At 41.0% G+C, this 57671-nt stretch carries 44 protein-coding genes and 2 pseudogenes (2 of these 46 only partly in view); 20 read left to right on the top strand and 26 right to left on the bottom strand.

Annotated elements, in window-relative coordinates:
- On the top strand, nucleotides 1–475 hold the 3' end of the coding sequence (gene mprF, locus FCN25_RS11470) for a bifunctional lysylphosphatidylglycerol flippase/synthetase MprF (protein ID WP_137224877.1). The gene continues 2081 nt to the left of window position 1, outside the view; the window shows 475 of its 2556 coding nt (coding positions 2082–2556); its start codon lies off the left edge, out of view; it ends in the stop codon at nucleotides 473–475.
- Nucleotides 472–1872 carry an AcvB/VirJ family lysyl-phosphatidylglycerol hydrolase gene (locus tag FCN25_RS11465; RefSeq protein ID WP_137224875.1) on the top strand — a complete coding sequence of 467 codons (1401 nt, stop codon included), beginning with the start codon at nucleotides 472–474 and terminating at the stop codon, nucleotides 1870–1872. Before mprF ends, FCN25_RS11465 begins: the two co-directional genes overlap by 4 nt.
- Nucleotides 1873–2041: 169 nt before the next feature.
- On the opposite strand, the gene FCN25_RS11460 is transcribed toward FCN25_RS11465, so the two are convergent.
- Nucleotides 2042–2776 (bottom strand): DUF1499 domain-containing protein, encoded by a 735-nt coding sequence (locus FCN25_RS11460; RefSeq protein WP_254693632.1) that lies wholly within the window; start codon nucleotides 2774–2776, stop codon nucleotides 2042–2044.
- 175 nt (nucleotides 2777–2951) lie between these two features.
- On the bottom strand, nucleotides 2952–4532 hold the full coding sequence (gene norR / locus FCN25_RS11455) for a nitric oxide reductase transcriptional regulator NorR (RefSeq protein WP_137224871.1): 1581 nt from the start codon (nucleotides 4530–4532) through the stop codon (nucleotides 2952–2954).
- Between the two features lie 187 nt (nucleotides 4533–4719).
- On the opposite strand from norR, the gene hmpA reads away from it, so the two are divergent.
- Nucleotides 4720–5901: an NO-inducible flavohemoprotein gene (gene hmpA, locus FCN25_RS11450; RefSeq protein ID WP_137224869.1), complete on the top strand. Its 1182-nt coding sequence runs from the start codon at nucleotides 4720–4722 to the stop codon at nucleotides 5899–5901.
- Nucleotides 5902–6044: 143 nt separating this feature from the next.
- On the opposite strand, the gene FCN25_RS11445 is transcribed toward hmpA, so the two are convergent.
- From FCN25_RS11445 to tnpA, 9 genes and pseudogenes are all read right to left on the bottom strand, one after another.
- Complete coding sequence (locus FCN25_RS11445; protein ID WP_137224867.1) at nucleotides 6045–7202, bottom strand: PP2C family protein-serine/threonine phosphatase; 1158 nt, start codon at nucleotides 7200–7202, stop codon at nucleotides 6045–6047.
- Between the two features lie 8 nt (nucleotides 7203–7210).
- The gene (locus FCN25_RS11440) at nucleotides 7211–7786 is read right to left on the bottom strand and encodes a phospholipid-binding protein MlaC (protein ID WP_137224865.1); all 576 of its coding nucleotides are present in this window, start codon (nucleotides 7784–7786) and stop codon (nucleotides 7211–7213) included.
- Nucleotides 7786–8235: an outer membrane lipid asymmetry maintenance protein MlaD gene (mlaD, locus tag FCN25_RS11435; protein ID WP_137224863.1), complete on the bottom strand. Its 450-nt coding sequence runs from the start codon at nucleotides 8233–8235 to the stop codon at nucleotides 7786–7788. Before mlaD ends, FCN25_RS11440 begins: the two co-directional genes overlap by 1 nt.
- A 12-nt stretch (nucleotides 8236–8247) precedes the next feature.
- On the bottom strand, nucleotides 8248–9042 hold the full coding sequence (locus FCN25_RS11430) for an ABC transporter permease (protein WP_137224861.1): 795 nt from the start codon (nucleotides 9040–9042) through the stop codon (nucleotides 8248–8250).
- Nucleotides 9042–9839, bottom strand: a complete 798-nt coding sequence (locus FCN25_RS11425; protein WP_137224859.1) for an ABC transporter ATP-binding protein — start codon at nucleotides 9837–9839, stop codon at nucleotides 9042–9044. Before FCN25_RS11425 ends, FCN25_RS11430 begins: the two co-directional genes overlap by 1 nt.
- A complete protein-coding gene (locus tag FCN25_RS11420; RefSeq protein ID WP_137224857.1) occupies nucleotides 9832–10161 on the bottom strand; it encodes an STAS domain-containing protein in 330 nt (109 codons plus the stop codon). The genes FCN25_RS11425 and FCN25_RS11420 overlap by 8 nt, the downstream gene beginning before the upstream one ends.
- A 6-nt stretch (nucleotides 10162–10167) precedes the next feature.
- Nucleotides 10168–10569 (bottom strand): ATP-binding protein, encoded by a 402-nt coding sequence (locus FCN25_RS11415; RefSeq protein ID WP_137224855.1) that lies wholly within the window; start codon nucleotides 10567–10569, stop codon nucleotides 10168–10170.
- 35 nt (nucleotides 10570–10604) lie between these two features.
- Nucleotides 10605–11432 (bottom strand): VacJ family lipoprotein, encoded by an 828-nt coding sequence (locus tag FCN25_RS11410; RefSeq protein ID WP_175405857.1) that lies wholly within the window; start codon nucleotides 11430–11432, stop codon nucleotides 10605–10607.
- 423 nt (nucleotides 11433–11855) lie between these two features.
- Nucleotides 11856–12227: pseudogene (tnpA, locus tag FCN25_RS21350) on the bottom strand (IS200/IS605 family transposase); the annotation flags it as partial.
- A 61-nt stretch (nucleotides 12228–12288) separates the two neighbouring features.
- Between tnpA and FCN25_RS11400 the strand changes: the two are divergent.
- Nucleotides 12289–13440, top strand: a complete 1152-nt coding sequence (locus FCN25_RS11400; protein ID WP_254693631.1) for a transposase — start codon at nucleotides 12289–12291, stop codon at nucleotides 13438–13440.
- Nucleotides 13441–13473: 33 nt separating this feature from the next.
- Here the strand turns inward: FCN25_RS11400 and FCN25_RS21160 are convergent, their stop codons facing one another.
- The 3 genes from FCN25_RS21160 to FCN25_RS11385 form a co-directional block, all read right to left on the bottom strand.
- Nucleotides 13474–13677: a DUF6500 family protein gene (locus tag FCN25_RS21160; protein WP_137224851.1), complete on the bottom strand. Its 204-nt coding sequence runs from the start codon at nucleotides 13675–13677 to the stop codon at nucleotides 13474–13476.
- 138 nt (nucleotides 13678–13815) lie between these two features.
- Nucleotides 13816–14511 (bottom strand): single-stranded DNA-binding protein, encoded by a 696-nt coding sequence (locus FCN25_RS11390; RefSeq protein ID WP_137224849.1) that lies wholly within the window; start codon nucleotides 14509–14511, stop codon nucleotides 13816–13818.
- A gap of 62 nt (nucleotides 14512–14573) precedes the next feature.
- The gene (locus FCN25_RS11385; RefSeq protein ID WP_137224847.1) at nucleotides 14574–15941 is read right to left on the bottom strand and encodes an MFS transporter; all 1368 of its coding nucleotides are present in this window, start codon (nucleotides 15939–15941) and stop codon (nucleotides 14574–14576) included.
- Between the two features lie 287 nt (nucleotides 15942–16228).
- On the opposite strand from FCN25_RS11385, the gene uvrA reads away from it, so the two are divergent.
- The 4 genes from uvrA to FCN25_RS20910 all read left to right on the top strand — a co-directional run bounded on the left by uvrA (nucleotide 16229) and on the right by FCN25_RS20910 (nucleotide 22558).
- Nucleotides 16229–19090: an excinuclease ABC subunit UvrA gene (uvrA, locus tag FCN25_RS11380; protein WP_137224845.1), complete on the top strand. Its 2862-nt coding sequence runs from the start codon at nucleotides 16229–16231 to the stop codon at nucleotides 19088–19090.
- 88 nt (nucleotides 19091–19178) lie between these two features.
- Nucleotides 19179–20117 carry a M20/M25/M40 family metallo-hydrolase gene (locus FCN25_RS11375; RefSeq protein WP_240778401.1) on the top strand — a complete coding sequence of 313 codons (939 nt, stop codon included), beginning with the start codon at nucleotides 19179–19181 and terminating at the stop codon, nucleotides 20115–20117.
- 250 nt (nucleotides 20118–20367) lie between these two features.
- A complete protein-coding gene (locus FCN25_RS11370; protein WP_137224841.1) occupies nucleotides 20368–22209 on the top strand; it encodes a DEAD/DEAH box helicase in 1842 nt (613 codons plus the stop codon).
- A gap of 184 nt (nucleotides 22210–22393) precedes the next feature.
- On the top strand, nucleotides 22394–22558 hold the full coding sequence (locus tag FCN25_RS20910) for a hypothetical protein (protein WP_175405856.1): 165 nt from the start codon (nucleotides 22394–22396) through the stop codon (nucleotides 22556–22558).
- 55 nt (nucleotides 22559–22613) lie between these two features.
- On the opposite strand, the gene FCN25_RS11365 is transcribed toward FCN25_RS20910, so the two are convergent.
- On the bottom strand, nucleotides 22614–23549 hold the full coding sequence (locus FCN25_RS11365; protein WP_175405942.1) for a DMT family transporter: 936 nt from the start codon (nucleotides 23547–23549) through the stop codon (nucleotides 22614–22616).
- 241 nt (nucleotides 23550–23790) lie between these two features.
- Here FCN25_RS11365 and FCN25_RS11360 point away from each other — a divergent pair, with 241 nt between their 5' ends.
- The 3 genes from FCN25_RS11360 to FCN25_RS11350 all read left to right on the top strand — a co-directional run bounded on the left by FCN25_RS11360 (nucleotide 23791) and on the right by FCN25_RS11350 (nucleotide 28594).
- Nucleotides 23791–24894, top strand: coding sequence for a phosphoribosylaminoimidazolesuccinocarboxamide synthase (locus FCN25_RS11360; protein WP_137224837.1), 1104 nt, complete (start codon nucleotides 23791–23793; stop codon nucleotides 24892–24894).
- 347 nt (nucleotides 24895–25241) lie between these two features.
- Nucleotides 25242–27386, top strand: a complete 2145-nt coding sequence (locus FCN25_RS11355; protein WP_254693630.1) for a TonB-dependent siderophore receptor — start codon at nucleotides 25242–25244, stop codon at nucleotides 27384–27386.
- A 95-nt stretch (nucleotides 27387–27481) separates the two neighbouring features.
- Nucleotides 27482–28594 (top strand): PepSY domain-containing protein, encoded by a 1113-nt coding sequence (locus tag FCN25_RS11350; RefSeq protein ID WP_137224833.1) that lies wholly within the window; start codon nucleotides 27482–27484, stop codon nucleotides 28592–28594.
- 95 nt (nucleotides 28595–28689) lie between these two features.
- On the opposite strand, the pseudogene exeM reads toward FCN25_RS11350, so the two are convergent.
- A pseudogene (gene exeM / locus FCN25_RS11345) lies at nucleotides 28690–30750 on the bottom strand (extracellular exonuclease ExeM); the annotation flags it as partial.
- Nucleotides 30751–31383: 633 nt separating this feature from the next.
- Between exeM and FCN25_RS11340 the strand changes: the two are divergent.
- Nucleotides 31384–32823, top strand: a complete 1440-nt coding sequence (locus FCN25_RS11340; RefSeq protein ID WP_137224829.1) for a methyl-accepting chemotaxis protein — start codon at nucleotides 31384–31386, stop codon at nucleotides 32821–32823.
- 211 nt (nucleotides 32824–33034) lie between these two features.
- Here the strand turns inward: FCN25_RS11340 and FCN25_RS11335 are convergent, their stop codons facing one another.
- Together FCN25_RS11335 and pmbA are read right to left on the bottom strand one after the other, a co-directional pair.
- Nucleotides 33035–34405, bottom strand: coding sequence for a hypothetical protein (locus tag FCN25_RS11335; RefSeq protein WP_137224827.1), 1371 nt, complete (start codon nucleotides 34403–34405; stop codon nucleotides 33035–33037).
- A 206-nt stretch (nucleotides 34406–34611) separates the two neighbouring features.
- Nucleotides 34612–35991, bottom strand: coding sequence for a metalloprotease PmbA (pmbA, locus tag FCN25_RS11330; protein ID WP_137224825.1), 1380 nt, complete (start codon nucleotides 35989–35991; stop codon nucleotides 34612–34614).
- A 159-nt stretch (nucleotides 35992–36150) separates the two neighbouring features.
- Between pmbA and yjgA the strand changes: the two genes are divergently transcribed.
- From yjgA to FCN25_RS11310, 4 genes are all read left to right on the top strand, one after another.
- The gene (yjgA, locus tag FCN25_RS11325; RefSeq protein WP_137224823.1) at nucleotides 36151–36684 is read left to right on the top strand and encodes a ribosome biogenesis factor YjgA; all 534 of its coding nucleotides are present in this window, start codon (nucleotides 36151–36153) and stop codon (nucleotides 36682–36684) included.
- Between the two features lie 31 nt (nucleotides 36685–36715).
- Complete coding sequence (locus FCN25_RS11320) at nucleotides 36716–39190, top strand: Ig-like domain-containing protein (RefSeq protein WP_137224821.1); 2475 nt, start codon at nucleotides 36716–36718, stop codon at nucleotides 39188–39190.
- A gap of 285 nt (nucleotides 39191–39475) precedes the next feature.
- Entirely contained in the window at nucleotides 39476–39877 is a 402-nt protein-coding gene (locus FCN25_RS11315) for a hypothetical protein (RefSeq protein ID WP_137224819.1), read from the top strand.
- A gap of 299 nt (nucleotides 39878–40176) precedes the next feature.
- Nucleotides 40177–41067 carry a LysR substrate-binding domain-containing protein gene (locus FCN25_RS11310; protein ID WP_206194435.1) on the top strand — a complete coding sequence of 297 codons (891 nt, stop codon included), beginning with the start codon at nucleotides 40177–40179 and terminating at the stop codon, nucleotides 41065–41067.
- Between the two features lie 10 nt (nucleotides 41068–41077).
- Here FCN25_RS11310 and FCN25_RS11305 read toward each other — a convergent pair whose 3' ends face one another.
- Complete coding sequence (locus FCN25_RS11305; RefSeq protein ID WP_137224817.1) at nucleotides 41078–42061, bottom strand: SLAC1 anion channel family protein; 984 nt, start codon at nucleotides 42059–42061, stop codon at nucleotides 41078–41080.
- Between the two features lie 151 nt (nucleotides 42062–42212).
- On the opposite strand from FCN25_RS11305, the gene FCN25_RS11300 reads away from it, so the two are divergent.
- The 4 genes from FCN25_RS11300 to FCN25_RS11285 all read left to right on the top strand — a co-directional run bounded on the left by FCN25_RS11300 (nucleotide 42213) and on the right by FCN25_RS11285 (nucleotide 47934).
- Complete coding sequence (locus FCN25_RS11300) at nucleotides 42213–42554, top strand: helix-turn-helix transcriptional regulator (RefSeq protein WP_137224815.1); 342 nt, start codon at nucleotides 42213–42215, stop codon at nucleotides 42552–42554.
- Between the two features lie 569 nt (nucleotides 42555–43123).
- On the top strand, nucleotides 43124–44218 hold the full coding sequence (locus tag FCN25_RS11295) for an efflux RND transporter periplasmic adaptor subunit (RefSeq protein ID WP_137224813.1): 1095 nt from the start codon (nucleotides 43124–43126) through the stop codon (nucleotides 44216–44218).
- An 11-nt stretch (nucleotides 44219–44229) separates the two neighbouring features.
- The gene (locus FCN25_RS11290) at nucleotides 44230–47292 is read left to right on the top strand and encodes an efflux RND transporter permease subunit (RefSeq protein ID WP_137224811.1); all 3063 of its coding nucleotides are present in this window, start codon (nucleotides 44230–44232) and stop codon (nucleotides 47290–47292) included.
- Between the two features lie 129 nt (nucleotides 47293–47421).
- Nucleotides 47422–47934, top strand: a complete 513-nt coding sequence (locus FCN25_RS11285) for a hypothetical protein (RefSeq protein WP_137224809.1) — start codon at nucleotides 47422–47424, stop codon at nucleotides 47932–47934.
- A gap of 187 nt (nucleotides 47935–48121) precedes the next feature.
- On the opposite strand, the gene FCN25_RS11280 is transcribed toward FCN25_RS11285, so the two are convergent.
- The 7 genes from FCN25_RS11280 to FCN25_RS11250 all read right to left on the bottom strand — a co-directional run.
- Nucleotides 48122–49267, bottom strand: coding sequence for an ABC transporter permease (locus FCN25_RS11280; RefSeq protein WP_137224807.1), 1146 nt, complete (start codon nucleotides 49265–49267; stop codon nucleotides 48122–48124).
- Nucleotides 49264–50436, bottom strand: coding sequence for an ABC transporter permease (locus FCN25_RS11275; protein WP_137224805.1), 1173 nt, complete (start codon nucleotides 50434–50436; stop codon nucleotides 49264–49266). Before FCN25_RS11275 ends, FCN25_RS11280 begins: the two co-directional genes overlap by 4 nt.
- Before the next feature lie 12 nt (nucleotides 50437–50448).
- A complete protein-coding gene (locus FCN25_RS11270; RefSeq protein ID WP_137224803.1) occupies nucleotides 50449–51438 on the bottom strand; it encodes an HlyD family secretion protein in 990 nt (329 codons plus the stop codon).
- Complete coding sequence (locus tag FCN25_RS11265; RefSeq protein ID WP_137224801.1) at nucleotides 51428–52849, bottom strand: TolC family protein; 1422 nt, start codon at nucleotides 52847–52849, stop codon at nucleotides 51428–51430. The genes FCN25_RS11270 and FCN25_RS11265 overlap by 11 nt, the downstream gene beginning before the upstream one ends.
- A 489-nt stretch (nucleotides 52850–53338) precedes the next feature.
- On the bottom strand, nucleotides 53339–54787 hold the full coding sequence (tldD, locus tag FCN25_RS11260; RefSeq protein WP_137224799.1) for a metalloprotease TldD: 1449 nt from the start codon (nucleotides 54785–54787) through the stop codon (nucleotides 53339–53341).
- Between the two features lie 66 nt (nucleotides 54788–54853).
- Complete coding sequence (locus FCN25_RS11255) at nucleotides 54854–55684, bottom strand: carbon-nitrogen hydrolase family protein (protein ID WP_137224797.1); 831 nt, start codon at nucleotides 55682–55684, stop codon at nucleotides 54854–54856.
- Nucleotides 55608–57671, bottom strand: partial view of a YhdP family protein gene (locus FCN25_RS11250; RefSeq protein ID WP_137224795.1) — the 3' portion only. The gene runs 2226 nt beyond the window's last position; 2064 of the gene's 4290 nt are visible here — the last part of the coding sequence; the start codon falls outside the window, past its right edge — the gene reads right to left on this strand; it ends in the stop codon at nucleotides 55608–55610. The genes FCN25_RS11255 and FCN25_RS11250 overlap by 77 nt, the downstream gene beginning before the upstream one ends.

Here is a 57671-nt window from a genome sequence, read left to right as displayed (position 1 = left end):
GGGATTTTTCAATGAAAGTTACATTGTAAAAACTCCTTGCGCCGTTGTAAAAAAAGATGACCTCATTGTGGCCTTTGCTAACTTATGGCAAACAGACAATAAAAATGAGTTATCCATCGATTTAATGCGTTTCACAGATGAGGCACCTACAGGCGTGATGGAGTGGTTAACCATAAAATTGATGCTATGGGGCAAGGAGCAAGGCTATCAACACTTTAATATGGGCATGGCACCTTTATCTGGATTAGACACCCATGAATTAGCACCGCTATGGCACAAAGTTGGCCATATTATCTTCGAAAGCGGCTGTGAATTATATAACTTTGAAGGATTACGTCGTTATAAAGAAAAATTTGACCCTACTTGGGAATCTCGCTATTTAGCATTACCAAACAGCTTAAGTTTACTGCCGGTAATGCTCAGCATAACAAGCTTAATCTCTGGTGGAACATTCATGGGAGCGTTGAAGAAATGAGTAAACTGATTTTCATACTGATATTAATAATCTCTAGTGCGGTGCAAGCAGAACAACAGGAAATCGTTAATTACGGTGGGTTTGGCGACATCCATATTTACAATCATAATCAAAAACCAACCCAGTTAGTGTTATTTGTGTCCGGCGATGGTGGCTGGGATATCGGTTTTATCGATATGGTAAAACAGTTAGCCACAACTGGGGCAATGGTTGCAGCGATTGATATTACCCATTACTTAAAAGTCATTGGTAATGAAAAAGGAAAATGCTCTTATCCCGCTGCAGACTTTGAATCACTTAGCCAATATTTACAGCAAAAATATCAGTTTAGACAATACTCCCTCCCCGTTTTAGTTGGGTACTCTTCTGGTGCAACATTAGTTTATACCGTACTGGCTCAGTCACCTCCAAACACATTTCAAGGCGGAATTAGTTTAGGATTCTGCCCTGACTTGCTGCTGGATAAACCGCTATGTCAAGGCAATGGAAGTCTTTCATGGCGCAAGGACCCTAAACTTAAAAATAACTACTTATTCGATATCAATAAGCAGTTACCGAGTGCTTGGTTTGCGTTACAAGGAGAGAATGATCAAGTTTGTAATGCTCAAATCACCAAAGATTACGTTGAAAAAGTCGGTAATGGAAACATAGTGATGTTACCCAAAGTTGGCCATGGATTTGCGGTTACAGAAAATTGGTTTTCCCAATTTCAGCAAGCATTTAATCAATTAGCGGCTAAAGAATTGAAAACTGATGCCACTATTAAGCCAGACAGCTTAAATGATTTACCCCTCATTGAATTACCGACCACCAGCAATAAAAACCAGCCACTTGCGATTATATTAACCGGTGATGGCGGTTGGGCTGGTATAGATAAGTCAATTGGTGAAAGCCTCAATAAACAAGGGATCCCGGTTGTTGGTTTCAATTCATTACAGTATTTTTGGAATCGCAAATCACCCGAACAAGCAGCCTTAGATCTTGGCAATGTTATTAAATACTACACAAACCTATGGAGTCGAAAACAAGTGATACTTATTGGCTACTCTAGGGGAGCGGATGTATTACCTTTTATGAGAAATGGATTAACCATAAGCGAGAAAAACCTGGTAAAAGAAATGGTGGTACTTGGCCAGTCGAAAACTGTCGATTTTCAATTTCATGTTAGCGACTGGCTAATGGCAAATAATCATGATACTGAGTTAGCCGTGATACCAGAAATGCAGAAACTCACCGACCAAAATATTCTTTGTGTGTACGGTATCGATGAGAAACCACTCACCACATGTAGCCAATTAAACCCTGAAAACTTTCATATTGTCGAAATGTCAGGCGGACACCATTTTTCGGGTGATTACGAAAAGTTAGTCCACATTATTTTGGAACATATTCAATAAATAATGATTTAGCCTTGTCATTTAGTCTCGATAAATCATAATTTTGTATACATCATTCAGCCTGCAAAATAGATTTAATAAACCTCAACAGATTAAAGCAAAAGGGAGCGTTCACGCTCCCTTTATAGATAACAATCTGTATATTCTAGCGCGAAACACAAACGCTAAATCATTGGCTGAAAAGTTGACTAAATTCTTGAATTCGCTTTGCGTTAACACCCGCATCGCCTTTGCCAATCCGCGACACGCTGCGTAAATTAATGCGACTGCCCCGTTCTAATGTAGACACAACAACCACAACATCGTCAGCAAAATTGAAAAAAGGCGTTGTTGCCGTACTTTCAAAGCGCAGTGCTTTTGGGTCTTGATGGACAATCGTCCAACCCATGGTTTTCGCGACAGCTAATGCCTTTTGATAAGCCGCTTCAACCGATAAATCTGACGTAATAGGTTGAATATTAGGGAAAACTTGTCGTTGCTGCGCGGCGATATCTTCTCCACCATAAACCAAAGTATTTCTCGCTCCAATCCGGCTGTCAGTTAAAAACTCAAATTGCGGTGGCGATTGAATATTGGTAGTAATATCGTGAATAGGTGGGTATTTAACAGGGTTGCCCACCATTGCGATAATGCTTGGCGACAATATGCCCATGCCAAGTAATAATGCCACAATCGACTTAACCTTTCCCTTAGTACCACTGTTAGTAACAAGAGTGATAACCAATGCTACCAGTGCGACAACCACTACCACATACCCCAACAGGTTATTGTAATTACGACTGGCTATAAAGCCGACTATCGGCTCCCACAATCCCAGTGAAGAGCCAAACACCATTAAAGCAGCAACCAATACAGCGACTATGGCAACAATCAGCGCGATATTACCTATATTACTTTTTTGCATCACATCAATCCTTTATGTAACTCTAATTAACCCAGTGTATATTGACCTGGATTTACTGGAACTAATTTCTGAATAAAAAATATTCTAATTAATCTCAAATCGTCATGACTTCTGAACGAGATGACTTCAGATGAGGTGATTAACCGCTCACGCCACTGTTTTGGATACTTCACTCTTAATATGCCGTATTGGGGTCAAGTCCTAAGCGGCGCATGGTGCGGATTAAATTACTTCTGTCTAGCTTTAAACTCCTGGCAACGGCGGCTAAATTACCTCGTTCGTTCGCTAACACTGTTTGTATGATTTGTCGTTGGTACTCATCGGTTGAATCTCGTAGTCCAAGAGTTAATACCTGCGATAATGCGGCAGCGGCATTAGTGTCGCTGGTATTATCAATCTCGGCTATCGCTGGTGCTACAGAATGGCTCACAACGAACTCTGACCCGAGATGAACACGACTGATACTAATAATACTGGCATGACGCCCTTGCTCACTAGTGGCACGAAGTGCAGCACGGCTTAACACATGCTCTAACTCGCGCACATTACCAGGCCAATGATATTGCGTTAACTGATCAATTGCTGTTTGTTGTAATCTTAGTTTAGCGACCCCAAGCTGATGTTGGCTTTTTTCTAAAAAATAGCCCGCCAGCAAAATAACGTCTTTACCACGTTCACGTAATGGCGGCACTGGAAGAGGGTATACACTCAAGCGATGATATAAGTCTGCCCTAAAGCGACCTTCTTTGACTTCAAGCTGTAAATTACGGTTGGTTGCGGCCACAATTCTGACATCCACCACAATAATATTGTCGCTACCGACACGTTGAATTTCACCATTTTGCAATGCACGTAATAACTTAGCCTGTACCGCAAGTGGTAACTCACCCACCTCATCTAAAAATAACGTACCACCATCAGCCAATTCAAAGCGGCCACGACGATCGCTTACCGCACCAGAATATGCGCCTTTTACATGGCCAAATAGTTCACTTTCAACAATGCTTTCTGGCAATGCTGCACAGTTAATTTGCACTAGCAGTTGCTCACTGCGACGTGATTGCTGATGAATACTTTTGGCAACCAGCTCTTTACCCACACCAGTTTCACCAGTAATTAATACCGATAGATCGCTGGCGGCAACGGTATTTATCTCTGACAATAAATTCGTAATGACGGCACTATTACCAATAATAGTCGACGGTCCCGTTGTGGCTAACATGTGTTGAGCCACTTGATGGTTGCGCTCAACTTGAACCTCTAACGCTTCAATATGTTCACTGGTTTTAATAGCAGCAGCCACAGCAGCAATATAAGCGCGGGTTTCTGTTGGGTTAAGCGAATCAAAGCTACCCGCTTTCATCGCGTCTAGGGTTAAAACGCCCCAAGCTTTACCATCAATAAAAATGGTACTGCCCATGCAATCATGCACGTGTAATTGTTCACTACCATCATCGACTAAACCGTCGTAGGGATCGGGCAGTGTCGATTCAGCATCAAAGCGGGTAATGTGTGGGTTAGCCAAAATCTGCTGTAAACGTGGATGGTGGTTAATCGAAAACTGTCTGGCGAGAGCTTGTTGCTTTAACCCTACAACGGCTACTGGCACTAAGTGGTCATGTTTAAGTTTCAACAAGGCCACCACATCACATGGGATAGCGCGCTGAATCGCTAAAATCAGCCGTAAGTATCGTTCCGATTTTATCAGGTCACGATTTAAGTCTTCTACAATGTCTATAAAGGGAACAATATTCATAACAAGTCAAATCAACCTAATTTAGGTTAATTTGACATACTTATTGATCTAGGTCAAATTAACCTTTAGAGATTTTATCCTTTATAAATCAGGTTGATAAACATTGGCACGTTATGTGTAATGTCTAGAGATACAAGGTAATTGATTGAAGCTTATCGCTATTTTATATTCAAAAAGGAAATCATGAATGTTAGACACTGCAACTGTTCAAATTATTAAGGCTACCGTGCCAGCACTGCAAATTTACGCTAATGATATCACCAGTCATTTTTACCCATTACTGTTTGTACAGCATCCAGAAGTATTGCCTTATTTCAATCAAACTAACCAAGGCAAAGGCACTCAACCTAAAGCACTTGCTAACGCTGTTATCGCTTACGGTGCCAATATTGATGAATTAGGTAATTTGAGTGAAGCTGTCAGTAAAATTGTTCAAAAACATGTGGCATTGGGTATTTTGCCTGAACAATATGACGCTGTTGGCAGCTGTTTATTGCAGGCAATTAAAACCGTACTCGGTGATGCAGCAACAGACGAAGTCCTTGACGCTTGGGCCAAAGCTTACGGCCAATTAGCCAACATTTTGATTGCTGCCGAAGAATCAATTTACACGGATAACGAACAGAAAGCCGGTGGCTGGCGCGGCGAGCGTGACTTCACATTAGTTAAACGTGTAGATGAAAGTTCGGTTATTACCTCTTTTTACTTCCAACCCGCTGATGATAACGGCTTACCCAGCTTTGAAGCCGGACAGTTTTTAACCCTAGTATTTGACGATATTGACGGTGTATCGATGCGTCGTAACTACAGCTTGTCTGATGCTGCCGGTAAAGATTACTTAAGAATTAGCGTTAAACGTGAGCCAAATGGTGTGGTATCTAATCACTTACATGACAATATTAAGTTAGGCGATAAAGTAAAATTACGTGCCCCAAGTGGCGATTTCACCTTACGTAAAAACACCAAACCGTTAATTTTACTCACTGGCGGTGTAGGGATTACTCCTGCGATAAGCATGCTGAATACTGAAGCAGGTTCAGGCCGCGATATTCGCTTTATTCATGCGGCCATTAATAGCGATGTCCATGCGTTTAAACAGCATGTCGATCAACTTTCTACTGCCCACAACCACATTAAGCCGCTGTACATATACAGCCAGCCAGAACAAGGTTGCCAACCCCATGCAACAGGGTTTATTAATGCATCACTCATTGCAGAACAGTTACCTGCAGACCGCGATGTAGAATTCTACCTGCTCGGCCCGACTGGTTTTATGAAAGCCGCATTGGCCATCGCCACCAGCTTAGGTGTACCAGAAAACCAAATTCATTATGAATTCTTTGGCCCATCTGAAGCATTAACCGCTTAATAGCCCAATAAGCAAAAGCCCTGACCATTAGGTCAGGGCTTTTTATTAACCGGTAGAATTAATCTTATTCAATCATTTAAAACGGCATATCATCATCCCACTCGTTATCCCAATAATTATAAACATTGTCGAGTGAGTTAAGCTTAAATAAACTGGATAGCGCACATGGTCAAATCATCCTGAAATTCAGAAAAACCACAAAACTGTTTCATTTGCTGCTCTAGAAACTCCAGCATCGCCTCGGGTTCATCAGGTGCTGCGCTGATTGCTTTTTCTAAGCGATCGAAACCAAATAATTCTTTGTGGGCATTTTGTGTTTCGATGACCACGTCTGTATACACAAACAAGATATCACCCACATCAACACTAACCCGGTAAGTATCCCAATTTTGCTCACGCAGTACCCCAATCGGAATTCCACCTTGATCTAGGGCTACCAGCCTATTAGCTTTTTTCAAATACGCATGAGGATGGCCGGCATTAGCATAAATAAGTTCTTTTTCTTTGAAATTATAACGCAACACTGTGGCAGTTAAAAAACTGCCACGGGGCTTTTTAGTAAAAAAGTGTTGGTTAATATAATTAAGCACCTCTGAAGATGTGCTGTTTAAATCTTTAGGCTCAAAAGTACGTAAAATAGCATCTATCATCGCCGTTTCTACAGCAGCAGCAGGGCCATGCCCTGATACATCAGCAATAATCATTCCTACATCGCCTTGGGAATCTGGACGACTTTTACCAATATCAACTATATCTAAATAGTCACCACCCGCACCTTTCATTGCTTTATAGGTATAAGCCATTCTGACAGAACTAAGCTCAATACCTTTGTCTGGTAACATCAATTGTTGTAAGCGCGAAATTTCCTCTATCTCGTCACGGATCCATACTTGAGCCGCATTGAGTTGGGAAGACACTTCAGAAAACTGGAAGCTTTTTAACTGATACATTAACTTGAAATACAGAGCGCTAATATGGTGTGACTCATGCCCTGAGGGTGAATCAAGTAGGATAATACACTCATATAAGGTCGATTCTGTGCCAAAAGGCAGCCCCCAGCACATCTTGCCATCATCATTTAATGGCAATATTTCAGCAATATTGTGCTGTAATCGCAAGGTTTGAAACTGCTTATAGAGCTTACTGTAATGCTCATCGCATAAGGATGAAAAGTTACAGCTAATTTGGCCATTTTTTTTAATTAAGTAATAATTATATTCACTTAGCGTGAGGGCTAAATTCGTTTTAAACCATAACGTTTCATCTATGATGCTGTTAGCTAACGCTCTATCAATCTTCAAGGGCAACCTTATCCTTGAGCTAATTTAGCAGTAAGGGCTTCGTTTAAGCCACTGACACCACTTTTCTTTAAGGTGCTTTGGTAATCATTGCTAAAGGTGCGGATCATCGATAAACCTTCAGCAACAAAATCGTAAATTTTCCATTCATTATTTCGTTGATAAAGCTGATAAGAAACCGGAATGGTATTTTCTTTGGTATGAATTTCAGTATCTACCGATGCATAAACCTTTTTCTTAATGGTTTCGCTGGTGTAATCAACCGTTTGATTATCATATTGTTCTAACAATACAATATAAGTATCGACTAACACCCCTTTTAATAACACCATAAATTGACGTTTTTCAGTATCGCTAGCCTGTCTCCAGTACTTACCTAATACGCGTTGTGCCGAAGCTTGTATATCTACATGCTTTTCAATCACATCACTGAGTGATTGTTTTTTCTGTTCAACTGACAATGCGCTATCTGATGCAATACCAATGATATCTGCCACGCCCAATTTAACGCGTTCGGTCGGTTCTTGTGCCGCTAAAGCTAAAGACGGCATCACTAACATCATAAGTAAAAAAATTATCGATTTCATTATTTATCCTGACTAAACATATATTTGCTAATTAACTCTTCAATGCTGATAGATGATTCAGTATCAATAAACTCATCACCATCTTCCATATTAATATCTGAACCACCGCTAGATATTTTAAGAAATCTGTCACCGATAATGCCAGATGTCCGAATAGAGGCGACCGAGTCATCAGGTACCGTAATCGTATTATCTAATGACACTTTAACCACAGACTCATACGCTTTAGGGTCGTAATTAATTGATTGAATTAATCCAACGCGTACCCCAGACATTTCAACAAAAGCACCTTCTTTTAAACCTGAAGAATTTTCAAATTTAGCCACTAAGGTATATTTACCACTATTGGTAACCGATGCCCCGCCAATGGTAACAGACATAAATACCAAGGCCCCAATCCCGAATAACACAAACAGGCCGACGAGAAAATTGACGTAATTATTTTTCATTGTTACCTCTAGTTATAGCGCTAATGAGCTAACGATGTAGTCACTAAACAACATTATAATTGCACTCATTACCACTGCCTGAGTGGTGCCATTACTGACGCCTTCTGCGCCCATATTTTTTTGGTTTAGGTGTAAATAATAGCCGTAATATAAAGGTATCCACATAATAAACAACCCAAATACCATCGACTTTATTTGACCGACCAGCACATCTTTAAAGCTAATCGTATCTAATACCCCTTGAATATATGCACCAGGGCTTTCGCCTTGGATGTGGATACCAACAATATAACCACCGCCAATACCCACCAAGTCAAACAAAGCCGTTAAAATAGGCACACAAATCAATGCCGCTAGTAGTCGTGGCAACATGACATAGCGGTAACTATTAATAGCCATGCAATCCAGCGCATCAAATTGTTGTTCGTTGCGCATAATGCCAATTTCGGAACAGGTGGCAGAGCCTACTCGTGCAATCACCATTAATGCGGTCATCACCGGACCTAATTCTTTAATCAGGCTCAAGGCAACCGCCGAACCTAATAAATCTACCGAGCCGAATCGCACTAAGGTATCGTAAAACTGCAAAGCCACTACCATACCGGTAAATAATGCAGCCACAACAATGACAATTAAAGACCGATTACCAATAAAGTATATTTGCTTAATCACTTGCTTAAATGACACTAGTCCAGTGAATAGGCTACTAACAATTCGTAATAAAAATAATGTCGCTAAGCCTAAACCATCAATATTTTTTCGAGTCGCTGCACCTAATTTACTAATCGAATTAAATAAGGTTTCCATTAATTTTTGTCCTTATTTAATAAACGATTAAAGTAAACCTCACCATCATCTCTGTGGGTGTTAGGTTGACGATTAATCATGTTTTGAATTCGTTCATCTGGTGAATTTTTAATATCATCAACAGTGCCGTTGGCTACCACTTCACCGCCAAATAAAACCACAACTCTATCGGCAATTTTAAACACACTTTCAAGCTCGTGAGTCACCACGACTATAGTCATGTTCATGGCATCTCTAAGGGTTAAAATAAGCTCATCCAATTCTACTGCGGTAGTAGGATCGAGCCCTGCCGAAGGCTCATCAAAAAACAGTAGCTTAGGGTCCATAATCACAGCTCGAGCTAAACCAGCTCGCTTTAGCATACCGCCTGATAGTTCAGAGGGCATGAGATGACCCGTGTCAGCCATATTCATTAATTCAAGCTTCATCCGCACCATAATATCAATGGTTTGGGTGTCCAACGACGTATTGTGCTCTAAAGGTAGCCTGACATTGTCTGCCACATTCAACGAACTTAACAGCGCGCCACCTTGGAAAGCCACACCCATTTTTTTACGCAAGTTGCGTAATTGCTTATTTTTAGCCTTAAAAATATTCACATCATCAATCATGATGGTGCCTGATGTTGGCGTTTTAAGCCCCAGCATATGGTTGAGTAAGGTACTTTTCCCTGAGCCAGATCCGCCCATCACCACCAGGATCTCTCCGGTGTTGACCTCTAAATTGACATCTTTGAGTACTTGGGTATCGCCATATTGGGCAAATAAATGCTCTACAGTAATGATAGGTTTAACCATTGTTACCCACAACTTCTACTGAATCAGCTAGGTTAAACACTGTGTTTAAACGGGTTAATTGCAGTACCTGAAGCGGTGAACCATTGGCTCCCACAATATGAAATTCAGTATCGTTTTCTTTGGCTTCGTTAAACGCTTCTACCAATGACGCCATGCCAGAGCTGTCGATATATTGCAGATGAGTAAAATCGACGATAATGTTATTTTTACTTTTGATTAATTTTATAATGTCGAGTTTAATGCTACGCGAGTTGCTCAAATCAACTTCGCCATAAAGTTTAATCACTTGGTAATTATTATACTTTTCAATTTCAATATTCATTTCATGTCACCCAAATTTTATCATCAGTTCTAGCCAATTACCTTTGCCATTATGGGGTATTAACCTTACCGTTTCAGCCACATGATAAATGAGGCAAAGGCCTAGTCCACCGGGCTCACATAAATCGTTTTCAGGAGGTGTTAATTGCTTGCCTGTAATCTGCGAACACACATCTTTTATCACAAATAGCGCATGATCATCACCACTGCTTATCTCTACTTCTAAACAGCCTTTGTTCGACATGTGATAACCATGACGAATAACATTGGCACAAGCTTCATCGACCGCTAATACGATTTCATTGACTTTATCTTCGCTAAAAGGAAAGTCGCGGCATGCATCTACCACAAATCCGCGAATATTTTTTAATTCACTTGTACAAGATGAAAACGTTTTGATGTTTGACATTGGCTAGTCCGTTCTCTTGATATCAGTTTTATTGTCTATTTTTTGGTATCACTTTTTTTATCACTTAATGGTTTAGCCTCTAATGATTGATCGTCTAAAGTGTGATCATCTAGCGGCTCAGCGTCTAAGAGTTCATCATCGAGTAGTTCATTATCGAACTCTTCATCAAAGGTATCAGCTTCAGTTTTCTTTACTTTACCGTCACTAACCAAGTACGCATCTCTTTGCAGATAAACATCTTTTACATAACCATATGGATCTAACGAACCATTTAACATGGGCTCATATTGCTGAAATTCAATCCGGCTATCTAAACCTTCAAGCGTAAATTTACCTAATCTTTGTTCAAACGTAAGCAGTGACAAAGGATAGACAAAAACATCGACAAAATCCCCCACCGTATTACGCGCAGTACTGGCACCATAAACAGGCCACATAACAAAAGGCCCATTACCGACCCCCCAAGCACCAAAGGTTTGTGCAAAGGTCTCTTGTTTCTGTAGTAATCCCATATCGGTAGCAGGATCAAAAATACCCACTAGACCAATTGTTGAGTTGACCACAAAACGTAAAATACTGCTGCCACTGTCGGTGACTTTCCACTGTAGGAGGTTATTTACCGCGTAAAGAGGCTCGCTTAAATTCGATAACAGATTAGACACACCTTTTCGAACAGGCTGAGGGATTTTTTCATAACCTTTTGCTGCGGGTTTTAATACATGCTTATCCATGATCTTGTAATTAAAATCCCAGCTTTTTCGATTAGCAGATTCGAATGGGTCACCTGGCGTGGAAGTACTCGCACATCCACTAAAACATAGCAGAGTGGCCACAATAATTAATAGTCGACCAGTTATGTTCACCCTTTCCTCCAGCTTCTATTTGAAAAATTTATACTCGCCATATCGGTATTTAACCCAGCATTTAATATTTTAACAGTGCTCAAGGGTCAAAATATATCATTAAAGCAATGAAAGCCTTAATACTATCTTGATTGAACGTTCAAAAATAACGTATACCATAATAAAATCAACTAAATGTTTACATAAAATGATCTCAATACGACGTCACAGATTTTCAGGTGATATGACTAATAACGTGTAGATACGAAGTGGCGACAAAAATAGATTAAATCTATTTTAAAATACTCACTTGGTCGCAGCTCATTCGCCGCCTAAGGAACATTAGCGTTAATTACACACCATCAATCATCATTTGTTTTATCGAAAATGTCGAGAAAACCCACTGATCGACACGAAGTGGCGTCGGTGGGATGAATCGTTAAACTAACCTTGATCTTGAATGTATTTCCGAACTGTTTCTGCCGAAGTATTTCCAACAGAGCAAACAAAATATCCATCTGACCAAAATGCCCTTTCACGCCAGAACTGATTTGTAAGCCACTCGTACCTAGCCCAAAGACTCTGTGTTGTAGACTGTTTAATTCGTCGCACATAGTTCGAAACACAGATGGTTGGTGAGATTGTGAGAAGAATGTGTATATGATCTTTGTCAACTTCGATCTCTTCTACTTTGAAATCCGACCGAGATGCTATGTCCATTATTTTCAATTTCATAAACTCGGCAACCTCACCCAAAAGTAGTTGTTTTCGATATTTAACAACAAGAATTAAGTGTAGGGCAATTAGATGTTTACAATGTGACTTGGTTTGCTACTCCACTTGACAACCTCGGCGCATACAGTAGTCTATACAGTGTATGAAAAAGACTCTCAGATACAACTATCGGCTCAAGCCGACACTAGAGCAGGAAGCCAAGCTAGTGGAATTTGGTTCATACGCCCGTGGCGTGTGGAACTTGTTGTTATCTGAAAACATGCGCCGCTATCAGTACGATAAAACCTTTTTGTTTTACAACGAAATGGCTGCACTTATTAAGGACTTAAAACAGTTTGAAGAATTTGCCTGGTTAAAAGCTTTTGATTCAGCGGCCTCACAACAAGTAGCGCGAGATCTTGATGCAGCACTAAAGAATTCGTTTAACAAAAAACGTTTACAGAAGTTTCCTACATTCAAGGTTAGTTTTAAGCAGAAGAAACGCCACGATGACAGCTTTCGTTGCGTGAATAACGCTAATTGTATTCGGATAGAAAAAGGCGCGATGAGTCTCCCTAAAATCGGCAAAGTGCCGTTGGTTTTACATCGTAAGTTGGCAAGTGCAATCAAAACCGCTACCATCCAAATGCGCCACGGAAAATGGTATGTCTCTCTGACCCAAGAGGTTAAATGCAAAAGTGCTAAGAAAATATTATCAACGCTTATTGGTTATGATATTAACAGCCAACTGACGGTTGTAGGTTCAAACGGATGGTACGTAAAAAACCCAAAAGCCTTTAAAAAGGCCTCTGGCAAATTAAAGCAAATTCAAGTCCAGTTAAGTCGTCGAAAGAAGGGCTCAAATCGCTGGCACAAAACAAAATCACGCTTAAACACACTTCACGGAAAAATCTCTCGCCAGCGCCTAGCGTTTGCACATGAAATCAGCTGTACGATAGCCAAGTCCAGCGATATCATTGTGTTTGAGGATTTGAACGTAAAAGGAATGCAGCAATTTAACGGCGCTATGGTGAATGATAACGTCATGGGTATGCTCACGGAATTGGTCAAGTACAAGGCTGAAGTAAACGGTGCTGTTTACCATGAAATCGGTCGATATGTGAAATCATCAGGGCTCTGTAGTTGCTGCACCCACGAACATAAATTGGGTCTAGGTATTAGAGAGTTCGAGTGTGAAAAATGCGGGTTGGTGCAATGCAGAGATTTAGCGGCCGCTAAATCCGTAGCCAATACTGGTGAAAAAGAGTTAATAGCTAATGGGATATTAGTTAGGGCGTTGCCCAAATCTCAGTAGAAATCACCTTCTAAAATGAAAATCTTTGAGTAATCAAAGTTTGGTGTGGGAACTGAGAAAAAAAAGCAACCTAGTCTTTAAAAACGAGATTGCAGAAGCCCATTGATCGACACGAAGTGCGTCGGTGGGTAGTTCACTGGCAAAGAAGGCATAAAAAGATAAGCCAACGTTATCGCCTTTCAGCGCGATTTTTCTATCACATACTTCAATAATTTTCGATCTTAGTTCAGCTCTCATTATCTATCCAAACATATGACGCTGCTAGCAATAATTCGTTAGCGTTTTGAAAACAAAAAGCCCTAATAAATTAGGGCTTTAGTGATTGTTATTATTGATTTAAATCATCAAAATTAACATTTGTACTTTTACTGTAAATTAGAAAGGAATATCGTCATCCCAGCCTTCATCTAAATCTGGAGTGAAGTTTTGTTGTGGCTGTGGTGCTGGACGCTGTGCTGGGGCATTTTGTGGTTGAAAATTACCCTGTGGTGCAGCGGCAGGCTTTGGTGCATATGCTGGTGCAGCTTGTTGCGCAGGCGCAGCTTGTTGCTGATAACCACCTTGTTGGCCAGCATTTGGCTGTGCTTGGTAAGCAGCATTACCTGCGGCTGGCGCAGTTTGATTATATTGCGCTTGCTGCGGACGAGCTTGAGCTGCTGGTGCAGGACGAGACTGTTGTTGCCCTGCATTTTGTCCTTGATATTGACCACCACCGGCATTATCACCTGAATTGCGGCTATCTAACATTTGCATTTCCATAGCATTGATTTCAGTCTTATAACGGTCTTGACCGGTAGTCTGATCTTGCCACTTACTGGTTTGCAATTTGCCTTCTAAATAAACTTTAGAGCCTTTCTTTAAGTACTCGCCAGCAATTTCTGCAAGGCGACGATACATCACAATATTGTGCCACTCGGTACGCTCTTGTGTTTGACCTTGCTGGTCTTTCCACGATTCACTTGTCGCTACGGTAAAGTTAGCGACAGCATTGCCATTTGGCATATAACGAACTTCAGGATCTTTACCTAAATTACCTACCAAAATTACTTTGTTCACACCACGACTGGCCATCGAAATCTCCTGAAATTTTTGTCTATTTACTTTATCTGAATACTAAGCGTGATCAAAACGATCTAATTCACAGAGCCTAACACAGCTCGCGCTTCGCTTAAATTGAATTTATCATCGACCTTTAAATAAGCCACTTTCTCTTCGAGCACCACAATGGCTTCAACGACACCAATTAACTGTGAAAGTTTGCTGGCCATATTTTGTGCTTCGGATTTATCTTTTATAGTTGCTTCAAGGGTATAGCTTTTTAATAACACAGGTTTTTGCATGCCGATGGTCAAAAGTAACCACACACACATTAATCCAAGAGCAACAAAAAACACGCCAGATGCGCCGACGAGTTGATAAGCTCCGCCGCCTAACATGCCGCCACAGAATGCGCCTAAAAACTGACTAGTTGAATACACACCCATAGCCGAACCTTTATCACCGACAGGACAAAACTTAGCAATCAAACTCGGCAATGATGCTTCAAGATAGTTAAACCCAGTGAAAAATAACACTACGGCAGCACTGAGTACCCAAATGTTATTAGCATAAAACCCCATCATCCCAAGCGATAGCATCATTATCATCAATGATATTTGGAACATGGTTTTAGTGTTGTTACGTTTAACCCCAATGATAATTAGCGGCACCATTAAGAAAAACGCGCCTACAAAAGCTGGGAAATACAACATCCAATGTTCTTCTTTTGCTAAACCGGCATCAACCAAATCTAGCGGCAATGCAACAAACACCGCAGTTAACACCAAATGTAGAATAAAAATGCCAGCATCTAAGCGAAATAATTGTGGGTCTAACAACATACGTTTTAGTTTTGTTGGTGTGGCTACCGTATCGCCTTTAGGCGCTTGGCTAATTGGGTTGGGGACAAAAAACTGCACAATCAACATGCCTAATACCGCCAATACTGCGGTTAGCAAAAAGAGTCCTGTTAACCCCAGATACTGTGCCACTATCGGCCCGACCAATAATGACAATGCAAATGAAAAACCAATACACATGCCGATAATCGCCATAACTTTAGTGCGTTGCTCGTCTCGGGTTAAATCGGCAGCAAGCGCTAATACAGCCGCGGCAATGGCCCCCATACCCTGAACTGCACGACCAAATACTACGCCGTAAATATGATCAGATGATGCGGCAATTAAACTACCAATCGCAAATAAGACTAAGCCACCGAGAATAATCGGTTTACGTCCGTATTTGTCAGACAAAATGCCCATAGGGATTTGTAAAAAAGCTTGGGTTAATCCATAAGCACCAATGGCAATACCTACCCACAACGGTGAAAAGCCTTCTAAATGCTGACCATACAGCGCGAAGACAGGCATTATCATAAACAGTCCCATCATTCGTAAACCAAACACACCGGCTAACGAAAATGCGACCTTTTTTTCCATACCTGACAGTCCATTACTGGCCATGCTGTTGCCCTTTGATAAGTTATTCAACAATATTATAAGTTGCGCATATTACCACACCGTCATTAATTAGCTCAAAAGGAAATCACAGTTTTGGTATAAGATGTTTTATCTGCACATGTTAAACTTTTATCCTGTTCTGGGCGTATCATAAACCTAAGCTAGCTGAATATGCTTAGTTCAAGTAGTTTGGGGATAAAGCCAAGATAGTCAAAATTGATATGAAGTCGCCCAACAAACTATGCGATACTAATTGTTGTTTTGTTTTACATAAGTCATAGAGTGAAGAGATGGATAAAATTGAAATACGCGGTGCCCGAACCCACAATCTGAAGAACATCAATCTCACCATCCCCCGAAACAAACTTATTGTCATTACCGGGTTATCTGGTTCAGGAAAATCATCATTAGCCTTCGATACCTTGTATGCAGAAGGGCAACGTCGCTATGTCGAATCCTTGTCGGCATATGCGCGTCAATTCTTGAGCTTAATGGAAAAACCCGATGTTGATCATATTGAAGGCTTAAGCCCCGCCATTTCTATTGAACAAAAATCGACCTCCCACAACCCTCGTTCTACGGTTGGGACCATTACCGAAATTTATGACTATTTACGCTTATTGTTTGCCCGTGTGGGTGAGCCTCGCTGCCCGACACATCATCAGCCGTTGTCGGCGCAAACTGTCAGCCAAATGGTTGATAAAGTATTAGCATTACCGGCAGACAGTCGTCAAATGCTGCTTGCGCCAGTGGTTAATGACCGTAAAGGTGAACACGTTAAACTGCTTGAAGGGTTATCGGCACAAGGTTACATCCGCGCTCGAATTGACGGCGAAGTATGTGACTTAACCGATCCACCAACATTAGATTTACACATCAAACATACTATTGAAGTGGTTGTCGATCGCTTCAAAGTTCGCGAAGACATGAAACAGCGCTTAGCTGAGTCGTTTGAAACCGCATTAGAACTATCTGGTGGTATCGCAAAAATTGCCAGCATGGAAGATAACAGTATTGAAGAGCTGATATTCTCGGCAAATTTCGCTTGTCCGCATTGTGGCTATTCAATGGCCGAACTTGAACCGCGTATTTTTTCGTTTAACAATCCGGCCGGGGCTTGCCAAACCTGTGACGGTTTAGGCGTACAGCAGTTTTTTGACCAAGACAGAGTGGTGACTAATGATGAATTGTCATTAGCCGGTGGTGCCATTAGAGGTTGGGATAGACGTAACTTTTATTATTTCCAAATGCTCTGTTCACTTGCTGAACATTATAAGTTTGACGTTGAAAAGCCGTTTGCCGAGCTTAGCGATAAAATCAAAAAGATTGTGATGTATGGTTCGGGTAAGCAAAGCATTGCCTTTAAATACATTAATGACCGAGGCGATGTGGTGGTGCGTAACCATCCGTTTGAAGGCATTTTAAATAATATGGATCGCCGCTACCGCGAAACAGAAAGTAATTCGGTACGCGACGAACTGTCTAAATTTATCAATATGCAGCCTTGTAATAGTTGTGGTGGTTCACGTCTACGTGAAGAAGCCCGTAACGTGTTTATTGGCGATCTCAATTTACCGCAGCTAACAATGTGGTCGATTGGCGAAGCCAAAGAATACTTCGACACGGTCGTTTTTGAAGGCCAGCGAGCCCAGATTGCTGACAAAATATTAAAGGAAATCAGCCAACGTCTTGGTTTCTTGGTCAATGTGGGGCTCAACTATTTAAGTTTATCGCGTTCAGCCGAAACCTTATCCGGTGGCGAGGCGCAACGTATTCGCTTAGCCAGCCAAATTGGTGCTGGTTTAGTGGGCGTGATGTATGTGCTGGATGAGCCATCAATTGGCTTGCATCAACGCGATAATGAACGCTTATTACAAACTCTAATCCACCTGCGTGATTTAGGTAATACCGTTATTGTGGTTGAACACGATGAAGACGCTATCCGCCTTGCTGACCACATTATTGATATTGGCCCTGGTGCTGGTGTACATGGTGGTGAAGTGATTTGCGACGGTACGCTAGAAGATATTCTTAACTGTGAAGAATCAGTCACTGGCCAATATATTTCGGGTAAAAAGCAAATCCACATTAATGATGAACGCACCCCGATTAATCCAAAGAAAGTCATTGAATTATTTGGCGCATCAGGCAATAACTTAAGGGATGTTGATTTAACCATTCCAGTGGGACTGTTTACCTGTGTGACTGGTGTGTCTGGTTCGGGCAAGTCGACGCTAATTAATGATACCTTCTTTAAAATAGCCCATCGGATGCTCAATGGCGCCACAATTGATGAACCCGCGGCTTACAAAAGCATTGAAGGTATGGATCATTGTGACAAAGTGGTCGATATTGATCAAAGTCCTATTGGCCGTACGCCACGCTCTAACCCTGCCACTTATACGGGTATATTCACCCCTATTCGTGAGCTTTTTGCTGGCACCCAAGAATCACGTACCCGTGGTTACCAAGTGGGGCGTTTCTCATTTAACGTGAAAGGCGGTCGTTGTGAAGCCTGCCAAGGCGATGGCTTAATTAAAGTTGAAATGCACTTTTTGCCAGATGTTTACGTGCCTTGTGACTCGTGTAAAGGTAAGCGCTATAACCGCGAAACCTTAGAAGTGAAATACAAAGGTAAAAACATTCACGAAGTGCTGCAAATGACAGTTGAAGATGCCCGAGGCTACTTTGATGCTATTCCATCAATTTCCCGTAAACTGCAAACCTTAATGGATGTGGGCTTGTCGTACATTCGTTTAGGTCAAAGTGCGACGACGTTATCAGGCGGTGAAGCACAGCGGGTGAAATTAGCTAAAGAGTTGTCTAAACGTGACACAGGTAAAACCTTGTATATATTAGATGAACCAACAACTGGGCTTCACTTTGCTGACATTCAATTATTGTTAGAAGTATTACATCGCTTAAAATCTCACGGCAACACTGTGGTAGTGATTGAGCATAATTTAGATGTCATTAAAACGGCAGACTGGATTATCGATTTAGGCCCAGAAGGCGGCGCAGGTGGCGGGATGATTTTAGCTGCCGGCACTCCAGAAGAAGTAGCAGAGCACCCAGAGTCTCATACCGCTAGATTCTTAAAGCCGATGTTGGCGTTACACAACAAACGGGTAAAGGCGAAAAAAGTCAAATAACAAGCAGAGATCACATACCAAACCTTAGGTGAATGAGAGGAGATAACACACTATGTTTACGACTCAAACTCACCTTAAGGTGTTAGTTATGTTTTTTGTATGCGGCTTACTCAGTGCTTGCAGCCAAATACCTCGCCAATGCTCGTCAGATATTATAACCAATTGGTCTCGCGCACATCAGCAAATCACTCAAGATATCACCACACTGAGTTCCGCTGAATTTCAAGGCCGCAAGACAGGCACCGAAGGCGCCCGCCTTAGTCGAGAGTATTTAATCAAACGATTTACAGAGATGGGATTACAACCCTGGCAGCCAACGTTTGCAGTTCCGTTCAGTTTTCAACATCAATTTTCGACCGTTTCTGGGGTCAATATCATTGCGACCATTGCGGCAAAAAACAACTCAAATCGCTGGAGAGTGATTACCGCGCACTATGATCACTTAGGCCAGACAGCTAGCAAAATATATCCAGGTGCAGATGATAATGCTTCAGGCATTGCTGGCATGCTAGCCATTGCTGAACGCTGGAAACAGTCTCCGCCACTAGATGATGTTAATTTAATGATTGTTGCCACTGATGCCGAAGAACCTGGTTTATATGGTAGCTATGCATTGGTGACAGCATTACAGCAACAGCCGCAAATGGACATAGAACTCAGCGTTAACTTAGACATGATAGGTCATCCTGATCGCCGCAGGGCTATCTACCTAGAGGGGCAAGACAATCTTGAAAATTTTGAGTCGATTGAGCCTCTATTAATGCAACAGACTCAATTATGCATTAAGACTCATCATACAAACTTATTAAGTGGACGAATGAGAAAAAGCGACTGGCTTAGAGCATCAGACCATTATCCATTCCATAAAGCGGGTTACGCTTGGGTGTATTTTGGCGTGCCACCACATGCGCAATACCACACGCCAGACGACACAATAAACACCCTAGATATTGACTTTATAGTCGCAGTAGCAGAAACCGTGTATCAAATGCTCAGTATCGATAAATTGACCAAGCTTCCTAAATAGCCTTTCCCACACCAACAAATGTTCACTTTTCAATCAATTGAGATATGTTAAAAATCAAGAATCAGGCCAATATTAACCTAGAATAGACCAATTAAGGTTTATTTTCAGTTTTTACGTGGTCAACTCACAGAGTTGCTGCTATAATACGCCCCCTTATCGGCGCGGGAAATCGACACGGGGTTGATTTTCTGTCTGTGAAACTTTAGCACGAGCTTCCGAACTTCGTGCGCATCCACAAGGCTACAAATCAATGTCATCTGAAAGAACTTTCCGCGAACTCGGCCTGTCTGAGTCTTTGTTGCGTTCGCTTGACGAGTTAGGTTATGAAAAACCAACTCCAATTCAAGCTGCTAGTATCGACCCGCTTATGGCTGGTAAAGATATTATCGGTCAAGCACAAACCGGTACCGGTAAAACAGGCGCGTTTGCCCTGCCTTTACTAAACAAAATCGACATGAAAATCAATGCTCCACAGATTTTAGTGTTAGCACCAACCCGCGAATTAGCGGTTCAAGTTGCCGAAGCATTTGGCAGTTATGCCAAATTCATAAAAGGCTTCCACGTACTACCGATTTACGGTGGTCAAAGCATGCAACAACAATTAAACGCCCTTAAGCGTGGACCACAAGTGATTGTTGGTACTCCAGGTCGTGTAATGGATCACATGCGTCGTGGCACGTTAAAGCTAGATAATCTAAAAGCCTTAGTATTAGATGAAGCCGATGAAATGTTAAAAATGGGCTTTATCGATGATATCGAATGGGTATTAGAGCACAAGCCTTCTGATAGCCAACTTGCATTATTCTCTGCCACTATGCCTGAGCAAATTAAGCGCGTTGCAGCTAAGCACTTAACTAACCCAGTGAATATCAGCATAGCGTCTAGCCAGACAACTGTTGAGTCTATCGACCAACGTTATGTGCAAGTATCACAACACAATAAACTAGAAGCGTTAGTACGTGTTTTAGAAGTTGAAAATACTGAAGGTATTATCATCTTCGTTCGTACTCGTAACAGCTGTGTTGAATTAGCAGAAAAATTAGAAGCCCGTGGTTATGCTTCATCACCATTACATGGTGACATGAATCAACAAGCACGTGAGCGTGCAGTTGAGCAGCTTAAACGCGGTAAGTTAGACATTTTAATCGCAACTGATGTTGCGGCACGTGGTCTAGACGTTGAACGTATTGGACACGTAATAAACTATGATATTCCTTATGATTCAGAAGCCTATGTACACCGTATAGGTCGTACAGGTCGTGCTGGTCGTACTGGTATGGCAATCTTGTTTGTGACCAATCGTGAAATGCGTATGTTGCGCACTATCGAACGTGCTACTAACAGCCGTATTTCGCCAATGAAAGTACCTAGCCCTGAAACAGTTGCAGAGCGTCGTTTATCTCGTTTAGGTGAGCAAATCCAAGAAACCATTAACGGTGATCTAGATTTCATGAAGAATGCCGTTGCTGAATTATGTCAACAACTTGAAGTTGATACTGACTTACTGGCTGCTGCATTATTACAACAAGTACAACAAGAGCGTCCGCTTCAGTTACCAACAATTACCGAGCGTCAACGTGATTCTCGTGACGATCGTAGTAACGACCGTGGTGACCGAGGTGATCGTAATAGCGACCGTCCACGTCGTGAACGTAGTGAGCGTAGTAACCGTCCAGCACCAACTAGTTTTGGTGACGCGGAAGGCTTAAAAGATAACCCAGACGTGAAAATGAATCGTTATGTTATCGATGTAGGTCGTGAAAATGGTGTTGGTGTAGGTAACATCGTTGGCGCAATTGCTAACGAAGCAAACATTGATAGCCGTTTCATTGGTCAAATTCAATTATTCGATCAAGTGACAACGGTTGATTTACCAGACGGAATGCCTAAAGACATCCTTTCGCACCTAAGAAAAGTGCGTGTATGTGGTCGTCCTTTAAACATTCGTGAAGCTGGTGATGAAGTATTTGCTGATACGACTCGTGGCGCAGGTGCTCCACGTCGCCCACGTAGCGATCGTGCTCGCAGTGACCGTCCTCGTGGTGATCGCCCTGCAGGTGATCGTCCACGTAAGCCACGTGACAACGGCTAATCATTCAATTGAATGACACAAAAAATGGAGCCTAATGGCTCCATTTTTGTTTTCTGCTTTTGATTAAACCCATTATTTATAAGCTAAGAATGATAAAATCAAATAACACTAATTAATTTGATTACTACGGAAATATTGGCGACACTGACCATTAATGGATTAACTCACCCAATAGGCAACCTAAATGGATTTTTTAGTGTTCATTTTACAGATAGTTGGTGGCTCGTCACCTTTGGATCTAGCTCAATCCGCTAAACAAGATAAAACATTACTGTGGATGATGATAATTGGCTGCACATTTTTTGGCACATTTGGATTAACGCTTTATTACCTCGCACAGCACAGTTAATCGCATCAATAACACTCATACGGTCACTGCACTAACTTACATTCAATTCAAATAACTACAACACAGTTCGGAATGCTTTTTTCTGTTTGCGCTTTTGGTACATGGGCACAATTTGCACTACAAACACCGCACACACAATCAGCACTATTCCCATAAATGACAGCGCATCAATATTAACGCTGGTAAATACCCCGCTCCACCAGCCTAAACAGACCACTAGCTCAGTCACACTAAAACTCAATACTGGAGTTAACGATAACATCGCGCTCACCTGCGCTGTTGGCCAATAATGCAAAGCTTGAGCAAAGCAGCCATAAGCAATCAAAGTATTAGCACCACAAAAAAGCACAATCCACCATTGATCTAATGTCATCGTTTCAAACTGACTAAAGTGGCTAAATGGCGCCATGACCACAATCCCTAATCCATAAATAAATAACAACACATTACTGGGCGATAAACGCTGACTTACCGATTTTTGCAATAAAGCATAACTGGTCCACGACATCACCGAAAACTGCACAATCATAATACCAAGCAATACTTGATGATCACTTGCTTGGTTTAAATCGAGCTGCGGATGGAAAAACATCAGCATCCCTAATGCAAGGGTGGCAAAACAACTTAATTGAAACCCATTAAAGCGCTCTTTAAAAAACAATACTCCGCCAAATGCCAAGAAAAATGGTGCGGTTTGAAAATTGAGTTGCGCAGTGCCTGGCGCTAAATACCCCAGCGAATAAACAAACGATACGTAATTGCATATCAGCAACACGCCCGCTAACAGTAATTTCAACCATATTAATGCCGGAAGTCCAACAAATTGACGTAATGCACCTAGTTGCCATTGGATCAATAATGTCACCCCTAACGCCATTACAAACCGGAACCAAGTTAATGTAACTGGAGTAATAAAACCGCCAGATAATTTTAGCGCAATAGGCAAAATACCCCAGAAAAACACTGCTATTGATACAAAGATAAGACCCATGCGGGTATTGGCACTCTGTTGTTCACTATTCACTTTTTTCGGTCCATAATTATTTAAGGCTGAATTTTGCCTGATTAACCGAGCAAAGTCTTGACCAAGATTTTACTCAACTAACCAATGATTGTTCGCAGAACAAAAAAGCCTATTTCAGCACCTCCTTTTTACGTGGCAAATCCCGTTAATGCAGGTAAAATAGCGGCCATAAAAAACCTATATGCCATATAACCTAAGGAACACTCGCATGAGTCTTGCCGATTCCGTTCTTGCCGTGAACAATGATTTACCTATTCGTACCGACAAACCTGTCCACAGTGGCAAAGTGCGCAGTGTGTATTGGTTAACAGATGCAGATAGCCGTCGACTCATCCGTGATAAAGGTTACGATGTGCCTGAAAATACGCCGCTGGCAATTATGGTGATCAGCGACAGAATTTCCGCTTTTGATTGTATTTTCCATGGCGAAGGTAATTTGCAAGGTATTCCTGGTAAAGGCGCTGCACTGAATGCTATTTCAAATCATTGGTTTGGTTTATTTGCCGAAAATGGTTTAGCTGACAGCCATATTTTAGATATTCCACACCCATTTGTATGGATAGTTCAAAAAGCCCGCCCCATAAAAGTAGAAGCCATTTGCCGTCAGTATATTACTGGTTCCATGTGGCGCGCTTATTCAAAAGGCGAGCGAATTTTTTGCGGTATCACACTACCAGAAGGCTTACAAAAAGATCAAAAACTGCCTGAGTTGCTAATTACCCCGTCAACTAAAGGTATTTTAACCGGTATCCCTGGCGTACCAGCGCAAGATGACGTTAACATTAGTCGCAGTGACATTGAAGCCAACTACCAAGCTTTCGGCTTTGAAAAGCCGCAGGATATCGACCTATATGAAACGCTGCTCAAACAAGGTTTCAAGGTGATTTCAGATGCACTAGCAAAGCTTAATCAAGTCTTTGTCGATACCAAGTTTGAGTTTGGTTATGTAAACGATAAAAACGGCCAGTCAAAACTGATTTACATGGATGAAGTGGGTACTCCCGATTCATCGCGTATTTGGGATGGCGCAGCTTATCGCGAAGGTAAAATTGTTGAAAATTCAAAAGAAGGTTTCCGTCAATTCTTACTCAACCATTTCGACGATGCGGACATTTTATTAAACAAAGACAGAATGCCAGAGCGCGAAGTCCTTGCCCGTGATAACGACTTACCGTTAGAAGCCATGATGAACGTATCGCGGACTTATACAGGTGTTGCAGAAAAAGTGACTGGCGCAAGTATTCCATTACCTACTAACCCAAAAGCAGACATTATTAACGTATTACGTGAACAGTATGATTTAATAGTATAAGACTGATTAGATTTAATAATAAGGCGCTTAGGCGCCTTTTTTTATGTTCATTAATCAAGATCAATGACATGCTATGCGCATGAACGCAGAGAAAATCCCCTTCCCCATAAAATAGCCTCAGCACAACTTAACAATCTTTTTTGTCGCATTAATCATCGACGACTGTATCACCTAGCAAAAAATTCCCAGCAATTGAGATAATTTACAAAACCTACAAATGTAAATGATAATGATTTTCATTTGAAACAATTGTATTATCCTGACTGTTAAATAATTGATACTCAAAAACCAACACTCATAACACACAGAACATGGATTCGTTCATAGCAGTTAAAGATGATAACACCATGAAATTAAATAAAATTAGTTTAGCAATATTATGCGCTATTAGCTTCAGTCAACAGGCTGTTGCAGCCGACACAGTCACTGATGAAAGCAACAAAAAAGAAAACATCGAAACAATCGAAGTCACTGGCAGTTATATCGCGGGTTATAATGCTCATTCAGCCAGTGGCGCATCACGATTAGACTTGGATATTATTGATATTCCTCAATCGGTTTCAGTTATTACCGATGCCCAACTACAAGACTTCCAACTGCACGACATTAACTCAGCACTCGACAGCGCAACAGGCGTTAACGTTGAGCGCATTGAGACTGACCGCACCTATTACACCGCGCGTGGTTTTGACATCACCAACTTCCAAATCGATGGTATTGGTTTACCGCTAACATCGGGTAATAATCATGCCGACGAAGATACCGCTATCTATGACCGTATTGAAGTGATCCGTGGTGCAAACGGCTTAATGACTGGTGTAGGTAATCCTTCTGCCACAATCAACTTTATTCGTAAACGCCCAACCGCAGACAACCAACTGTCAGTTAATGCTACCTATGGTAGTTTTAATAATACCCGCTTAGAAGCAGATGGTTCAGTTCAACTTAATGACACCTTTGCAGCACGCGCGGTTGCGGTCACTCAAAGTAAAGATTCGTATTTAGACCGCTACGAAACTGAAAAAAATATTTTCTATGTGTTTTTAGAAGCAAACCTTTCTGACGATACCAGCCTGTCATTAAGCCACAGCTACATGAATAATGATGCAACGGGTAATAACTGGGGCGCGTTACCGTTATTTTACTCAGACGGCAGTGCGACCAATTATGATCGTTCAACCAATACTTCGGCAGATTGGTCAAATTGGCAAGTCGTCAAAAATAATACCGTTTTAGAGCTTAGTCATAACTTTAATGATGACTGGCGTTTACGTGCCACTTATTCTCATAAAAGCACCGATGAAGACACCGAGTTGTTTTATGTATATGGCACACCAGATAAAGACACTGAGCTTGGCTTAACAGGTTATGGAAGTGAATACGACTTTGATGACAAAAGCGACTTAGTTGATATTTATATTGATGGTAACTTCAGTTTATTTGGTCGTGAACATCAGCTTGTTGCTGGAGTAAATTACTCAAAAATGAGCTATACCGACAGCTCACTTTACGACTACACCACAGGTAATGGCTTCCCTGCGATGCCCGATCTCAATACCTGGGATGGTAATACTCCTAAGCCAACTTTTACCGACGGTTTACGTGGTAGTGATGTAGAACGCAAACAACAAGCTGCTTATTTTACTGGCCGCTTTAGCATTGTTGACGATTTACACGTCATTGTTGGCGGTCGCTACAACGACTGGCAAGCCGAAGGGATTTCTTATGAAGTTGATCAAGATGCCGACTACCAAAAATTTATTCCATATTTAGGTGCGGTATATCGTTTTACGCCTGAATTAGTTGCCTACACCAGTTATACCGAAACCTTTGTTCAACAAACAGATCCAGACACTAGCGGTGTGTTTCTTGACCCTATTACGGGTGAAAGCCGCGAAATAGGTATTAAAGGTGAGCTATTTAATGGTCGCCTAATTGCCAGCCTCGCGTATTTTGACGTGATTCAAAACAATATTGCTCTGCCTGATCCTGCCACAGCGGATCTGCCGATAGAATTGAAGCGTTATTATGGTTCAGAAGGTATTAGCAGCAAAGGTTATGAAATCGATATTGCGGGTGAGATTTATTCAGGACTCAATGTCAGCATTGGTTATACCGATTTTGATATCGAAGGTGATGATACGGTTACGGCTTATACTCCGAGTAAATTATTCAAATTTGCAGCTACCTATAACTTTGAAACCATTGAAGGATTCTCTGTTGGTATGAACATGCGTTGGCAAGACGATATCTCACGCGATCAAGGCGTGGTAGCTGTCGGTTTTGATAATGCAGGTGCTGAAATCGTTACTGAACAAGATGCATATGCAGTTATCGATTTAATGGCGAAGTATCAAATCAGCGAAAATTTAGGCCTAGCAGTTAATGCCAATAACGTCGGCGATGAGAAATACATCAACAGTTTATATTGGGCCCAAGGTTATTACGGTGCGCCAGCCAATTACAGCGCGACGTTAACATGGAAAATGTAATTATCCTCAGTTGAGCCAATTCCTGCCAAAGTGAGATAGTCGTAGTCGCGTGTAGCTATCTCACTTTTTCATCCAACAATGAAAATGAAATCCTTATGAGAAAAACCTTATTTAAATGGCACTCCTATGGTGCCCTCATTGCCATGCTACCGTTATTGATCATTTCAATAACCGGTAGCATTTTGGTTTTTAAAGTCGAAATAGACAGCCTACTTCGACCCGCACATATGCTAGTTGAGGCAGCACCAACAACGCCAAGAGTCAGCTTAGACACATTGATGAAAACATTACTGGTTGCGAATCCTGATTTTGAGCTAGGTGGTTGGGAAATATTTGATGATAAATCTCGCTCAGATGCGGGATACATTATTAAACGCGGCACCGAAGACTGGTCAAAAGTGTATGTAAACCAATATAACGGCCAGTTATTATCTGAACCGCAATCTTTAGAGCATTATATTACCGACTGGATACTAGGACTGCATTACAGCTTTTTATTCCACATTGCAGGTGCCAGTGTCGCGCTGATCGCCGGTTCTATTATGCTATTTTTGGGGATCAGCGGGATCATATTATATCGCCGCTTTTGGGCTAAATTATTCACGTTACGCTTTAACGCTGTCTCGCGTATTCTGTTTAGCGATATCCATAAATTTATTGGTATTTTAAGCTCGCCCGTATTAATTATTGTGGCCGCGACAGGGGTTTATTGGAACTTTATCGGTATTCAACATGAACTCAACGAACATTCACAAGATGAGCACTATCTTATTAGCGCGCCACGCTATAGCCCTGAGATTTCATTTGAAACGTTAATGCAACAAACCGAAGTCGAAATTGCCAGCTACAAAGCAGGTTATCTCACCATCCCATTTGAACCAGGCAGAGATATTACCTTTTATGGTGAAGTAGAAAGCAGCAACCCGTTTAATAGTGAATACGCTAGCTTCGTCAGTTTTGATAGAACAAGTGGCAAACTGCTCGCGAAACAAGATATTCGTCAAGCAGACAATTTAACCGTATTTTTAGACAGCTTTCGTAAGTTGCATTTTGGCTATTTTGGTGGCTTATTCACGCGGTTAATTTGGTGTGTTGTGGGTTTAATGCCAATGATATTGGCTTTCACCGGACTTTATTTGTATTGGTACCGTCGAAAACAACGAGTCAAATCGGCCCAAAATCGTCGTCAGCAAATTATCAACGTATAATGCCCTTGTTAATGATAGATTTAAACAAAAAAGGATGACAACTGTCATCCTTTTAACCAGTGAGAACTTTTTACACTTTTAACTGTAAGCGCTAATTAGCTATGACGGCGTAAACCTAATGCACCTAATAACATCAACACAAAGTAACCTAAACTACCGCCATCACTGTCTTGAACAGGCTCAGGAGTTGGGTCAGGAGTTACTGGCGCAGGATAGCTTAATGCTATGATCACAGGGTCGTGATCTGAAGCAGAAAATGCATTCTCTGATTTAACCAGATCACCAGTGTACTTGCTGCCATATTCAAATAAATTTGATTCAACCGAGTTGATGTGCCAATCGTCAATATCGACTAACTTAGCGGCTAAACTAGCATTGGCTAAAGCATGGTCTAAGTTACCTAACTCACCACTATAGCTATATGAGTAAGTTGTTGCACCATGTGCTTGAGTATTTAAATTAATTAACCCATAGCCTTTATCAATCACGCTGCCTTCACGTTCGTAAACTTTACCGTTTAAGGTTGTCCAAGACGCGGTGCGGATAACATGGTCAGTAGTTGACGCATCATAGTCAGTTAATACTGCGACAGGATCTTCTTTACCGTATGCATTTAAGTCACCAATAACCAGTAAATCACCATCAACATCTTTGAGTGTCTCACCTAATACTTTGGCAGCAGATACACGGAACGCGTTACACTTACCTTGCATGTCAGCAGGTTCTGAATCTTCGTTAAAGTCAGTCCACTCTTCAATACAACCTGAACCTTTCGATTTAAGATGATTAACCACAACAGTCAGTTTTTCATCATTAATGGTAAAAGTTTGTAATAGACTGTGACGTTGATACTTATCATAGCTAGGGCTTAACTCAACCACGCCATCTTGCTCACGAGTCGCTGCACCTTCTGCTGCATGTTGCTCTGGCGTAACAATCACTTTTGCAGCACCCTCTACGGTGATACGAGCAGGGCGATATAACATACCGACGGTAATCGCATCGCTACCGATATATTTGCCTTCATATTTGTCGGCGTCTTCAACTTCAACAAAGCGATACGCTTGTTCATCGGTTAGCTCTGCATTAAGAGCATCAACCAGGTTTTGAATAGCACTGAGTTCACCAAAACCATTGTTAGCAATTTCCATTAGGCCAACAACATCAGCATTCATGGCGACCAGCGCAGTCACAATCTTAGTACGCTGTAATACCATCTCATCTTCTGTTGTCGCACCGCGATTACTGTCGCTTGGATTTGCATCGCCGCCAACCACGTCATTAAAAAAATTCAATACGTTAAAGCTAGCGACACGAATATCCCCCTTGTCAGCTACCGTTGGCGCATCGGTACGATCATTAACACGAATAAAATCACCTGCGGTTATCGTGTTAGTCGCTAAAATACGGTATGCGTTGTAACTATAACCAATCACACCTTCAAGGTTTGTTAGCTGGTCGCCGACACGGATGTAACCCGTTTCGGCATTAAAATCAGGAAAGTAAGGTACTTCGCCGTTGCTAGCCTTATAATCAGATTCGACTAATAACTGGTTTACCGCATTAGCTTCACCCAAGGCAATAGCCTCTGCTGAATTGGGTTCAAACACTTGGGTTGGCTTCATTAATGGTGCTTTATGTGACAACACCATATTGTTTCGGTATGAATCATAATCGAAACTAAAAGTACGAGTGACTTTCATCTCGCTACCGGCATCCAGTTTCACTTTCATGCCTTCAACACGCTCTAATGCTTGTGCCAAGGTTTCACCATCGGCGACATAAAATTCAACCGCGGCAGGAGTATCACCCAGTGCGCCTACTGCAATTTTTTGATCTGCTTCAAGGTCAATCTGGGTTGAGCCGTAATATTCGCTTACCTTACCTTGTACGCACACTTCAGTACCTGGCTGAATAGTATCTGGCGCAGCTTGGTTTAGGTAGACAAAAATACCGTCTGAAGTATAAGGCAAGTTATCACCTTCAACATCTTGAATAAAGAAACCTTTGTATAAGCTGTCACTTCTAGCAGTAACGATTCCTTTTACTGTCACTTCGTTAACCGATGCAAAACTGCCATCAGTAATTAATGGGCTTGACTCACCAGCACCTTGAACATCATAAATATTGGTCAGTGTGGCACCATCACAAGTAAATGCTACTGTGTCCGACGAAATCAACGCATCAGCATTAGCCATCATTGGCAATGCTGCGGCAACGGCGAGTGAAACCACCGTTAGTTTAGTTAGTCCTTTCATTTATAAACCCCATATTTGTAATAAAAATGCTATTTTTTTGTAAAATTCGGCGAGATTGTCCCAAAATCTGTTTACATAAAACAGCACATAGATCACATAAATGAAGTAAAGAAAATAGCTATCCCATTGATTAACATTACAAAATAATACATCAAAATGAACAGCGAAAAACAAACATCAAAATAACTTTTAAGAAACAAACGTTAAGATAAAAACAAGCATATATAAAATCTTGATAAAAATACAACGTACTGTTTAATAAGATTATTCCCCATCATGTCGTTACAAAAATTTTCAGGATTTTATCAAATGATTAAGCTAATATAAACGTTGTATAGCAGGCTAGAAAAGCCACCCATAAAAAAAACGGTAAAATCACTTAAGACATTAGGTTTATTGTCGATATTGATCATACATCAATATTATTGGGTCACCGCAAAAGACACTTTAACTGACTATTTAGTATCAACAAACTAAAAGCTCATCTCGTTATTTGCCATTTATTGTATTAACAGGTTTAGGTATGCAACCATGAAACAAGTTGATTTCAGAACTATCGATAAACTCTTCATCAAAATGTCCATTAATGATAAATTTTGGGCTATTTTCGGACTGTTTCTTATCATTTTATCAAGTGTATCGATTAGTGGTTACCTTAATAAAATTGACAATATTGAACAGCAATCACTGCATGTTTTAGAGCAAAAAACCGCCGCTACCGTCAAGGCTCTTGATACGACTAATCAATTAGATCAAACTGCTAACGTAGGCTTACAAGTATCTGCACGTTCTCAAAACAGTTCACGGCAACAAGATACCATTACTGCAGTTTATGGATTAGACGGTAAATTTTATACATTGACTGAATCCGTCTATGATCAAGAAGCCAATGCTAAACAAGCTGCATTAACGTCGTTGTTGCTATCATTCCTATGGATACTGCCTTTTAGCCTCGTACTTTACTGGAATGCCACCTTCATTGGCGGCGCCTTATGGGTGTTATGGGATACCACGGAAAAAATAGCTAAAGGTGATTTAACTTCTCGTTTAGGTTTCCACCCTGGTCGCGATGAATTTGGCACCATTGGTTGTGCACTCGATAGAGCAATGGACACATTAACCGATCTTGTTGTGGCGGTGAAACAAAGTGCCGAGACATTGCAAACGACCTCCAGCTCATTTGCTAATGAAGCTGTACAAAGTGCAGAACAAATTGACTTACAGTATGCTTCTCTTGACTCGGTAGCCACGGCAATGGAAGAGATGACAGCGTCAGCTGCTGAAGTATCGAATATCGCCCGAAATTCAACTCAACGTGTTGAACAAGATTCAGAATACACGCGTCAAAGCTATGATAGAGTTAAGCGTGCGATTAATGAAATTAAGCAGCTATCGACCTACATTGAACAGACATCGAGCTCGGTTAACACATTAAAAATCAACGCAACTAATATTAATGAAGTCATCACCACCATTAATGGCATTTCAGATCAAACCAACTTACTGGCATTAAACGCTGCCATTGAAGCGGCACGAGCGGGTGAAATGGGTCGTGGCTTTGCAGTGGTTGCTGACGAAGTCAGAACCCTTGCAGGACGTACTCAAGCAGCAACGGTTCAAATTCATAAAATGATTGAATTACTGCAAAGTGAAACACTTAATATTGACACTATTACTCAAAATACTGTCAAGCAAGCACAAAGCAGCAGCGATTTAATCACTAATATTGGTACCGATGTTAACGCGATTTCTGACTCATCACGTTCGATTATGGACATGAGTTTCCAAATTTCAACCTCATCAGAAGAACAAAGTGCTGTGGCCAATGATATTGCCAAAGAGCTGACTGACATAAGACAGAAATCTAATATTATTAGAAGCTTATCTCAACAATCTTCAAATGGTGTAAAAGCATTATCGAAAGCATCTGTTGATTTGGGCAAAATATTAAGCCAATACCGCACCAATTAATTTGCCAGTATATGTGTTTAGTTACAAATCAGCACTAAGTGAAAAGCGACGTGATGTCATTCGATATCATGTCGTTTTTTTATGCGGACGAGAGACTCTCTTCCCTACAAAAAATAACGGCCGTCATCAATAAATGATAACGGCCGTTTGATGCTTTATTACCTCAAAGAAAGGAAGTGTATTTCACACCTCTATTCAGTGAACGTCAGCATTATTCAAGGGATGTCAGTCTATGACCTAATGCACTTGTGCTGTCTGGCGTCAGTACAAAGGTAAAATTACTGTCGCCACTTATATCTAAAGAATCAGACTGATAAATGAGTGTTTGAGTGCCATTATCAGCCTCATACACTATGTTAATTTCATAAAAATCTTCAGGTAAGGTTGTACTCTGTTCTTCAACAAAGTCTAAGTCAGTCAAGGTATATTCTGCGGTTTCAATCGTTTCTGAAGCACGCACAAAATACACGCTCAGATCATCATAGTCATAAGATAAATTGACTACGTCAACTTTGTATTCATAAGCACGGGGACGAAGGTCTTGAGTAATTTCCATTCCTTCCACTGAACCGTCTTCGTTTTGATATACAAGCAAAGATTTCACATCATCTTGTTCAAACGTCACTAACAAGTTATTAAATAATTGCGTTTTGGTTGTAGCATCTTTTGCTGTGATCCCGTAATCGTTAAACGAAGTTGATTGGTAATCAGATACTGTAAACGGCGAAATATCATATAAATACTGAGTTTCTTGCTGACTAGCAATATCAACATCAATGCTTTGAGATTCAAGGCCATTAAATACTCGATAGTCTGCTGTTGCTTCCAACGCAGCATAATTATCTACCGTAGTGGTCGAGTCAACACTGTCGATGTTCACTTTAATATCACCAGCACCAAAGCTATTGCGGATAACCAATTTATAAACCGTTTCCGTGGTTAGATCCATGCTGCCAGTGGTATAAATTACATCTTTAGTACCTGTGTCGGTCAGATAGACAATGTAATCTTCGGTATCTAGAATGGTTGAATCACTGTAGCTACCGTACCCTACACTGCCTAACATTACCGCGTCATCAATGGTTTGAGTATCAAGTGAAATATACGCATCAAATGTGCCTTCATCAGTTGCTACGTTGGCAATAAGTACCTGCATTTTACTGTACTCATAATCATCATCTGCGTTAAGATCATCCATATCTTCACGATTGTAATTAATATCCAGTAATTGTGGATCTAAATAATCACCATACAACACAAATAAATGGTTATCATCGTTATCCATGTCAACAGTATCACTGTAAATAGATACCGTTTCACCATCTTCATCTTGACCATAAATTTCTAAATCTGCATCGCCCGAGCTGTAGCCATAACGCGGCATCGCATCAGCAAAATCGATTGAAGTATATGAGTAGTCGTCAAGTACTAGTGATGTAGAAGTACTATTAGGCGATCCATTATAATATTGCACATAAGCGTAGTCAGAACTGCTATCGCTACTATCATCCGATCCACAGCCGAATAATAAGGCCCCAACAGCTGACAAAATTATCAATCGGCTTGCTTTCTTGTTAAACATAATTACTCCATTAACCACTAAGTTACATTTGCAATATTATGACCCCATATATGCGTCAACAACTGTCAAGAAAGGTAAAGTAAATATATAGATCGTCAAGATTGACTATTTTGGTTATAAAAAAACCTCTTATCAGCAGATAAGAGGTTAATCATTTGGAAATCTGGCTTAAGTTAACTCTTTTTAAGCTAGGTTTTTTAGCCTATTTAGTTACCAGCAATTTTCATTTCGTTCAGTAAAATACCACCAGTACGGATTGATGAACGTAAATCGCGATCCTTACCGACACCTTGGATACCCATAAACATGTCTTTTAAATTGCCAGCAATGGTAATTTCTTCTACGGGATATAACACTTCGCCGTTTTCAACATAAAAACCTGCCGCGCCGCGAGAATAATCACCGGTGACGCCATTAACACCTTGGCCCATCACTTCTGTAACAATTAAGCCGGTATTCATCATCTTCACTAAGTCATCAAAGGTTTGATTGGTGTGGCTCAAGGTCCAGTTATAAATACCGCCTGCATGGCCTGTGTTGGTCATACCTAATTTACGAGCGGAATAGCTGGTTAACAAGTAAGTCTCTAGCTGGCCGCGATCAATAATACGACGGTCTTGAGTCGCTACACCTTCACTGTCGTAATTGGCACTAGCTAATGCACCAATTAAATGTGGTTGTTCTTCAATGCTAAACCAGTCTGGGAATATTTGGGTGTTCAGTGCTTCCATCAAGAAGCTCGACTTACGATAAATACTACTACCACTAATTGCACCAATTAAATGGCCCATTAGACCTGTAGCAATTTCAGGGGCAAATAATACCGGCATTTTCGCAGTGGCAATTTTACGCGCATCCAAACGACTTAAGGTTTTGTTGGCTGCTTGTAAACCTACCGTTTCAGGTGACAGTAAATCTTGGTATTTACGGGCAACGGTATAATCGTAATCACGTTGCATATTGCCATCAGACTCTTCGCCAATAACAACACAACTTAAACTGTATCGCGAACTACAATAGCCATTCAAAAATCCATGACTATTACCATAAACTCTAGCGGCAGTATGCGCATTAGCACTCGCACCGTCTGAATTACGGATCCGACTATCAACCGATAAACTCGCTTCCTCAGCACGTATCGCTAACTGAGCTAACTCTTCTGCATCAATATCTTGCGGATGGTATAGCTGTAGGTCTCGAATATCTTGCGCCATCAAGGCCGGATCGGCTAAGCCACTAAAAGGGTCTTCTGAAGTATATTTTGCAATACCGTCAGCCGCCTTCACTGCTTGGCGAATAGCCTCAGGGCTTAAATCTGATGTGGATGAATTTCCTTTGCGACCATCTCTAAAAATAGTAATGCCTAAGGCACCATCTTTATTAAACTCAACCGTTTCAACTTCTTTTTCACGGGTCGAAACCGATAAACCTTGCTGCTTACTAATGGCCACCTCAGCGGCTGTCGTACCTAACGCTTTGGCGTATTCTAATGCAACAGATACAGCGTCTTTTAACGCCGATAATTCAGAATCAATTCTAGGTGTTGGTTCACTTGCGCTAGGCGCTGAAGAAGGATGAGAAGCCACAAATTTACTCTTTGATTAGTCTAATTGACGCTAGCATATCAAATTCAATTGGCGATTGATAACAGGGCATTTATATCACAACCTTTCATCAATAAATTCTGCATATTCTGGGCCAAATAAATGTTATCATTAGTGCATATTGACTTGAGGTTTATGACTATGAAAATTGTTGGCGATTCAGAGCTATTTCAACAACCCTATGATAATGATGACAACTATGTCAGCAGAACAGGTGTAAAAAAAGAAAGTGAGGATGCTCAAGCACTTGGTATGCGTTTGATTGCCCTGAGCAAAACTCAATTAGACAAAATGGGTTTAGATGAGTTTCTATACGATGCTATTCTAAAAACAAAACTGATTAAACAAAAAACCGAAGCCTATCGCCGTCATATGCAATACATTGGTAAGTTGATGCGCGGATTTGAGCATGAGCCTATTGAAGCAGCACTCGATAAAGTGTTAAACAAAAACAATAATGAAGCCGCTCAAATACAGATTTTCGAAAAAATGCGTGAGCGTTTATTGACTAATGGTGATGATGAAATTCAAATATTACTGGATCTACATCCACAATTTGAACGTCAAAAATTGCGTCAACTGATCCGCCAAGCCAATAAAGAACTGGCTAAAGGGACGGAATCAAAATCGTCAAAAGAATTGTTCAAATACTTACGATCTGAAATTAAAGACTAAATACGGCTTAAAGAGAATAAGGATGTTGCTAATGCGGCTGAAAATGGTAATTCGCACACTATTGTTATCATTAACTTCAATGGTGTTTTTTACAGGTTGTAACGGTGCCGCAGACGGCAGTGATTTAGACACATCAGATGACACTTATAGTTTATCGGTGAGTTATCAAAATGTGGTCAATGGCCAATGTGATGCTAGCACCTATGAACTCATTTTTGATCTCGATGACAGCTTTTGTGCAGTGGCACAGCTAAAATTGGGTAGTGCGAATGTTAGTGGTGCACTGATCCAATTTAGCACTACCAATGCCAGCTTAAGCCAATCTTCTGTATTAACTTCATCTTCTGGTATTGCGACGACTATAGTTAGCTCCACCAGCACAGAAGCGGATACCTTAACGGCAACCTACACATCAGATGATGACGACTCTTTTACCGACAGTCGCAATTATCAATTTAAAGAATATACCACCACAGCGCCAGTTGAAGCACTTAACTTAACAGCGTCTATTAACGATGCGACGGGCCCAATTACTCGATTTAATGTCGATAATTCAGTTCAACTAACGGCATTACTTACCGACAGTAATAATCAAGGTATTGCCAACCAAATAGTGACATTCAATGCAGGTAGTGCCACATTATCGCCTTCCACAGCACTCACTCAAACGTCGGGTATAGCCACCCTTAACTTTACGCCGTCAGATTCAGATCTGGGTGCAAGTTTACTGACTGTTACAACCGAATACGAAGACACAACCCTCACTAGCACCAGTGCTTATGAAGTATTAGCGAGTAACGATATTGCCACTGATGGCATAGTGAGGATAGGATCGTATGATGAAAATGACGAGTTTCTTGAAGGGAAATTAGCGACAACACTTATTGCAGATGCCAATGGTAATTATACCATTAGCTCAGGTGGCACATTTGGAGTAACAGCAACTCTAATAACAGAAAGCTCTGATGGCACAGTTACACGCTTGCAAAGCCCAACCAGTATTAGCTTTAGTTCAGATTGTACTACCACAGATAATGCTTCACTCGATTCCCCAGTAGCTAGCTTATCAGGTTCTGCCAACTCAACCTTTTTAGATATCAGCTGCAGTGGTAACAGTGAACGCAATGACATCATTATCGCAACAGCAACAGTTAATGGCACTAGCATAAGCGCAAGTTTGCCTTTTACTTTGGCGCCTCAAACTTTATCAAATATCAGTTTTGTATCTGCTGAACCAAACCAAATTCGCATTAAAGGTGCTGGCGGAACGGGTACTACAGAATCTTCTTTGGTGACTTTTTTAGTGACAAGTGCGAGTGGTCAACCTGCAGTACAACAGAAAGTAGACTTTAGTTTAGATACCTCCGTTGGCGACTTAAAATTTATAAGTGGTGAAATAACAGATAGTAGTGCCACCAATTCAGAAGGTTTGGTGAGTGTCAGAGTACAAGCGGGTACTGTCCCGACGCCAGTACGTGTAATGGCATCAACTTCTGACGCAAACCAAACTATTACAACCCAATCTGAACTATTGACCGTCAATACCGGTTTACCGCAACAGTTAGGTTTTAGTCTTTCAAGATCAATCGGTAACCCAGAAGCTGGCGATAACAATGGTGAAGAAGTCACCATTACAGCTTATGCCTCTGACAGCTTTGCTAACCCAGCACCAGATGATACCACCATCAATTTTACCGCAGAAGGTGGCCAAATTGAGCCATCGTGTACCATAGTAAACGGAACATGTTCAGTCACTTGGACCTCTGCATCACCTCGGGTGAGCGATCACCGCATCACCATTTTAGCTTATGCCTTAGGACACGAAACCTTTTTTGATACCAATGGCAATAATGTATTTGATGATGACGATGGTGGCGTGGTTAATGGCTGCTTAAGCGGTACAACGTCTGTAGAGTGTAGTGGCAATGGTATGGATGTAGAAACCTACCATGACGGCGGCTTCGTTGATTTACCCGATGCCTTTAGAGATGATAATGAATCAGGCACACATCAATCAGGTGAACCTTACTTTAATATTCAAGCCAGTGACACATACCAAGCGGCTGATAGTAAATTTAACGGCCCACAGTGCCAAGGTAGCTTGTGTGACAGCGATGCCATGACCACTTATATCCGTAAAGCGTTGGTATTAACAATGTCAGGCTCTAACGCCAATTTTGTAGTGAGTCAAAATGGCACTGTCATTAATGATTACGACACTGATATTCAGCCTATCGCACTAGATGAAACTGCTCAGTTTGATGTAGTACTCACAGATAGCGCTAATCAAATATTACCTTTTGGTACAACCTTAGCCGTTACTAACACCGAAGGTGATTTGCAGTTCTCCGGCTATACTGTGCCTAATAAGACTGCAACCGGTGGAACATCAACTTCATTTACCTTGGAAAATGTTGGAAATGCTGGTATCAGCCACGTCACACTGACAACCACGACGCCTAAAGGTGTGGTCACTGAATTGAAGTTTTATGTAACCTTGTCATAAACAAAAGATTGTTCTTAAAGCCTGCTATTTAAGCAGGCTTTTTTATACTTGGCATTAACAAATATGTTGATACAATAAGATATGTTATACGGTATTAAATCGATACTTTGTTGAAATAAAGAGCTATTTCCCTAACTGACCTTATGTTCAGTTTACAAATTGTTCAACTAGTAAATAGTGCACAACATCCTTCGTTTCGATATCATCAATAGCATCTGTAAACAGGGCTAGTTTACTATTTCGAGGGACCGATTTATGACTCTCGACGCATACTAAGGAATAATAATGCGCAAAATTTCTCTACTTTCTATCTTATCAGCAGGCGTACTACTCACCGCTTGTGCAGCTAAACCACCCATCGTGGCTCAAAACAAAACGGTTGTCGTCAATGACCAAACTATCGTGCTTGGTGGATCCTATGATAAAGAAAAAAATAAACTGCAACTGACCGCCAATGGTGATCCGATCATGCAGGGTCGATTCCCGCCAATGACTCCTACTCAAAACCTTAATGCCAACTTTAAAGATATGAAGTTTAAAGGTGATTGTTACTTTGGTTCGGTACTCGGAGATCAGGGTGGAAGCTTTGGTATTGTTGCTAGCATTGTTCAATCGGCAAAATCGAGCACTGCAGACAAATGCGACATCTTTATCGATGGCACCAAGCAAGAAACACTGTACTTCTAGTTAGACACATTAATTAAGCGCTAGCCCTGCTTACTTCCTTGCTAAACTATAAGACAAATAACTTCGCACTGTTATAGTGCACCTCTTATTTAATAAGGCACTAAATTAATTCAATGCTCAAATAACAAATGAGTTAATAGACTGTTTTAACTATAGTTTACAGTATGGTCTAATCTTTGCTGTTACAAGTATTATAACCTTACCGCTCGTCAGCACTTAATCGAGTGTATTACTGGTGTCATCACTTTTATGTAAACGTTACTAGAGTGACTTGATGAATAGCCCTTGTTGAGAATTGAATGATCCCTTTACACACATCTATGCGCGGCCTACGTTGTTTTTGTGTTGCAGCAGAATGCTTGAGCTTTAAAGAAACCGCTAAAAAACTCTACCTCACTCCCTCAGCGGTAAGCCATCAAATTAAGCAGTTGGAAGGCTCATTAAACCAAGCCCTATTTATTCGCCAAACTCGTGCAGTAATATTAACCGAAGTCGGCATCCGCTTTTATCAAGAAGTTGAACCTATCATGCAGCAACTGGTGAATACGGTAAGTGAATTTAGCCAATCAGAACGCATGTTAGAAGTTAGTATTTCGATGCCAGAATTTTTTGCCAGTGAATTATTTATGCCCAAACTCATTGGTTGGTCATCCAAATACCCCAACATCAATCTTAAATTAGAAACCATCAAGTCACGTATCGACACCATCAAGCATACTGACGTCTCAATTATGCTCTCTGGTAAGCAACAGCCTAGTGCAGATGTGTATGACTTATTTCCAATCACCTATATTCCGGCGTGCAATGCATCAGTCCATGCAGAGTTATCATTGCAAGGCTTTAAAGCATTAACTCAAGTGCCATTAATATTGCATAAAGCTAGGCCACACGCATGGCATCAATGGGCTGAAAGTGTCGGATTTGATGGTTTTCAGCCGAAACAAATTATCCAATTAGACAGTATGTTTAGTGTCGCGCGCGCGGCAGAACAAGGACTTGGAGTGGCATTAATCCCGCTTCCCATTAGCCAGGCATGGTTTGATAACAACACCCTTCAGTCATTATTTCCCCATCCACTTTATAGCCATGACCGCTATTACCTCACCCGTCACACCAATGAACAGCAGCGACCAGAAGTGCAATTGCTAATAGATTGGATCCTTAAAAGCTTTCATGATGAAAGCCATTAATTATCGCCTCTTAACCCTGGGGCAGGCTAAATAGTTTGCCATTAAAAACACGTATTAATGTTTGGTAAAAAACCCAAACAATGATGATTGTAGAAACAACAATCATCACTTGTGCTAAATATGCATAAAAAACAAAACCAGTTTGAGCAAACATAACCAGTGTTGCTACTGCCATTGCCGTTAAAGGGAAAGTATAGGCCCAAGCAGAAATATAAAACTTTTTACCCAAGAAGCTTCTACACATACTGAAAATCAGGATGGTAAAAATGAGTGCGATATTAAAAAGCATGGTCCCAAAAAAATCCAACTGATTACCATTTATATTTAAATATGCAATCAAGCTCGCCGCTGGCGGTGCGATTAAAATGAACAGTGTTGGAATAAATTGCTCTGCAATAGGACCGTGAAAAATAATACGATTAATCAGTATAGGCAGCAAAATAATCCAAAAAAATATCCCTACACTAAAGAAAAACATCAATACGGGAATAGGTACAATGCCGACACCGCCAAAGGGAGCAATCAAATTACCCACTATAGGGATCATCCACGCGGGTGTTGCATGTTGTAATTGCATATCGTTATTCATCCAAAAAGAAAAGCAATAACAAGTCACAAAAAGCTCTAATATCGCTCCTATCCACCAGATAACTGACGCCCCAGGGAGGTCTAAGTTACCCAAAATAGTGGCAATCAACAGAAATGAAACTGCAATAGCGCCAAAAAATACTGATTTAACTTGATGTCGTAACTCTTCCAACACAGCATCTCTATGCACAATACATTTAATTAAAAAAGTAATAGATACCAACGCAAAAACAAGTATCGTTACACCTGCTAAAATTTCTCCAATAATCTGAGGATAATGTAATACGGTCGTGGCACGTAAATACATCAGCGTTAATCCAGAAAGCCCCATTACTGAAGAAAATAACATCACTGCAAAATTTCTTAACTTAGAAGGTTTTTGTTGAACGACCTCTTGAGACTTCATCAAGCCCAACCCCTTTTATTAATCGTTATTTTACGATTATTAAGCGCCTGAGCATTATTTTTGTCAAGTCTAATAGTAAGTTGTAAGCCATACTTTTATAATGTTCAATGTACTTTAACGATGATGTCATCTAATTACGGAGGAAAACGAAATGCTGTCTAAACAAAATTTATCCAATGATATGTTTAGTACCACAGAGGATGAGCGGGCAAGAGAACAACAATTCGCCCTCATTGCTAAAGCATTATCGCATCCAGCTAGATTACGTATTTTAAAAATTCTAATAAAATTAGATGACAGGGAGGGAGGTTGTTTAAATGGCGCACTGGTTCCCCATATCGGATTGGCTCAGTCAACCGTTTCAGAACATCTTCGCGTGTTAAAAAAATCAGGCCTTATTCGTGCCGAATCGACACCACCTAAAGTGTGTTATTTCATTAATAAAGAAAAATTAAAAGCATTTAGTATTCTGTTAACTGAAGATTATTTATAACCCACAAATAAACTCCCCCCGCCCGAACGCCCTATTAATGCCGATTCATTACTTCTACCTGATATAAAATCAGAACAATACCAAGAGAATCGTCTTTCTTTTCAAGAATGTGAACTCCAAACATAATATACATTTCCTAACAGGATAAAATCATTCAGTTGATCCGATACTAAAAATTAAAAATTTGCATCCTTTTTATGTTTTTTACGCCTTAACTTACGATAAGAAACGTCATCAGGAATAATAATGCAAAACTTACAAAATTATTTTAAGTCGGATTGAAACTTGATCGTAACAAATTTCTTGTCAATCACTTGGTATTTCATGCCAAAGTCGACGCGAGTCAAAAGCAAAGTGCAGAACAAGCTAAATATTAGGAGCTTAACATGCGTGATGAAATCAAAATTACATGCGTTAATATTTGTTTTTTAACTTAATTAACACTCAATAATTGTTAATTTTTTAAATTCGCTTCATTTCAGTTTTCACTGACTCGTTATATAAGATGCCCGCTATATACGAATGTGACTAACTTATAGGCAACAAAATTAATAAAGAACAATAGACTTATGAAAATCATATCAATAAAAACAATTGTCTCCTTGCTCATTGTCATTGCTTTGATTATTGCTGGTGTAACCATTATCAGTCATAAGAAAACAGCGATGCAATCCATTCCTCCTGCTAAAACTTATGGCTTGGTGGTGCCGGTAAACACAGCCAGCATTTCAACCGTGGTGCTAACCTTGCCTTATTTAGCCGAGGTACAAAGTGATAGTAATGTTGATTTAGCTTCAAAGGTCACGTCACGTGTAAAAATGATCGTAACCAGTGGCACCAATGTTAAACGAGGTGATCTACTGGCAGAACTTGATGCGGGAGATCTATTGGCGCAAAAGAAAAGTCTTGAATTTAAAATAGCAGAAATGGGCAATCAGATTAAAGCTAAACAAGCCGATCTTAAAAGTTTACAAATTAGCTATAAACGCAATACGAAACTGCTCGATATTCAAGCGGTTTCACAAGACAAAATTGATACTGATAATGCCAATATCGAGAGCATGGAATCAACAATCGCAGGCATGAAAAACAACGTGGCCGCATTAAAACAAAATATTCGTGAAATCGATGACAACCTCAGTTATACCAGCATAAAATCACCAATAGATGGCGTGGTAAGTAAAACCTTTATCGCCGAGGGGGGCATTGCCACTGGTGGCAAATCACTATTAAGTTTATCCGGTGGCAACACAAAAAGATTACTGGTGCGCGTTTCCGATAAAGTCATTCCTAGCGCCGTTATTTACCAACAACAAAACTGCCCAGTACATTCACTTAACAGCACTGATAACGGCTTAAACGAATACAGTTGCCAGTTGCAAACAACCGTATCGGCCGGTAACCGAGTTGAAGTAAAACTGATTGTGTATCGCGGTAAAAATATTCTATTACCCACAAATGCCGTATTGCAAAAAAATGGTAAACAATATGTTCTTCTTGTCGAAGGCGATACAGCGGTGGCTCACCAGGTAACCATTATCGCAGAAGGCAGTGAAGGATTATTGGTAGACGGCATAAAAGCGGGCGATGAATATGTCGTTGCTAAACCCGACATTCTACTTAAGCTGCTCACGGGCATCTCTATTATCCGAGCTAATTCGTAAAGGGTTATAAAATGTTTAATTATTTTTATCACCGTTCTTACCTGACTTTTGCACTGATTATCGCTTTGTTTATTATCGGCGTAATGGGATTAATTTCCATGCCGAAAAACCTATTCCCAGATTCAGATCGTCCTACCATTATCGTCATCACACAAATCTCAGGCGCCACAGCAAAGGTTGCGGCATCAACGGTCTCCAAACCCATCGAAGAGGAGATATCTCGGCTTGCAATGATCCGCGAAGTTAGCTCGGTTAATGTGGCAAACTTTTCTATTGTTAAAGGTGAGTTTGAATATGAAAAAGGATTAGATGCTGCTGCGGTTGATGTTAACAATGCACTATCGATAGCAAGCAGTAAATTACCCGCTGGCGCAAACCCAGCAATTTATACTTCTGGTGCTTTTACTCGGCCTGTCGAAGTGATTACATTATCTTCAAAAAACAGTAATTTGACCTTACCCGATTTACGTAAAATAGCCGACAGCTTTATAAAGCCTTATCTTCTAAGTAAACCTGATATTGGTAATGTAGAAGTTTTTGGTGGCTATCAAAGTGCGATTAATATCGAACTTGACCCACTTAAAGCTAAAAAATATGGTTTAGATTTTAACAAAGTCGCCAATGTTATTACTGCCACAAACAAAGATATGCCGCTAGGGTTTCTTAAAGGTAAAAATGGCTTTTTTACTCTGACCTATTACGGCGATTATGCCGATATTGATAGTGTAAAAAACATATTTGTTGCGCCTAATGTTCATTTAAAAGATATTGCCAAAGTCAAATGGGGTTACCAAAAACGCTTTAGTGGTTATATGGGTAACGGCAAAGAAGGTATCGCCATGGCAGTGCAACGAGCTCCCGGTGGCAGTGTACTCGATGTTAGCAAGGCGACACGGACCGAACTTGAAAAACTAAAAGTACAATACCCCAATATCGAATTTCAAATTAGTGATACTCAACGCGACCTCATCGAAACCGCAAACGATAATATGCTGGAAGCATTACGTGATGCCGTTATTTATACCCTGATTGTAATGATGTTTTTTCTCGGTAACTTCCGTGCAATTATTGCTGCAGGCTTATCGATCCCACTGGTCTTTTTTGGCACCATAGCCATTATTTACTTATTCGGTGGAGAGCTGAATATTGTGGTCTATACCGCCATCATCTTAGCACTCGGCATGTTGGTGGATGATGCAGTTGTGGTTCTTGAAAATATCGAACGGCATATAAGCGAGGTCAAAGAGGATTTAAACACCGCGATTGAAGAAGGTACCAAAGAAGTTCTGTCTCCGATATTTTCCGGCACCGTCGCGACCATCGTAATCATGTTTCCGCTGATGTTTGTCGGTGATTTCCCGCAGCATATCTTTAGACCCTTAATATCAACACTGATCATCGCACTGCTCGTTTCGTATTTTCTATCAATAACCTTTATTCCAAAATTATCGTTATACCTCTATAAAAATGGTACTCAAAAAAATCGTATCGAAAAATTTTTTGAACGACTTTACCAAGCCTCTTTCGGACGCTTAGTCGCCCCTTATATCAGTATTCTGCATTTTACCAATGGCCGTTACGCGGTGTGGCGCAAACTATTGTTAACCGTCGGTGTACTGGCCTTACTGATTATTAGTGTGTCAAACATTATGCCCATTATCGGCAAAGACACTATGCCGCCGATGGACACTGGGATTATCAAAGCCCACATTGTCTTCAGCGCCAATGACCGCGTAGAAGACTCAGAAGCCAAAATGAAACCCTTTTTAACTTGGTTACATCAGCAACCAGAAGTCACTATGAGTTCAGTCGCCTTCGGTTCTGAAACAGGGGTATTATCATTAGGCAGTGGTAATTTACCAAGTGAAGCCATCATCACTATTAACTGCGTCAATCGGTTCCAACGCAAAAAATCCCTATGGACCATCGAAGATGAAATCCGCGATCAATTACACACCTTATCAGGCATTAAAACCGTCGAAGTTTATGATTTTGGTGCAACGCCTATGAGTTCGATTAAAGCGCCACTGGACGTTCGTATCACATCCAGTGATTTTGAAAACTTACCCGAAATGGCCGAGAAAGTTGCACAAGCACTGGCGCCTATAAAAGGATTAACCAGTATTACCCAAAGCTGGGCAAGTGATTTTAATGAATTAAAAGTCGATATAGATACCAATAAAGCACTGAGTTATGGGCTAACACCGGCAGCCATTGCCGAACAAATACCCATCAACGGTCGGATATTATCTATGAGCGGCAGCTTATCATCAATGTCAACTCAGTACGTTCGCTTGTACCTTAAAGGAAGTTTTAGTGAGGATATCCAAAGTCTAAAATCGATGTTGATCCAAACACCCGCTGGTGATGAATTACCGCTAACAGCATTAGCGACAATCAGTAATAATCTGACCCAGGCAAAAATAGAACGTGACCAGATGTTATACAGCATCGATGTTAATGGATTCCGCACAACCCGCCCGGTAACTCATATTACTAGCGATGCCATCGAAGCACTAAAAACTGTGAATACAGCTGGTTACAATGTTACCCAGCAAGGCGACATTATATCCTTAAATGACAGCTTTACCCGTATGATCAAAGCTATCGCAACAGGTATCGTTATTTTAGCCATCACACTTATCGTCATTTATCGCTCAGTTGGGCTCGGCCTAATCATGATAGTGGTCTTGCCACTATCCCTCATCGGCGCCTCATGGGGCATGTTATTGTTTGACAAACCCAGCTGTATGCCAAGCTTAATCGGTATCTTACTGCTGTTTGGGATCATCATTAAAAACGCAGTATTACTGGTCGATTTCTATCAAGACTTTAGGAAAAAAGAATCGCCATTTGAAAGTGCCGTTGAAAGTGTCCGCGTCCGATTTCGTCCAGTCATGATGACTGCTTTTGGCACCATAGCCGGTATGATCCCTATTGCACTAGAACAAGCCGTTGGCCTAGAACGTTTATCACCACTGGCAGATGTCGCCATCGGCGGGCTTATCGTAGGTACCTTACTCACCCTAGTGTATGTACCAATGTTTGCATACGGATTCGATAGGGATAAATAACCACCTCATATTTCATAAGTGAATTTTTTTAACCCATTAATGCGTTTTATATCGTTTGTCGGTTGTCGCCCTTTTCACTAAAGTTCACCTGTAGCGCGGCGCTACCTCAATCACTTAAGGATCGACATCATGAAAAAGAGCATCGTTAATGGCCTAATTTGTGCCACATTAGTACTGACAGCATCAACAAGTGTTATGGCTGACGAACAAACTTCGAAAACCACGAGTAATGCCTACAAGATGGTATTAATTGAAGATGTGCCTGGCGTTGATGCATTACAATTTGGTGATGTTAAAGAAGGACTAACAGCAACACTATCGGCCAGTAAATTTGCTGTGGATGAGTATTCTCGCAATGTGAACTTATGCGCAGGATATATAAAATTAGCTGACATGGAAAAAGCTGAAAAAGCCTGTAGTGCAGCAGTGAAAAGTGCGCGTACTCAACCAGCAATCCCATCGATGACAGTTCGTGCTTATGCTTATAACAATCGTGGTGTGATGAAGTTAATGAGTCATGACAGCTTAGGAGCATTAGCAGACTTTAAACATGCCGCAGAAGTCGATAACAATGGTATATATCAACATAATGTTGAACGTTTAGAAGCCGCATTAAATAGCGACCAAAATGGAATGATGTAATTGGATTTAGACAAAAAAACCACTATGGTTAACGCTAATCAACCAACAAAATCCCCCAAAGCACTCGAGTCAGTGCGAACAATAGACAGGTAAATGAATACCACACCTGTCTATTGTTATTTATAAGGTAACTTTACTCATACTTATTTCGTTATGATATAGCCCATTAGACACTCTTACTGAAATGTTATGATTCAATCTTAAAGTCTTTTTGTTTATCTGAAATGGCCATAATGGCCATAGTAACAAATACCGCAAATAATCCCCATAATTGTAACCATTTAGGCATTACAGCCAACCATCCTGAACCTAATTGACCGAGTTCAATCATGCCCATAATAGCGGGAATAGCGGGAATAGCCTGAGAAGCTAACACTAATGGTTGCGGTATTAATTCAACTGGCCACACAAATCCAGACACAAATAAAATCGGCATCGACACCAGCAAATACAATTGAGTGGGTAATTCTCGACGGTAAAAATAACTGCTGAGATAAATACCTAACGCCGCTGTTGCGAGTAAAAAAGGCAACATAAAAAGACCTACTTCAAGCACAGTGGCAACCACGTTGACTTTGTACCAATAGAAGCAATAACCTAAGTAGTAGCTACTAAATAGCGCGTAAATCATCATAAAAACACTCAGCCTTGCCAGAACCAAAGTCACTGGGCGCACTTGTTGCCAATATCCAGGTTTACGCCATTGACTGGCACCCAAAATCCCTGTACCAATGAGTAATGTTTGATGCAGAATTAATAAAAACAAACCCGGTACCACATAGGGGGTGTAACCCAAACTTGGGTTAAAAGCGGGTACAGAGTTAAGACTAATAGAGTTAATAGCCTGCTGGGCAAGCTCGGGGTTTTGCCCTCGGGCCAGTAAACCGATTAATTGCACTTGTTTGCTTGCATCAATACCCGCATTAAGTAATCCCTCAACAACGGCAGCATAGATTAAAAAGTAACTTGCATCACCGCCGTAGCTTAATGTTGCGCCTTTGCCTAACATTAAATCCCGCCTAAAATTAGGCGGAATAACCAATAAACCGTGCGCTTTACCCTCTTCAATCCACGTTTGAGCTTGAGCAATACTACTTACATTAGTGAGTATTTTTATCTTTGCACTGGCATCGGCATGACGGATCAATAGTCGACTGAGTGAAGAATTATCTTGGTCAACCACCACAACAGGTTGTTCTGTTGGCACTTCGTATAAATACGGTGATGGATAAAGTATTGAGTAAAATAATACCCCGCCAAACAATGTCGTCATAATCGCTTTATCGGTCAATATGGCTTTGCATTCTGCAACGATTAACTGCCAGAAGTTCATCTATTCACCTCTGGATCCATTAGAACATCGACTTGAGCCTGTTCAGGGATTTTTTGTGCATAGCGCCCTAACACATAAAGCAAAGGCAGTAACAGTAAAAAGCCCCAATAAGATCCCATCTGGACCAACACTTGTCGCAAACCAACACCATAACTAATCACACTAATATGCGAATCAATATAATGACTAGAAGGTATGAGTAATCGCCACCATTTAGCGACAATGAACATGTCGTTTACCGGAAAAGTGATCCCCATAAATGCAAATGCTGGGGCAAATAATCCGGTACAAAAACTAACGATTCGCGCACGATCACGCACAAGCATAAAAATAACCAACACTAATAACCACAATACAATGAGCATAACCGCTTGTGCTAAGACCAACAGCAATAAAGAGCCTGAAGCGGGTAACGCTAAATATTGATATAACCACAATAGAATAAAACCACCATGGATAAGCATGATAGGGCTGTAAATTACCATTTTCACCCACACTTTAGACCAAATATCGTGAGCTAAATAGTTACGTTTACCATGTGGGATAAGCTCACGATTAACACTATTAACAAAAACCAGCATGGCTAGCAATTGCCATAAGGCAATTAATATTGGCGGAACTAAAAAGCTGACATAATTAACGTTTTGATTAAATAAAGCCGTGGTTTGATTACTGATAGGCGATAAACTCACATCGACAGTGGCTTTATTGGCACCTTTAAGCAATAGATTAACTTCACCGAAATGAGTCAATCCTTGTGCGAGACTTCGCTGTAGCTGGCTAGACAATAATCTTCCCACTAATAAATATTGGCTGTTATAGCGAATATCAATTATCGGGCGTTTAGATGTTAATAAGTCTTTTTTGAGTTGATAGGGAAAAATAACCAACGCATACACTTGTGATTGACGCATGGCATTGATCGCCGCCACTTCATTGGCATATGAATGTAGTGTAACTGATGGGTTAGCTGACAATTCTCGCGCTAGCATCCGACTGATTTGACTATTGTCTAAATCAACCACAGCGACAGGTAACTGCCTTGGTATTCCGGCACTGAATAACCACCATAAGCCCAATATTCCAATGATAGGAATATAGCTTATCAAGGCTAATTGCCATGGTGAATGCCATAAGGCTGTAAACTCACGTCTGAATAAATGCCTCATCAGTAAGCCTTATTAACGTTCTTCATGCTGATCTGCTTGAAACAATACCGACATTCCTACGCGTAAATCGGCAATCTTCTGCTTTGGGGTTAACTCCACCTCAAAGGTACGCATGTCAAAGTCGTGACCGCTTTCAGTTGAACGCCAAGTGGCAAAATCACCCATCACGCTAATGTGAGTAACAGTAAACTCAACTTGCTGCTGCAATGCTGGAATCTCTAACATTACGGATTGATCTTGCTTAAATTGCAGCAATTGATCTTCTCGGACTTGTAGCACAGCCCACGAGTCACTCATATCAATAATGCTCACTACCGGAAAACCACTTGGTGCCAACTCACCAGCATGCAATAGCACTTCACTCACTTCTGCTTTTTTAGGTGAGCGCATTTGGCTGTCTGTTAAAATCGCATTAACCTCATTAACTGCACCTTCGGCCATACGCGTTTTACCAGCAGCTGCGGCTTTGGTTTCAACTCGAGCGCCTTCTTGGATCATTTGATACTTAGCATAAGCTGCTTGTTCGGTATATTTGGCAGCTTGCCAATGAGTATAAGCTTCATCACGTTTTTGTCGTGCGACAACGCCTTCATCAAAAAGGTTTTCGATACGTTGATAGGTTTTGTCACTCAGTTCTGTCGCGGCCTTAGCTTTTAACCATTGATCTTCAACTGCCATGATATCTTGCTGTCTTTCACCATTATTGGCTTGTTGTTGCATAGCCGTTGCGGCATCTAGATTTCCTTGGGCTTGCATTAACTTGGCATCTAATTCAGGGCTGCTAATGGCAAACAAAATATCGCCAACATCAACCCGATCGCCTTTTCTGACTAAGACTTGTTCAATCCGCCCAGATACTTTTGACGAAATATTATATTCACGCGCTTCTATTTGCCCCTGCAACACCACAGGCTTAGGTACAAAAGCCAGCTTTACGCCATAACCTAGTAGCAATATAAGTAGCACGAACACCACAACCGCAATAATCTTATTAGCCCGCATAAGCTGTTCCCTGAATTTGTGTTCGGTTAATGAATTCATCCACTTGACCACTAACGGCCATCACTTTGGCATAGGCTTGAATATAACGATATTTAGCGCCTAATTGCTGGGTTTTAACCGCGGTGAGACTTAACTCTGCATCTACCCTATCAATTGAGGTAGATAAACCTTGGTTAAAAGATAATTCTCGTAAACGTAGATTCTCTGTCGCTAGCGCTAATGAAACATCTAGCGCATCCGCTTCTTCTTTGGCTTGCAACATTTGCCGATAACTCTGATCAATAAGTAAACTTAAATCTTGCTTGGTTTGTGCCTTGGTATAACGAGCTTGCAATAAAGCACTTTTCGCCGCTTGTACTTTACCACTGCGGCCATCGCGACTAATCAGCGGTATGCTCATGCCGACACCGACCATCCAATCGGGCTCTACTTGAGCAAATAAACTGTTATCTTCGTACAAGGTATAATTACCGTATAAATACACTGTAGGGTAATAACTGCCTTTTTCTAGATCCACCAAACCATTGGCTTGTGCTTCTTTCGCTTCTAGTAGTTTTAACGCGGGGTGCTGCGTTAGCGTCAGCTGACTAAGGCGTGGTAAAGATGGCTGTTGTTCTAGTAAAAAAAGTGCCGAGATAGGATCAACACTGGGTATATGTAGCATTCGCGCTAAGGCAATTTCGGCCATTTCATATTGGCGCTTACTTTTACCCCAATTAACTTTGGCATTTTCTAATGCTACTTGGGCATTTAAGCGTTCAACCTTGGCGATTTGTCCCTGTTGTTCTAATTTTTTTGCATGAGTCACATGTACAGTTAATGAATCCACCAGCTGCTTTTGGGTATCAACTAAGGTTTTTGTTACCGATACCGCATAATAACGATCAACTAACTGGAGAAACAACTCACGCCGAGCCAGTGCTAACTCTTGTTCGGTCTCGGAAACCTGTGCCGCATGTATCCCTTGAGCAGCCGTAATTTTACCGCCGGTATAAATTGGCCACATAGCTTGTAGGCTGGCACGAAACACATCTTGTTCGGTTAACGGAGTGACAAACATAGAGCTAGGAATGGTTGATAATACATCCATAATGGTACTGGACAATGAGCTAAGATCTAAATCTAAATCTTGAACATCAAATTCAAGCGGTTTTTCGAGGCGGGTATAGCTACCAGCAATATTGATAGAGGGGTAATTTAACGCATCTCCAGCATCTTCTTCCGCTTGTGCACGATTAACAAGCTGGGATTTAGCTTGAAGCTGATCGCTCACTTGCTCTAATTGCTGCCAAGCATGACTGAATGTAATAGGCTCAGCTAAGACACTCAAATTTAATAAAGAAATACTCAAACACAGGCCAAGACGATAGCGCCTCCAACTATGCGTATTGATATTACGTTGTGGAACCATAAAAACCTCAAGAGTTAACACCCTAATTTCTTGGTGGATAATAACCCAAAATGGTTATTATCACAGCGACATATCTTATAAAAATAACCCTTTCAGTTAATTAATGCCCTCTATTGCCAACTACAACACATTGAATATTCAATGTTAGGCCATCACCCCATAGCAAACGGCTCACTAAGCATAAATACTCAGCAAGCCGTTATATACCAATCCGCATTAATAAGTGACCACTCAGAATGCGTCCAGCGGTTTTTGATTAAGGCGTCGCTATGTAGTAATGGTTGTTCCCTTTCAAATAGCGAGAACGCAGAGCAAAAGCTGCTGGGGCATTCCTTTCAGGCGAGTTTTAAAAAGGCTTACACTGCGTTGCATGACTTCGAAAGAGAACCACTATTCATTCAGTCATGCGTCTTATTTAAGCCCTTTTAAACTCTCGCTGAGTCATCACTTATTAACGCGGAATGGTATTATTACAATAGCGGGTTAATGTTAAGCCGTACCGCCTACGGTCAGTCGATCAATTTTCAATGTAGGTTGGCCGACGCCGACAGGTACACTTTGGCCGTCTTTACCACATACACCGACGCCTTTATCTAAGGCTAAATCATTACCGACCATTGAAATTAATCCCATCGCTTCAGGACCATTGCCAATTAATGTCGCACCTTTAATGGCATGTGTGACTTCACCATCTTCAATTAAATAGGCTTCAGAAGCTGAGAATACAAACTTACCCGAGGTAATGTCGACTTGTCCACCACCAAAGTTCGGTGCATAAACGCCCTTTTTAACCGACTTAATAATATCGGCAGGGTTTGACTCTCCTGCATTCATATAGGTATTGGTCATTCGAGGCATAGGTAAATGCGCATAAGACTCACGACGACCGTTGCCGGTTGGAGCTTGTCCCATTAAGCGAGCATTTAACTTGTCTTGCATGTAACCTTTTAGAATACCGTTTTCAATTAAGGTCGTTTTTTGGCTTGGTACACCTTCGTCATCAATACTTAATGAGCCACGGCGGTTTTCCATGGTGCCATCATCTACCACTGTCACTAATGTCGACGCCACTTGTTGACCTATTTTACCGCTAAAAGCACTGCTGCCTTTACGGTTAAAGTCACCTTCTAAGCCATGGCCAACGGCTTCATGCAGTAATACGCCTGGCCAGCCATTACCTAATACTACTGGCATTTCACCTGCTGGAGCATCAATAGCGTTAACATTGACTTGTGCTTGGCGCACCGCTTCACGGGCAAATTCAAAGCTTAGTGGTAAGCCTGCGTCATCGGTAGCTAAAAAGATGCTGTAATCATGACGACCACCGCCACCAGCACTACCACGTTCGCGCTTACCGTTATCTTCTAAAATAACACTACAGTTAAAACGCACTAAAGGACGGATATCGGCGGCTAATGTGCCATCACTCGCGACGATTAATATCTCTTCATGCACCCCTGATAGGCTAACAACCACCTGAATAATGCGACTGTCTAGGCTACGAATATAAGCATCGGCTTGTTTCAGAAGATCAATTTTTTTAACTTCATCCATAGCAGCAATCGGATCAGCACTGTCATACAGTTTATGTGCAGTTTGACGTTTAAAAGCTTGTACCTTTTGTTGCTCACCTACACTGGCAATACCACGGGCCGCTTTTGCTGCTGCATCAAGGGCTACAGGGCTAATTTCGTCAGAATAAGCAAAACCGGTTTTTTCACCACTAATGGCTCGTACGCCTACCCCACGTTCAATGTGGAAACTACCTTCTTTAACAATGCCATCTTCTAATACCCAAGACTCATGGCGGCTACCTTGGAAATACAGGTCTGAAAAATCGATATTGTGCTGATGAATAGTATTTAAGTAACCTTGCAGTCCATCTAAGGTTAATCCATCTTGTAATAAACTCTGCTCTACTTGGGCTAAAAATGGCATTAAAACTCTCTTTTTTAATTGGTAACGCTTACTGTGAACTCAGTGTTAGTCAGGGCTCATTCAGTGTTATTTCAACTGTGGCGCTATAAATCGATTATGGCCGATCACCGGCATTTGTTGACGAATACGGCGTAGTTCCGTTAAATCAACTTTAGCTTGTACCCAGCCACATTCAGTGGCTCGCTCAGCAATCACTCGACCCCATGGATCAACTATCATACTGTGCCCCCATGTTTCTCTACTACCTTGATTATGTTGCCCCCATTGGCCAGCACCTAACAAGTAACATTGGGTTTCTATTGCTCGAGCTTGTAATAACACTTGCCAATGCGCTTCACCAGTCACCTTGGTAAATGCTGAAGGTAGGGCAATATAATCTGCTCCCGCTAAACGCAAAGCCCGAAACATATCGCCAAAGCGAATATCATAACAAATGGCTAAACCCACTTTGCCAAAGGGGGTATCGACGATAGTAATGTGATCTCCTGGATGAAAGGTATCACTTTCGCGGTAGGTTTTGGTGCCATCGCTCACTTCAACATCGAATAAATGCAGTTTATCGTAATGCCCTAGGGTGATGCCATGATCATCAAAAAAATAACAACGACTGAAGACTCTACCATCATCGGCACGCATGGGAATAGTGCCGGCAATAAAATACACTTGGTATTGTTTTGCCATTGCCGCTAACGCATTTTTAAGATCGCTTTGATGCTGACTGCCAGCGAATTCAAGTTGTTGACTCTCATGGCCACCAAACAATAAACAACACTCAGGTAACACCACTAATTGTGGTTCATTAGCATCTCGAGGTAAGTCTTTAAGCTGCGAGTCGACAAATGCGAGATTGGCTTTGACATCGCGACTGCTTTGGCATTGCAATAAGCTGATTTGCATTTCTCACTCCTTGTAGCATAACGACATTAGTTGATGGCTCAAAAGTTGATCGTTTAATTAAACGTTCTCGTGTATCTGTGGATTGTATTTGTGCGGTTTGAAAAAGATTATTGATGCTAGGAATAATTATGCTTGATGGCGTTGTACCAATGTATTTTGTAGTATTAAGCGCAGCACTGTCTTGAGCGTCGGTTGCGAGATCCTTGCTCTCAATATCAGTTTCATTACTACTATCATCTGTTTTTACTTTAGCATCAGAATCGGTTCCTACATCAGTTTCAGCGTCCTGAGGTAAAATGGCCTTAGGGATTTCGATTTCTTTACTCTTACGTTCAAGCTCTTCTAGTTGTGGATTTTCCATAGTACCTGTGAGTCGAAAACGAATTTCTGAGATAACTTCAATAACAGGCTCTAATACTTTAGTCAGTGCAAATGCCCCTAAACCCAGAGTCCACGCACTGGTACTGAGTAACACTACGGTTGGAACACTGGACGCAAGTTGTGGCACAAAACGAATGTCGTAATTTAAGCTTTGGGTAGTTAGGTCGGTGTAACCTCTAACACGCATATCGCCAGCAATAGCATCCATTTCGGTATCGGTGGTTTTAACCACCCCATTATCAATTGTAAGATTGCCATTAAAGGTATTGAAATACAGACCTTTGCCGAATACATCTGAAAAATCTAACGATAATTTACGTAATAATGAATCTAAACTAAATAACGAAAATACCCGCGCACCTTTATCACTTATCTCCGATAAATGGCCTTTACCTAAGTCAAACTTTAACTGACCGTTTAGAGTCTCAAGCGCGAAATGATAAGGCGCGCCTAGCCAAGATAGTTGGCCAGTAAGATCAAGCGGAGCATCTTTCAATCCTGGGTTTATATCTAATATCGTCGATAAATCATCAAACTTGTCTGCATGTAAATTGACATCAAATAAGGTTTTATCACTCCCATGGTCAACAGACCATAATCCATTAGCTTGTAATGTTACAGTTGGTTTGGTGAGTGAAATCGTTTGAAATTTATAACCTTGATCATTGGGCAAACCTTGCAGTACTAAGTGCCCGAATGATAAATTATTTACGCTAAAATCATCAACATCTACCGCTAATGTCGGTAGGTGTTGTTGCATCGATGTCGAGCTCAATTCAACACTTTCAATGCTACTCAGTGATGGGAATAAATGCAGTTTTTTGGCAACAACTTTAATCCCTTGATCGCGCCAGTTTGGATAAAAATCGATACGACCATCAAACTGTTGTGACTCAGCTTCAACCCGCCATAAATGTTCTGTAGGTTGAGCATCAAAGTGCAATTTATCAAATGACTGACCCAATACATTTAATTGGGCAATGTCGGCATGAATACCCAATAATTTGGGGAATTCCGATGCCACGACTGTCGATTCAGTCGAAGCGATAGTATTTGCAGGTATAACGGCATCAGGCAACTCGTGTGCGGATAAAATACGATCGCGTACTGACGATGTGACAACTTGAGGTTCCGTAGCCGTACTAAATCGATTAATGAGTGGTAGCCATTGCGCTAACTCTATTTTTGACAAATCCAGATGCAAGTGACCCTGTTGCTTATTTAATGTATCGCCAAGCCTAAAATGACGGCCAATCATAATGTCATAAAAAGCAAGTTGGCTGCCATTTTCAGCATTAAACCCACCCCAAAATTCAACATTATTACCTAGCTTGATGCTTAGAGATGATTGTTTGTTATCACCAATGAGATCGGCTCGAAGTATTTGAGGCTCGACAGCAGATTTTTTATAGGGCGAAGGCAAGTCGAGAGAGGTTCCAACTAAATCAGATTTTACCGAGACTTGTAAACTGTAACCACTAGGGTCAAATATCATGGTCAATCCACCGTCCCAATTAAGTTCTCCGTTATAGGTACCGGTCATCGGATTAGTTAATTGACTCGGCAAGCTAGCGAGATCCCAGCGTCCAGCCATGTCGACATTTAA

This window comes from Shewanella sp. MEBiC00475, from assembly GCF_005234075.1.
Taxonomy (GTDB): domain Bacteria; phylum Pseudomonadota; class Gammaproteobacteria; order Enterobacterales; family Shewanellaceae; genus Shewanella; species Shewanella polaris.
Note: the sequence above shows the minus strand (reverse complement) of the source record. Positions and strands in the feature narration are given on the sequence as shown.

Bases quoted from the DNA above. Each gene is read 5' to 3' on its own strand.
- FCN25_RS11465 (WP_137224875.1), top strand. From the start codon at position 472: ATGAGTAAACTGATTTTCATACTGATATTAATAATCTCTAGTGCGGTG.
- FCN25_RS11460 (WP_254693632.1), bottom strand. From the start codon at position 2,776: ATGCAAAAAAGTAATATAGGTAATATCGCGCTGATTGTTGCCATAGTC.
- norR (WP_137224871.1), bottom strand. From the start codon at position 4,532: ATGAATATTGTTCCCTTTATAGACATTGTAGAAGACTTAAATCGTGAC.
- hmpA (WP_137224869.1), top strand. From the start codon at position 4,720: ATGTTAGACACTGCAACTGTTCAAATTATTAAGGCTACCGTGCCAGCA.
- FCN25_RS11440 (WP_137224865.1), bottom strand. From the start codon at position 7,786: ATGAAATCGATAATTTTTTTACTTATGATGTTAGTGATGCCGTCTTTA.
- mlaD (WP_137224863.1), bottom strand. From the start codon at position 8,235: ATGAAAAATAATTACGTCAATTTTCTCGTCGGCCTGTTTGTGTTATTC.
- FCN25_RS11430 (WP_137224861.1), bottom strand. From the start codon at position 9,042: ATGGAAACCTTATTTAATTCGATTAGTAAATTAGGTGCAGCGACTCGA.
- FCN25_RS11425 (WP_137224859.1), bottom strand. From the start codon at position 9,839: ATGGTTAAACCTATCATTACTGTAGAGCATTTATTTGCCCAATATGGC.
- FCN25_RS11420 (WP_137224857.1), bottom strand. From the start codon at position 10,161: ATGAATATTGAAATTGAAAAGTATAATAATTACCAAGTGATTAAACTT.
- FCN25_RS11415 (WP_137224855.1), bottom strand. From the start codon at position 10,569: ATGTCAAACATCAAAACGTTTTCATCTTGTACAAGTGAATTAAAAAAT.
- FCN25_RS11400 (WP_254693631.1), top strand. From the start codon at position 12,289: ATGAAAAAGACTCTCAGATACAACTATCGGCTCAAGCCGACACTAGAG.
- FCN25_RS21160 (WP_137224851.1), bottom strand. From the start codon at position 13,677: ATGAGAGCTGAACTAAGATCGAAAATTATTGAAGTATGTGATAGAAAA.
- FCN25_RS11390 (WP_137224849.1), bottom strand. From the start codon at position 14,511: ATGGCCAGTCGTGGTGTGAACAAAGTAATTTTGGTAGGTAATTTAGGT.
- FCN25_RS11385 (WP_137224847.1), bottom strand. From the start codon at position 15,941: ATGGCCAGTAATGGACTGTCAGGTATGGAAAAAAAGGTCGCATTTTCG.
- uvrA (WP_137224845.1), top strand. From the start codon at position 16,229: ATGGATAAAATTGAAATACGCGGTGCCCGAACCCACAATCTGAAGAAC.
- FCN25_RS11375 (WP_240778401.1), top strand. From the start codon at position 19,179: ATGTTTTTTGTATGCGGCTTACTCAGTGCTTGCAGCCAAATACCTCGC.
- FCN25_RS11370 (WP_137224841.1), top strand. From the start codon at position 20,368: ATGTCATCTGAAAGAACTTTCCGCGAACTCGGCCTGTCTGAGTCTTTG.
- FCN25_RS20910 (WP_175405856.1), top strand. From the start codon at position 22,394: ATGGATTTTTTAGTGTTCATTTTACAGATAGTTGGTGGCTCGTCACCT.
- FCN25_RS11365 (WP_175405942.1), bottom strand. From the start codon at position 23,549: ATGGGTCTTATCTTTGTATCAATAGCAGTGTTTTTCTGGGGTATTTTG.
- FCN25_RS11360 (WP_137224837.1), top strand. From the start codon at position 23,791: ATGAGTCTTGCCGATTCCGTTCTTGCCGTGAACAATGATTTACCTATT.
- FCN25_RS11355 (WP_254693630.1), top strand. From the start codon at position 25,242: ATGAAATTAAATAAAATTAGTTTAGCAATATTATGCGCTATTAGCTTC.
- FCN25_RS11350 (WP_137224833.1), top strand. From the start codon at position 27,482: ATGAGAAAAACCTTATTTAAATGGCACTCCTATGGTGCCCTCATTGCC.
- FCN25_RS11340 (WP_137224829.1), top strand. From the start codon at position 31,384: ATGAAACAAGTTGATTTCAGAACTATCGATAAACTCTTCATCAAAATG.
- FCN25_RS11335 (WP_137224827.1), bottom strand. From the start codon at position 34,405: ATGTTTAACAAGAAAGCAAGCCGATTGATAATTTTGTCAGCTGTTGGG.
- yjgA (WP_137224823.1), top strand. From the start codon at position 36,151: ATGAAAATTGTTGGCGATTCAGAGCTATTTCAACAACCCTATGATAAT.
- FCN25_RS11320 (WP_137224821.1), top strand. From the start codon at position 36,716: ATGCGGCTGAAAATGGTAATTCGCACACTATTGTTATCATTAACTTCA.
- FCN25_RS11315 (WP_137224819.1), top strand. From the start codon at position 39,476: ATGCGCAAAATTTCTCTACTTTCTATCTTATCAGCAGGCGTACTACTC.
- FCN25_RS11310 (WP_206194435.1), top strand. From the start codon at position 40,177: ATGATCCCTTTACACACATCTATGCGCGGCCTACGTTGTTTTTGTGTT.
- FCN25_RS11305 (WP_137224817.1), bottom strand. From the start codon at position 42,061: ATGAAGTCTCAAGAGGTCGTTCAACAAAAACCTTCTAAGTTAAGAAAT.
- FCN25_RS11300 (WP_137224815.1), top strand. From the start codon at position 42,213: ATGCTGTCTAAACAAAATTTATCCAATGATATGTTTAGTACCACAGAG.
- FCN25_RS11295 (WP_137224813.1), top strand. From the start codon at position 43,124: ATGAAAATCATATCAATAAAAACAATTGTCTCCTTGCTCATTGTCATT.
- FCN25_RS11290 (WP_137224811.1), top strand. From the start codon at position 44,230: ATGTTTAATTATTTTTATCACCGTTCTTACCTGACTTTTGCACTGATT.
- FCN25_RS11285 (WP_137224809.1), top strand. From the start codon at position 47,422: ATGAAAAAGAGCATCGTTAATGGCCTAATTTGTGCCACATTAGTACTG.
- FCN25_RS11280 (WP_137224807.1), bottom strand. From the start codon at position 49,267: ATGAACTTCTGGCAGTTAATCGTTGCAGAATGCAAAGCCATATTGACC.
- FCN25_RS11275 (WP_137224805.1), bottom strand. From the start codon at position 50,436: ATGAGGCATTTATTCAGACGTGAGTTTACAGCCTTATGGCATTCACCA.
- FCN25_RS11270 (WP_137224803.1), bottom strand. From the start codon at position 51,438: ATGCGGGCTAATAAGATTATTGCGGTTGTGGTGTTCGTGCTACTTATA.
- FCN25_RS11265 (WP_137224801.1), bottom strand. From the start codon at position 52,849: ATGGTTCCACAACGTAATATCAATACGCATAGTTGGAGGCGCTATCGT.
- tldD (WP_137224799.1), bottom strand. From the start codon at position 54,787: ATGCCATTTTTAGCCCAAGTAGAGCAGAGTTTATTACAAGATGGATTA.
- FCN25_RS11255 (WP_137224797.1), bottom strand. From the start codon at position 55,684: ATGCAAATCAGCTTATTGCAATGCCAAAGCAGTCGCGATGTCAAAGCC.